Origin of the sequence: Methanofollis aquaemaris (genome assembly GCF_017357525.1) — an archaeon.
Lineage (GTDB): Archaea > Halobacteriota > Methanomicrobia > Methanomicrobiales > Methanofollaceae > Methanofollis > Methanofollis aquaemaris.
Map to the genome: position 1 here is coordinate 1,704,660 of NZ_CP036172.1, position 55,098 is coordinate 1,759,757.

Annotated in this window: 59 protein-coding genes and 2 tRNA genes (2 of these 61 running past the window's edge); 35 read left to right on the plus strand and 26 right to left on the minus strand. The window is 61.3% G+C overall.

The genetic code is table 11. The features are described from left to right. On the plus strand, positions 1–410 hold the end of the coding sequence (purL, locus tag RJ40_RS08200) for a phosphoribosylformylglycinamidine synthase subunit PurL (RefSeq protein ID WP_265580370.1). Its footprint begins 1,663 nt before the window's first position; only the last 410 of its 2,073 coding nucleotides appear in the window; its start codon lies beyond the left edge, outside the window; its stop codon occupies positions 408–410. Here the strand turns inward: purL and RJ40_RS08205 are convergent. Together RJ40_RS08205 and ilvC are read right to left on the minus strand one after the other, a co-directional pair. Continuing rightward, positions 388–858 carry a flavodoxin family protein gene (locus RJ40_RS08205; RefSeq protein ID WP_265580371.1) on the minus strand — a complete coding sequence of 157 codons (471 nt, stop codon included), beginning with the start codon at positions 856–858 and terminating at the stop codon, positions 388–390. The two genes, purL and RJ40_RS08205, sit on opposite strands and share 23 nt — an antisense overlap. Positions 859–943: 85 nt before the next feature. Next, complete coding sequence (ilvC, locus tag RJ40_RS08210; protein ID WP_265580372.1) at positions 944–1,936, minus strand: ketol-acid reductoisomerase; 993 nt, start codon at positions 1,934–1,936, stop codon at positions 944–946. Between the two features lie 141 nt (positions 1,937–2,077). On the opposite strand from ilvC, the gene mptA reads away from it, so the two are divergent. Further along, positions 2,078–3,013 (plus strand): GTP cyclohydrolase MptA, encoded by a 936-nt coding sequence (gene mptA / locus RJ40_RS08215; RefSeq protein WP_265580373.1) that lies wholly within the window; start codon positions 2,078–2,080, stop codon positions 3,011–3,013. On the opposite strand, the gene RJ40_RS08220 is transcribed toward mptA, so the two are convergent. Beyond that, positions 3,010–5,886 (minus strand): PAS domain S-box protein, encoded by a 2,877-nt coding sequence (locus RJ40_RS08220; RefSeq protein ID WP_265580374.1) that lies wholly within the window; start codon positions 5,884–5,886, stop codon positions 3,010–3,012. The two genes, mptA and RJ40_RS08220, sit on opposite strands and share 4 nt — an antisense overlap. 465 nt (positions 5,887–6,351) lie before the next feature. Between RJ40_RS08220 and frhA the strand changes: the two genes are divergently transcribed. From frhA to RJ40_RS08245, 5 genes are all read left to right on the plus strand, one after another. After that, positions 6,352–7,719: a coenzyme F420 hydrogenase subunit alpha gene (gene frhA, locus RJ40_RS08225; RefSeq protein ID WP_265580376.1), complete on the plus strand. Its 1,368-nt coding sequence runs from the start codon at positions 6,352–6,354 to the stop codon at positions 7,717–7,719. An 8-nt stretch (positions 7,720–7,727) separates the two neighbouring features. Next, positions 7,728–8,273: a coenzyme F420-reducing hydrogenase, FrhD protein gene (gene frhD / locus RJ40_RS08230; RefSeq protein ID WP_265580378.1), complete on the plus strand. Its 546-nt coding sequence runs from the start codon at positions 7,728–7,730 to the stop codon at positions 8,271–8,273. Positions 8,274–8,532: 259 nt separating this feature from the next. Then, positions 8,533–9,294 carry a coenzyme F420 hydrogenase subunit gamma gene (frhG, locus tag RJ40_RS08235; protein ID WP_265580380.1) on the plus strand — a complete coding sequence of 254 codons (762 nt, stop codon included), beginning with the start codon at positions 8,533–8,535 and terminating at the stop codon, positions 9,292–9,294. A 10-nt stretch (positions 9,295–9,304) separates the two neighbouring features. Next, a complete protein-coding gene (gene frhB, locus RJ40_RS08240; protein WP_265580381.1) occupies positions 9,305–10,168 on the plus strand; it encodes a coenzyme F420 hydrogenase subunit beta in 864 nt (287 codons plus the stop codon). A gap of 182 nt (positions 10,169–10,350) precedes the next feature. Next, positions 10,351–10,512: a hypothetical protein gene (locus RJ40_RS08245; protein WP_265580382.1), complete on the plus strand. Its 162-nt coding sequence runs from the start codon at positions 10,351–10,353 to the stop codon at positions 10,510–10,512. Here the strand turns inward: RJ40_RS08245 and RJ40_RS08250 are convergent, their stop codons facing one another. Beyond that, on the minus strand, positions 10,513–10,998 hold the full coding sequence (locus RJ40_RS08250) for a DUF2124 domain-containing protein (protein ID WP_265580383.1): 486 nt from the start codon (positions 10,996–10,998) through the stop codon (positions 10,513–10,515). It abuts the gene before it with no gap. A 258-nt stretch (positions 10,999–11,256) separates the two neighbouring features. Between RJ40_RS08250 and RJ40_RS08255 the strand changes: the two genes are divergently transcribed. Then, positions 11,257–11,499: a PspC domain-containing protein gene (locus tag RJ40_RS08255; protein WP_265580384.1), complete on the plus strand. Its 243-nt coding sequence runs from the start codon at positions 11,257–11,259 to the stop codon at positions 11,497–11,499. 44 nt (positions 11,500–11,543) lie between these two features. Beyond that, positions 11,544–11,795, plus strand: coding sequence for a hypothetical protein (locus RJ40_RS08260; RefSeq protein WP_322743870.1), 252 nt, complete (start codon positions 11,544–11,546; stop codon positions 11,793–11,795). 377 nt (positions 11,796–12,172) lie between these two features. Here RJ40_RS08260 and RJ40_RS08265 read toward each other — a convergent pair whose 3' ends face one another. The 3 genes from RJ40_RS08265 to RJ40_RS08275 form a co-directional block, all read right to left on the minus strand. Next, a complete protein-coding gene (locus RJ40_RS08265; protein WP_265580385.1) occupies positions 12,173–12,334 on the minus strand; it encodes a hypothetical protein in 162 nt (53 codons plus the stop codon). 28 nt (positions 12,335–12,362) lie between these two features. Next, positions 12,363–13,547, minus strand: a complete 1,185-nt coding sequence (locus tag RJ40_RS08270; protein WP_265580386.1) for a cation:proton antiporter — start codon at positions 13,545–13,547, stop codon at positions 12,363–12,365. An 80-nt stretch (positions 13,548–13,627) separates the two neighbouring features. Further along, positions 13,628–14,284, minus strand: a complete 657-nt coding sequence (locus RJ40_RS08275) for a 2'-5' RNA ligase family protein (RefSeq protein ID WP_265580387.1) — start codon at positions 14,282–14,284, stop codon at positions 13,628–13,630. Positions 14,285–14,372: 88 nt separating this feature from the next. On the opposite strand from RJ40_RS08275, the gene RJ40_RS08280 reads away from it, so the two are divergent. Then, on the plus strand, positions 14,373–14,804 hold the full coding sequence (locus tag RJ40_RS08280; RefSeq protein WP_265580388.1) for an FKBP-type peptidyl-prolyl cis-trans isomerase: 432 nt from the start codon (positions 14,373–14,375) through the stop codon (positions 14,802–14,804). Positions 14,805–14,809: 5 nt separating this feature from the next. Here RJ40_RS08280 and RJ40_RS08285 read toward each other — a convergent pair whose 3' ends face one another. Continuing rightward, positions 14,810–17,485: a cation-translocating P-type ATPase gene (locus tag RJ40_RS08285; RefSeq protein WP_265580389.1), complete on the minus strand. Its 2,676-nt coding sequence runs from the start codon at positions 17,483–17,485 to the stop codon at positions 14,810–14,812. Positions 17,486–17,573: 88 nt separating this feature from the next. On the opposite strand from RJ40_RS08285, the gene RJ40_RS08290 reads away from it, so the two are divergent. The 5 genes from RJ40_RS08290 (at position 17,574) to RJ40_RS08310 (ending at position 25,862) form a co-directional block, all read left to right on the plus strand. Then, positions 17,574–18,281 (plus strand): DUF432 domain-containing protein, encoded by a 708-nt coding sequence (locus RJ40_RS08290; protein WP_265580390.1) that lies wholly within the window; start codon positions 17,574–17,576, stop codon positions 18,279–18,281. Continuing rightward, positions 18,281–19,210: a mechanosensitive ion channel family protein gene (locus RJ40_RS08295; RefSeq protein WP_265580391.1), complete on the plus strand. Its 930-nt coding sequence runs from the start codon at positions 18,281–18,283 to the stop codon at positions 19,208–19,210. Before RJ40_RS08290 ends, RJ40_RS08295 begins: the two co-directional genes overlap by 1 nt. Positions 19,211–19,215: 5 nt before the next feature. Continuing rightward, entirely contained in the window at positions 19,216–19,725 is a 510-nt protein-coding gene (locus RJ40_RS08300) for a HEAT repeat domain-containing protein (RefSeq protein ID WP_265580392.1), read from the plus strand. A gap of 1,090 nt (positions 19,726–20,815) precedes the next feature. Further along, the gene (locus RJ40_RS08305) at positions 20,816–21,913 is read left to right on the plus strand and encodes a HEAT repeat domain-containing protein (RefSeq protein WP_265580393.1); all 1,098 of its coding nucleotides are present in this window, start codon (positions 20,816–20,818) and stop codon (positions 21,911–21,913) included. A 43-nt stretch (positions 21,914–21,956) separates the two neighbouring features. Beyond that, positions 21,957–25,862 (plus strand): DNA-directed DNA polymerase II large subunit, encoded by a 3,906-nt coding sequence (locus RJ40_RS08310; RefSeq protein WP_265582552.1) that lies wholly within the window; start codon positions 21,957–21,959, stop codon positions 25,860–25,862. 134 nt (positions 25,863–25,996) lie between these two features. Here RJ40_RS08310 and RJ40_RS08315 read toward each other — a convergent pair whose 3' ends face one another. Further along, positions 25,997–26,527 carry an NYN domain-containing protein gene (locus RJ40_RS08315; RefSeq protein ID WP_265580394.1) on the minus strand — a complete coding sequence of 177 codons (531 nt, stop codon included), beginning with the start codon at positions 26,525–26,527 and terminating at the stop codon, positions 25,997–25,999. Positions 26,528–26,909: 382 nt separating this feature from the next. Here RJ40_RS08315 and RJ40_RS08320 point away from each other — a divergent pair. Together RJ40_RS08320 and RJ40_RS08325 are read left to right on the plus strand one after the other, a co-directional pair. Then, a tRNA-Pro gene (locus RJ40_RS08320) sits at positions 26,910–26,984 on the plus strand. 157 nt (positions 26,985–27,141) lie between these two features. Continuing rightward, positions 27,142–27,810 carry a nitrite/sulfite reductase domain-containing protein gene (locus tag RJ40_RS08325; RefSeq protein ID WP_394357374.1) on the plus strand — a complete coding sequence of 223 codons (669 nt, stop codon included), beginning with the start codon at positions 27,142–27,144 and terminating at the stop codon, positions 27,808–27,810. On the opposite strand, the gene RJ40_RS08330 is transcribed toward RJ40_RS08325, so the two are convergent. Together RJ40_RS08330 and RJ40_RS08335 are read right to left on the minus strand one after the other, a co-directional pair. Beyond that, positions 27,807–28,334, minus strand: coding sequence for a hypothetical protein (locus RJ40_RS08330; RefSeq protein WP_265580395.1), 528 nt, complete (start codon positions 28,332–28,334; stop codon positions 27,807–27,809). The two genes, RJ40_RS08325 and RJ40_RS08330, sit on opposite strands and share 4 nt — an antisense overlap. Beyond that, complete coding sequence (locus tag RJ40_RS08335) at positions 28,331–28,759, minus strand: hypothetical protein (RefSeq protein ID WP_265580396.1); 429 nt, start codon at positions 28,757–28,759, stop codon at positions 28,331–28,333. Before RJ40_RS08335 ends, RJ40_RS08330 begins: the two co-directional genes overlap by 4 nt. Positions 28,760–28,894: 135 nt before the next feature. Here RJ40_RS08335 and RJ40_RS08340 point away from each other — a divergent pair, with 135 nt between their 5' ends. The 10 genes from RJ40_RS08340 to RJ40_RS08385 all read left to right on the plus strand — a co-directional run bounded on the left by RJ40_RS08340 (position 28,895) and on the right by RJ40_RS08385 (position 34,234). Continuing rightward, complete coding sequence (locus RJ40_RS08340; protein ID WP_265580397.1) at positions 28,895–29,719, plus strand: MerR family transcriptional regulator; 825 nt, start codon at positions 28,895–28,897, stop codon at positions 29,717–29,719. A 46-nt stretch (positions 29,720–29,765) separates the two neighbouring features. Continuing rightward, positions 29,766–29,987, plus strand: coding sequence for a hypothetical protein (locus tag RJ40_RS08345; protein WP_220680772.1), 222 nt, complete (start codon positions 29,766–29,768; stop codon positions 29,985–29,987). 38 nt (positions 29,988–30,025) lie between these two features. Then, positions 30,026–30,493, plus strand: coding sequence for a GNAT family N-acetyltransferase (locus tag RJ40_RS08350; RefSeq protein ID WP_265580398.1), 468 nt, complete (start codon positions 30,026–30,028; stop codon positions 30,491–30,493). A 76-nt stretch (positions 30,494–30,569) separates the two neighbouring features. After that, complete coding sequence (locus RJ40_RS08355) at positions 30,570–30,905, plus strand: cupin domain-containing protein (RefSeq protein ID WP_265580399.1); 336 nt, start codon at positions 30,570–30,572, stop codon at positions 30,903–30,905. Between the two features lie 5 nt (positions 30,906–30,910). After that, positions 30,911–31,189 carry an NAC family transcription factor gene (locus RJ40_RS08360; RefSeq protein WP_265580400.1) on the plus strand — a complete coding sequence of 93 codons (279 nt, stop codon included), beginning with the start codon at positions 30,911–30,913 and terminating at the stop codon, positions 31,187–31,189. A gap of 6 nt (positions 31,190–31,195) precedes the next feature. Beyond that, complete coding sequence (locus RJ40_RS08365; RefSeq protein WP_265580401.1) at positions 31,196–31,642, plus strand: C-GCAxxG-C-C family protein; 447 nt, start codon at positions 31,196–31,198, stop codon at positions 31,640–31,642. Continuing rightward, a complete protein-coding gene (locus tag RJ40_RS08370) occupies positions 31,639–31,914 on the plus strand; it encodes an acylphosphatase (RefSeq protein WP_265580402.1) in 276 nt (91 codons plus the stop codon). The genes RJ40_RS08365 and RJ40_RS08370 overlap by 4 nt, the downstream gene beginning before the upstream one ends. Positions 31,915–32,152: 238 nt before the next feature. Beyond that, positions 32,153–32,668, plus strand: a complete 516-nt coding sequence (locus RJ40_RS08375; protein ID WP_265580403.1) for a GNAT family N-acetyltransferase — start codon at positions 32,153–32,155, stop codon at positions 32,666–32,668. 163 nt (positions 32,669–32,831) lie between these two features. Beyond that, positions 32,832–33,992, plus strand: coding sequence for an FmdE family protein (locus RJ40_RS08380; RefSeq protein ID WP_265580405.1), 1,161 nt, complete (start codon positions 32,832–32,834; stop codon positions 33,990–33,992). A 159-nt stretch (positions 33,993–34,151) separates the two neighbouring features. Continuing rightward, positions 34,152–34,234: transfer RNA gene (locus RJ40_RS08385), tRNA-Leu, on the plus strand. Between the two features lie 68 nt (positions 34,235–34,302). Here the strand turns inward: RJ40_RS08385 and RJ40_RS08390 are convergent. The 4 genes from RJ40_RS08390 to RJ40_RS08405 all read right to left on the minus strand — a co-directional run bounded on the left by RJ40_RS08390 (position 34,303) and on the right by RJ40_RS08405 (position 39,348). After that, positions 34,303–35,181 carry a restriction endonuclease gene (locus RJ40_RS08390; RefSeq protein WP_265580406.1) on the minus strand — a complete coding sequence of 293 codons (879 nt, stop codon included), beginning with the start codon at positions 35,179–35,181 and terminating at the stop codon, positions 34,303–34,305. 346 nt (positions 35,182–35,527) lie between these two features. Next, positions 35,528–36,166 (minus strand): hypothetical protein, encoded by a 639-nt coding sequence (locus RJ40_RS08395; protein WP_265580407.1) that lies wholly within the window; start codon positions 36,164–36,166, stop codon positions 35,528–35,530. Between the two features lie 573 nt (positions 36,167–36,739). Beyond that, the gene (locus tag RJ40_RS08400) at positions 36,740–37,045 is read right to left on the minus strand and encodes a nucleotidyltransferase family protein (protein ID WP_394357375.1); all 306 of its coding nucleotides are present in this window, start codon (positions 37,043–37,045) and stop codon (positions 36,740–36,742) included. Positions 37,046–38,118: 1,073 nt separating this feature from the next. Next, positions 38,119–39,348, minus strand: a complete 1,230-nt coding sequence (locus RJ40_RS08405) for a PEGA domain-containing protein (RefSeq protein WP_265580408.1) — start codon at positions 39,346–39,348, stop codon at positions 38,119–38,121. A gap of 102 nt (positions 39,349–39,450) precedes the next feature. Between RJ40_RS08405 and acs the strand changes: the two genes are divergently transcribed. Beyond that, positions 39,451–41,343 (plus strand): acetate--CoA ligase, encoded by a 1,893-nt coding sequence (gene acs, locus RJ40_RS08410; protein ID WP_265580409.1) that lies wholly within the window; start codon positions 39,451–39,453, stop codon positions 41,341–41,343. A 79-nt stretch (positions 41,344–41,422) separates the two neighbouring features. Continuing rightward, positions 41,423–41,938 (plus strand): hypothetical protein, encoded by a 516-nt coding sequence (locus RJ40_RS08415; protein WP_265580410.1) that lies wholly within the window; start codon positions 41,423–41,425, stop codon positions 41,936–41,938. Position 41,939: 1 nt separating this feature from the next. On the opposite strand, the gene RJ40_RS08420 is transcribed toward RJ40_RS08415, so the two are convergent. Then, a complete protein-coding gene (locus RJ40_RS08420) occupies positions 41,940–42,116 on the minus strand; it encodes a GNAT family N-acetyltransferase (RefSeq protein ID WP_265580411.1) in 177 nt (58 codons plus the stop codon). 95 nt (positions 42,117–42,211) lie between these two features. On the opposite strand from RJ40_RS08420, the gene RJ40_RS08425 reads away from it, so the two are divergent. Both RJ40_RS08425 and thyX read left to right on the plus strand, forming a co-directional pair. Next, entirely contained in the window at positions 42,212–42,556 is a 345-nt protein-coding gene (locus RJ40_RS08425; protein ID WP_265580412.1) for a type II toxin-antitoxin system PemK/MazF family toxin, read from the plus strand. Between the two features lie 39 nt (positions 42,557–42,595). Further along, positions 42,596–43,225, plus strand: coding sequence for an FAD-dependent thymidylate synthase (gene thyX, locus RJ40_RS08430; protein WP_265580413.1), 630 nt, complete (start codon positions 42,596–42,598; stop codon positions 43,223–43,225). Between the two features lie 35 nt (positions 43,226–43,260). Here thyX and RJ40_RS08435 read toward each other — a convergent pair whose 3' ends face one another. Both RJ40_RS08435 and RJ40_RS08440 read right to left on the minus strand, forming a co-directional pair. After that, positions 43,261–43,980, minus strand: a complete 720-nt coding sequence (locus RJ40_RS08435) for a head GIN domain-containing protein (protein ID WP_265580414.1) — start codon at positions 43,978–43,980, stop codon at positions 43,261–43,263. A gap of 50 nt (positions 43,981–44,030) precedes the next feature. Further along, complete coding sequence (locus tag RJ40_RS08440) at positions 44,031–45,809, minus strand: cache domain-containing protein (RefSeq protein WP_265580415.1); 1,779 nt, start codon at positions 45,807–45,809, stop codon at positions 44,031–44,033. A gap of 151 nt (positions 45,810–45,960) precedes the next feature. On the opposite strand from RJ40_RS08440, the gene RJ40_RS08445 reads away from it, so the two are divergent. Then, the gene (locus RJ40_RS08445; RefSeq protein WP_265580416.1) at positions 45,961–47,046 is read left to right on the plus strand and encodes a DMT family transporter; all 1,086 of its coding nucleotides are present in this window, start codon (positions 45,961–45,963) and stop codon (positions 47,044–47,046) included. Between the two features lie 211 nt (positions 47,047–47,257). Then, entirely contained in the window at positions 47,258–47,542 is a 285-nt protein-coding gene (gene eif1A / locus RJ40_RS08450; protein WP_322743871.1) for a translation initiation factor eIF-1A, read from the plus strand. 24 nt (positions 47,543–47,566) lie between these two features. Here eif1A and RJ40_RS08455 read toward each other — a convergent pair whose 3' ends face one another. From RJ40_RS08455 to RJ40_RS08480, 6 genes are read right to left on the minus strand one after another with little or no spacing between them, the layout of a single operon-like run. Then, positions 47,567–48,310: a DUF7289 family protein gene (locus RJ40_RS08455; protein WP_265580418.1), complete on the minus strand. Its 744-nt coding sequence runs from the start codon at positions 48,308–48,310 to the stop codon at positions 47,567–47,569. Between the two features lie 3 nt (positions 48,311–48,313). Continuing rightward, positions 48,314–48,760 carry a hypothetical protein gene (locus RJ40_RS08460; protein WP_265580419.1) on the minus strand — a complete coding sequence of 149 codons (447 nt, stop codon included), beginning with the start codon at positions 48,758–48,760 and terminating at the stop codon, positions 48,314–48,316. Continuing rightward, positions 48,738–49,124 (minus strand): hypothetical protein, encoded by a 387-nt coding sequence (locus tag RJ40_RS08465; RefSeq protein WP_265580420.1) that lies wholly within the window; start codon positions 49,122–49,124, stop codon positions 48,738–48,740. Before RJ40_RS08465 ends, RJ40_RS08460 begins: the two co-directional genes overlap by 23 nt. Next, a complete protein-coding gene (locus tag RJ40_RS08470; RefSeq protein ID WP_265580421.1) occupies positions 49,112–49,621 on the minus strand; it encodes a DUF7288 family protein in 510 nt (169 codons plus the stop codon). Before RJ40_RS08470 ends, RJ40_RS08465 begins: the two co-directional genes overlap by 13 nt. After that, entirely contained in the window at positions 49,615–50,628 is a 1,014-nt protein-coding gene (locus tag RJ40_RS08475; protein WP_265580422.1) for a hypothetical protein, read from the minus strand. The genes RJ40_RS08470 and RJ40_RS08475 overlap by 7 nt, the downstream gene beginning before the upstream one ends. After that, positions 50,625–51,164, minus strand: coding sequence for a hypothetical protein (locus RJ40_RS08480; RefSeq protein WP_265580423.1), 540 nt, complete (start codon positions 51,162–51,164; stop codon positions 50,625–50,627). The genes RJ40_RS08475 and RJ40_RS08480 overlap by 4 nt, the downstream gene beginning before the upstream one ends. A 310-nt stretch (positions 51,165–51,474) precedes the next feature. On the opposite strand from RJ40_RS08480, the gene RJ40_RS08485 reads away from it, so the two are divergent. Then, positions 51,475–52,089 (plus strand): FmdE family protein, encoded by a 615-nt coding sequence (locus RJ40_RS08485; protein ID WP_265580424.1) that lies wholly within the window; start codon positions 51,475–51,477, stop codon positions 52,087–52,089. A gap of 13 nt (positions 52,090–52,102) precedes the next feature. Here the strand turns inward: RJ40_RS08485 and RJ40_RS08490 are convergent, their stop codons facing one another. After that, positions 52,103–53,374 carry a DUF1015 domain-containing protein gene (locus tag RJ40_RS08490; protein ID WP_265580425.1) on the minus strand — a complete coding sequence of 424 codons (1,272 nt, stop codon included), beginning with the start codon at positions 53,372–53,374 and terminating at the stop codon, positions 52,103–52,105. A 78-nt stretch (positions 53,375–53,452) separates the two neighbouring features. Between RJ40_RS08490 and rimI the strand changes: the two genes are divergently transcribed. Then, positions 53,453–53,914: a ribosomal protein S18-alanine N-acetyltransferase gene (rimI, locus tag RJ40_RS08495; RefSeq protein ID WP_265580426.1), complete on the plus strand. Its 462-nt coding sequence runs from the start codon at positions 53,453–53,455 to the stop codon at positions 53,912–53,914. 62 nt (positions 53,915–53,976) lie between these two features. On the opposite strand, the gene hmgA is transcribed toward rimI, so the two are convergent. Further along, positions 53,977–55,098 carry the 3' portion of a hydroxymethylglutaryl-CoA reductase (NADPH) gene (gene hmgA, locus RJ40_RS08500; RefSeq protein WP_265580427.1) on the minus strand. 90 nt of this gene lie beyond the right edge of the window, so only the last 1,122 of its 1,212 coding nucleotides appear in the window; the start codon falls outside the window, past its right edge; it ends in the stop codon at positions 53,977–53,979.

Consider the following 55,098-nt stretch of genomic DNA (forward strand, 5'->3'; position numbering starts at 1 on the left):
AGCATCTCGGCGGCTCGGTCCTGGACGCCGTGACCGGGTGCGGCGGTGCGGCTCCCTCGAAGGCCGACCCGGCGGTTCTGGAGAAGGTGAGAGATCTGGTGGCGGCCGACGCCCTCACCGGGGCGACCGACCTCTCGAAGGGCGGGCTGATCGCCGCCCTGGCAAAACTCGCCCCCAACGCCGGGGTTACGCTCACGGGCGATCCCCTTGTCGCCCTCTTCTCCGAGACCTACGGCCGGTTCCTCGTCGCGTTCAAGGACGAATCAGTCCTCGAAGGTCTGGAGTATCAGGTCATCGGCACCGTCGGCGGCGAAGGACTGCGCGTGGCGGTCGGGGACGAGACGTTTGTCCTCTCTCCCGATGAGATCGAGGACGCCCGCACCTCGATCACGCGCTTGATGCGCTTCTGATCACCTCGGCCAGTCCTTCCGGCCCCTCCCCTTTTTTCAGGTCTTTGTCTGAGACATGGAAAGTGCCGGCGACGATCATCCCGCGTCCTTCGAGTTTTGCCGAGAGTTTTTCGAGGGTACTGCCCGGCATGCCGCCGCTCGTCGCAAAGGCCACCGCCCGTTTTCCTTCGCAGTTTCTCAGGGCGGCAACGATCGCGTTCGCGGCGGGCGTCGGACTCCAGGCCCAGACCGGCGTCCCGACGACGACGAGATCATACGCGCCGACATCGATCTCGGCAGGCTCGATCTCGGCCTCCTCCCCGCGGCGCGCCTTCGGCGCCCCTTTGAGATACATCATCGACTTCGAGTAACCGGCGAGGTCTCGCACCTCCACCAGATCGGCCCCGACGATCCCGGCCGCGGCGGTGGCCAGGGTCCGCGTCTGTCCGGTGCCCGAGTAAAAGATCATACAGGTCTTCATGGAGAAGTGCTCAACCGGTGCGGGTATGAGCGTTGCGGCACGGCACGCTCGCACAAAAAAAGGGGACGGTGTCTTATGACTTTTTGAACTGGGGCATCAACGCCCTGATCTCCGCCCCGACCACTTCGAGGTCGTGCTCCTCGTCGGCGCGGGTCAGGGCCGAGAAGACCGGACGGTTCACCTGGTTCTCCAGGATCCACTCCTTTGCGAACCGGCCGTCCTGGATCTCTTCGAGCACCTCCTGCATCGCCACATAGACCTCGGGCCCGATGACGCGCGGCCCGCGCGTCAGGTCACCGTACCGTGCGGTGTTCGAGACGACCTCGCGCATCTTCGAGAGACCTCCCTCGTAGATGAGGTCGACGATGAGTTTCAACTCGTGGCAGACCTCCAGATAGGCCATCTCCGGCGCATACCCGTTGGCGACCAGGGTCTCGAACCCGGCCTTGATCAGGGCCGAACACCCGCCGCAGAGCACCGCCTGCTCCCCGAAGAGATCGGTCTCGGTCTCCTCCCTGAAGGAAGTCTCGAAGACCGCCGCCCGCGTCGCCCCGATACCTTTTGCATAGGCGAGGGCGATGGCCCTTGCGTTCCCGGCAGCGTCCTGTTCGATGGCGATGAGTGCCGGAACACCCGCGCCTTCCTCATACAGCCGCCTGACCAGATGACCGGGACCTTTCGGCGCGACCATCGCGACATTCACGTCGGGTGGGGGTGTGATCTGCCCGTAATGGATGTTGAACCCATGGGAGAACATCAGGGTCTTGCCGGCGGAGAGCCCCGGCCTGATGGATTCCTGATATGTCCGCGCCTGGTCCTCGTCAGGGAGGAGAACCTGGATGACGTCGGCCTGCTGCACGGCGTCAGAGACCTGGAAAACCTCGAGCCCGTCTTTGATCGCACTCTCCCAGCTCTTTCCCGGCCGCACCCCGATGATCACATCGAGTCCCGAGTCCCTGAGGTTCAGTGCCTGCCCGCGCCCCTGGGAACCGTAGCCGATGACCGCGATTCGTTTTCCGGCCAGCACGCCCAGGTCGGCGTCTGCGTCATAGTACTTCTCAACCATCTGCACCACGCGCTTAGTGCTATCGAAGTCCATAAATAACTATAGCGGGTACCTAAAACTACTACAGATTGGCGCTTTTGGATTTTCTGGACTGCGTCAAATCGTAAATGAACTTACATTCCAGCGACGAGGGTAATGAGAATGGATCTGCCTGATGTACAGTCGACGTGTCCGGATGTCAGAATCAACCTGACGCGTGTCGGCGTAAAAAATGTGAAGAAGCTCGTTGAAGTCTCCCGCCCCGATAAGCGTCCTGTCGTTTTTATCTCTAATTTTGACGTTTATGTCGACCTCCCCGGAAGCCTGAAGGGTGCGAATCTCTCTCGCAACTTCGAGGTGATCGACGAGGTACTCCAGGAGGCCATCGACGGAAAGGTTAGCGAGATCGAGGAACTCTGCAGCGTTGTCGCCCGGAAACTCCTTGACCATCACGAGTATGCAGAAAGGACCGAGATCCAGATGCGCAGCGAGTTTATGGTTCGCCGCGAGACCCCGGTCTCCAAGACCTGGTGTCATGAAGTGGTGAAGGTCTATGCTCGCGCTGTTGCGAAGAGGAACGGGGAACACCCGATCATCAGAAAGAGCATCGGTGCCGAAGTAACCGGCATGACGGCCTGTCCGTGCGCTCAGGACATCATGAAGGACCATGCCATCCATGTGATGCAGGATCTCAAGGTCGAACCCGAGAAGATCGACGCCTTCTTCGAGCAGGTGCCGATGGCCACCCACAACCAGCGCGGTCGGGGCTTCCTCTGCATCGAGACCGACGACGACTCCCACGTCTCCCTTGAGGCGATCATCAACGTGCTCAAGGCCTCGATGAGCGCCTCGATCTTTGAACTTCTCAAGCGCGGCGACGAGAACTATGTCGTGATGCAGGCACACTCCAACGCGCGCTTTGTCGAAGACTGTGTCCGCGAGATGGCCAGAAGGGTGGTCCAGGAGTTCGGCGACCTGCCGGGCGACTCGGCGCTTCTCCTCAGACAGACGAACGAGGAGAGCATTCACCAGCACGATGCCTACGCTGAGCGGAAGGCGACACTCGCCGAACTCATCTGCGAGTTGAACGCCGATTAAGAAATTTCTTCTTTTTTCTGCGGCCCATACGTACCCCGCCGACTTTCTGGCCGCGCCAGAGCCACTCCGAGGACCGCCGGGCCCTTGCCTTTCCAGTCCCGAAGCGGGATAAGCCATCTCTCCTCCCCGTCCGCGATCTCCTCTCTGGTCGGACGTCCGCTCTCCAGGGCTTCTCTGATCGTTTCGGCGTTCTGAGTTGCCGGGCATATCTCTTCGGGTCTGACCACGAAGGTACGGGAGGCGCTCAACTCCAGCACCTGTGCAATGCTCTCCATGTCGAGGTGTGCCGTCTCCAGCGCCTTTTCCAGATCTTTTCTCCCGGTGATCTCGTTGCCGATGCAGGTCACCCCTTTGAGCGTGCCATCTGGAGCGTACACCGCCCGGTTGGTCCAGGAGAACCAGAGACGCCTCCCGTCCCGGGTGATGTTCTCGTACTCGCAGGTCTGGAACTGGTCCGGGGCGGTGCAGATCGCCCGCACAAGTGCCCGCAGGTCGCGGCCTGAGGACTCGGTCTCAGGGATGATCAATCCGAGCACACTTCTACCGATCGCATCCTCTCCGGTGTAGCCGAAGCACTCCTCGGCAACGGTGTTGAGGGACGTGACCCGGCCCCCAAGGTCGAGGGAGAGGATGACCGAAGTGGTATGCTCGACCAGTGTCCGATACTGCTCTTCGCTCCTGCGAAGAGCCAGATCTGTCTCGACGATCGGGGTGACGTCTCTGACCACTTCGATCGCACCGATCAGATCGCCGGTATCGTCGAAGAGTGCCGAGGCCTTCCCCCATACGTACGCTCCGTCCCCCGCCTTTGCCGCCGGACAGTGAGCCCTCCCGACGACGACATCTTCCAGACGCTCGAAGTGGAGATAACCGGGTGGAGGATCGACGTCGGTCCCGACCAGATCGAGGAGGACCGGGCGGCGTTCGCCATAGAAGGGGATAGCGTACGCGTGGTCCCCCTCTCCGATCATCTCTTCTTTCCTGACCCCGGAGATCTCCTCCATCGCCCGGTTCCAGGCGATGACCTGCCCGCCGGTATCGACGATGACGGCGGCATCCGGGAGAAATTCGATGATGTCCGCGAGTTGTCGGTTCGTCCGCCTGCTCTCTTTCTGTGCCTCCCGTTCGGTGGTGACGTCTCTGAAGAACGTGGCGATCTCATATACAATTTCGTCCACGACCCTGACCGGGGTCATGGAGACCTCGAAGGTCTTCCCGCAGGCCCGCACCTCGCCTCTGGCAGGACGTCCCTCTCTCAGGACGCCCTCCCGCAACCCGTCAAGGACGATGTGCAGGGCTTCGACACGCTCTTTTCCAGTCCGACTGAAGAACCGGTCTGCCCGTTCGTTGACGGCGAGCACCTCTCCTTCAGCATTGGTGAGGACCACCAGGTCGAAGGAAGCGTCAAGGAGGGTACGTGCCCGTTCCCGACTCCGTTTCAGGGCCAGGCGGGCGTGCCGCCGGTGGAGAGCGACAGCCGATTGACGTATGAACGCCTCGATCAGTTCTCTGTTCTCTTTCACCTGCCCGTTCCCCGGCAGGACGACCACGTCCCCGAAACATGTCTCATGAGAGATGAGTGGAGCGTAGATGCATCTCTCCCCTGCCCCCACGAATGCTGCGGCGGGATGGCCGACGAGGTTTACCTCATCGTACAGGCAGGTCTGTGCATATTCTCTGAGTCGCGGGGCCATCGGAACACGCGTTCCTGCACGTTCGCCTTCCAGCCTCTTCTCCTCTTCTCCGGCCACAACCGCCTTGATGCAGAGTTCATCCTGTTTGTGGTCATAGGAAGAGACGACGACGGTTGAACCCGGGAGAAGTGTCCTGACCTGCCTGCCAATATATCCGAAGATCTCCTCGTCGTCTTCCATCTCCACAAAGGCCATCGCCGTCTTTGAGAGGAACACTGTCTCCTCGGCGTGACGACGCTGCTCCTCTTCGGCATGCTTCTGGGCGGTGATGTTTCTGGCGATGGTGGAGGCCCCGACCACCCGTCCCTGTTCGTCTCTCACCGGCGAGACTGAGATGGCGACGTCGACCATGGATCCGTCCTTTCTGAACCTGATCGTCTCAAGTCGGTCTATCCCCCTTCCCGCTTCGATCTCCCCCTGAATCCTGGCGATTTCGACTGCCTTCTCCGGCGGGACAAGCGGGTCGAGGGTCTGCCCGATCATCTCTTCTCGCGTGTAGCCGTACAGCCGTTCGGCGCCCCGGTTCCATGACACCACTCTCCCGTCAAGGTCTTTGCCGATGACGGCATCTTCGGTGGACTCGACGATGTTGGCCAGAAAAGTCCGCATCCGCCAGGCCTTCTTTATCTCGGTGAGATCTTCCAGGATGATCGTCGTCCCCCTCCCCCCCTCCTCGAAGGTGGTCGGGAGGATCTTGGCCCTGAAGATATTCTCGTCTCCCCAGGCCACCTCGGGGACCACCACCTCGCCTGCCGGTTGATCGTCCAGGACCGAGAGCACCGCCGGTGAGGTGACGACCGGGAGACCTGACGCAGAGATCTCCAGTCCCAGGAATTCTTCTTTGTTCTGTCCGGAGAATGAGATGAACGGGGCGTTGATCTGGAGGACTCGACCTTCGCCGTCGAGAACCACGATCAGATCGCTGGAATATTCGAGGAGTGCCGAGATGGGGAGGCGCTGAGAGGCGGTGTAGACCTTGGCGGCCCCGTAAGTCCGCATCTCCGCCTGGCCTGAGATGAGCAGCATCTCAAGGTACTTTGCGACCGAGTTGCGGTTCAACCCCACTTTTCGTGAGATGTCGGATATGCTCAGGCCCTTTGGATTCCGGCGCAATATTCGCCTGATCTCCCTGAGTTTTTCAGGTCCTTCCCCCATATGTGCCGGGACATAGAACGCCACTCTTCATTTAAATTCTTTTTTTGATGTTCCGGTTTTTTGCCCTGCGCGTTTTCTGCAATACTCCCAATTTTTCTGCTTTTATTTGAACGCTTCCCCGAATCTTTCGGTGGCTATGGGGGTTCAAAAACGGTTTGCCCGGGTATTCCGGTTAAAAGGATCTGTTTCAAAAAAGGCCCGGGTAAAAGTATAAATTTAATTATCGTGCTGCTTTGAAGCGTGGGGGTGTGCATGTCGGGATAAAATATTTTTCAGTTCTCATGCCCCTGGTGCGCGAGATTGTTCAGATGAAGTCCACTTGTTTTGCGCGGTGATTTGTGGTAATCGGGTGTTAAATCGAAAGGTATAATTAAACCTGGGGGATAAGTGCTTCTAACGTACTTCTGTGGTACGTGTCACACCTATTGCACAGGTTCGAAATCATAGTATCGCTGTTTGAACAGTTCGAATCGAAATGAGGCGATATATTTGTCGAAAGTTGTAGAGATTTCCCCAACCACGAGGCACGAGGGACACTCCAAGCTTGTCCTGAAGGTAAATGACGAGGGCATCGTCGAGCGTGGTGACTGGCTTTCCATCACTCCGGTGAGGGGTGTTGAGAAGTTGGCCGTCGGCAAGTCGATGCACCAGGTGCCCAAGATTGCCTCCCGCGTGTGCGGTATCTGTCCGATTGCCCACACGCTCGCAGCAACAGAGGCCATGGAAGCGTCGGTCGGCTGTTACGTTCCTGAAGATGCAATGCTCCTGCGTTACATCCTCCAGTGTGCGAACAGGCTGCACAGCCACGCCCTGCACAACATCCTCTCCCTGCCTGATATGTACCTGCCGGGTACCGACACCAAGATCAACCCGTTCACTCCCGAAGAGCCGGTCCGTTCGGTTGCCCTGCGGATCCAGCGGCTCCGTGAGATCGCTCAGACCGTCGGTGAGATCGTTGGTGGCGAGGCCATCCACCCGTCCAACCCCCGTGTCGGCGGTATGTACAAGAACATCACCCCGCGGGCCCAGCAGAAGATCTATGACCTCGCAAAAGAGGGCAGGATCCTTGCTCACGAACAGTCCGAGTTCATGATCGCGGTCTTCAAGAATTTCCAGAACCGCGACTGGGCAGAAGTGGCCGGCCGCCAGGTCCCGATCCCCGACGACCTCGGCTACCACAACCAGGGTTACATGGCCGCGGCTCCGATCTACGGCAGCAGCAGCCTTGACGACAACCCCACCTGGTTCCCCGAGCGCTGGACCGAGGTCCGCCCCTGGGACTGGTACATGGGTGAGGAAGAGATCACCCTCGAAGACAAGGACTATCCCGTAGGCGGCACCACCCCGGCAGGCGAGAAGGCCTGGCCGCAGATGCAGGCCTGCACCGGCGTGCCCCTGTACGACGGTCAGCCGGTCGAAGTCGGTCCGCGTGCCCGTATGGTCCAGTTCAAGAACTACGACCTGAAGGGTGCCATGGGTCTCCAGATCGCCCGGCAGATGGAGTACGAGGCATGTGCCTACGGCATGATCGAGGCCGTCGACGCCCTCAACACCTCCGGCAAGGTCGTTGCCGACGAGATCCCGCAGGGCGACGGCACCCTCGGCTGGGCCGCCAACGAGGCCCCGCGTGGCTGTGACGTCCACCTGGCAAAGGTCAAGGACGGCAAGGTCGGCTGGTTCTCGATGCTTGTCCCGACCACCTGGAACTTCCCGACCTGCAGCCGCGCCCTCACCGGCGCCCCGTGGGAACTTGCAGAGGTCATCGTCCGGGCCTATGACCCGTGCGTCTCCTGCGCCACCCACATGCTGGTCGTCGACGAGAACAAGAAGATAGTGGCCCAGAAACTCCTCGAGTGAGAGTGTTCATGTTATACCCGGAAATCGTGATTGTAGGATGCGGAAACCCCCTCTTCGCCGACGACGGCCTCGGCCCCGCGGTGATCGAGGAACTGGACCGCCTGCAGCTTCCCGACAACGTCAAAGTCATAGACGGAGGGCTTGGAGCCCCGCACTTTATTTTTACGCTGATCGATCCGGCGGTCACCAAAAAGATCGTCGTCATCGATATCGCGGAATTTGGTGCGGAACCCGGCTCGCTTGCAAAGTTCTCGGTCGAAGACCTGCCGCCGGGAAGTTACCGCGACGCGCATTCCTGGGATCTCACCGAGCCGCTCGGCCGGCTGAAGGACCAGGTCGAGATCACGATCTTCGGCGTCCAGCCGAAGCGGGTATCGTCGCCCGATATGGAAATCGGGCTCTCTGAAGAGGTTCAGAAGGCCATACCCAAGGTAGTACGGTACGTACTGGCTGAAATTGGGGTGGATTATGGGGCTACTATCAAAGCTGAAAGGGATCATCTTTGGAAGGAAGGAGCCGCCCAGGTCCGAGGAGACCCTGAGGGCAGCACCTGAGCCGGTAACGGCGAAGGTTCGGCCTGAGGGTGCGCCGTCCGAGGACAAGGGGGCAGTAAAGTGGGTGAAAAAACCTGCGCCAGCTCCGGCAATGAGGCCTGCACCCGTGAAAGAGGCCCGGCAGACATCTGCTGCCGGAGAGCCCGCCAAAGCGGTTGAAGTCACACGAGAGGCTGAACAACCGACACCCAGACCTGTAGCGAAACCTTCTGAGATAGAAGTGGAAAAACCGTCTGAGAAAGTTAAGGAGGAAAAGCCTGTGGTAGAGAAGATTACCGTTGGGCATGTGCACATGAGCGGCTGTACCGGATGCCTTGTGTCCTTTGCAGATAACTACGAAGGACTCTTCAAGATTCTGGACAACTACGCCGACCTCGTCTATGCACTGACCCTTGTTGATGTCAGGCATATCCCTGAGATGGACGTCGCCCTTGTCGAGGGTTCCGTCTGTCTCCAGGACAAGTGCTCAGTTGAAGAGATCAAAGAAGCCAGGGAGAAGGCGAAGATCGTCGTCGCCCTCGGTGGCTGTGCGGCATACGGGAACATTACCCGGTTCTGCCGCGGTGGCCAGTGGAACCAGCCGCAGATGGAGTCGTACGTCCCGATCGCCGATCTGATCGACGTCGACCTCTACATCCCCGGCTGTGCGCCGACCCCGCAGCAGATCAGGAACGTCTGTATCATGGCCTACCTGCTCCTGAAGGGAACCGACGAGCAGAAGGAACTCGCGGGTGCCTACCTCAAGCCGCTCATGGACCTTGCCCAGCGCGGCGACGAGGCCTGTGGCTGCGACCTGATGTACGACGTGATCAACCAGGGTCTGTGCATGGGCTGTGGTTCCTGTGCAGCGGCCTGCCCGGTCCGTGCGGTCACCATTGAATATGGCAAACCGAATATCGACCGTGACATGTGCATCAAGTGCGGCGCCTGCTATGCCCAGTGCCCGAGGAGCTTCTTCAACTTTGATGTGATGAATGAGTTCGAAGGGATTTCCGAACTCATCAAAGGAGTCATGGAGTGAGGTGAGAAACATGGTACTCGGTAATTACAAGTCTGTTGTTGCAGCACGCAGCGCTGACAATGAGATCCTGAAAGGTGCCCAGGACGGCGGCATCGTCACCCAGCTCTTCGCGTACGCACTCGAAGAGGGGATTATCGACGGCGCCATCGTAGCAGGGCCTTCCGAAGAACCGTGGAAGCCTGAGCCGGTCATTGCGACCACCAAGGCAGAGCTTCTCGCGGCCCGCGGAACCAAATACACCCTCTCCCCGAACATCTCCCTCCTCAAGGAGGCGACCCGCAGCTACGGTCTTGACAAGATCGGCATCGTCGGCACCCCGTGCCAGATGCAGGCGGTCCGCAAGGCCCAGCTCTACCCGGTCGGGATGCGGGACGTCCCTGACAAGATCGCCCTCGCGGTCGGGATCTTCTGCATGGAGAACTTCCCGTACCAGAGCCTTGAGGCGATCGTCGAGGACCACTGCAACGTGAAACTCGAGTCGGTCAAGAAGCTCGACATCGGGAAGGGCAAGTTCTGGGCCTACACCGAGCGCGGTGCGGTCACCCAGATCCCGCTCAAGGTCACGCACAAGTACGAGCAGCCCGGCTGCCACGTCTGTCTGGACTATGTCTCCAACCTCGCCGACATCTCGACCGGATCGGTCGGTGCCCCTGATGGCTGGAGCACGGTCTTTGTCAGGACAAAGAACGGTGAGGACACCTGGGGCAAGGCCATCGCCGCCGGGTGCTTCGAGACCAAGCCGATTGAGGAGGTTAAGCCAGGTCTCGACCTTGTCAAGAAGCTTGCGACCGACAAGATCACCAAGAACCAGAAGACACTTGAGGCACGTGCCACCTTCGGGGTGGGTAAGGGTCTGCGTAACCCCTACATCTAATCTCATTTTTTGCACGTTCTTCAATGGTCCGGAAGGGTGCGGGTCTGCTGCAGTCTTCCGTCTTCTTTTTATTTGACTGATTTTATCAGTGCGAAACGATTATATGTGATCCCCCGAGTATGTCTCCAGTGGGGGGGACGGTTCTGTATAAAAAACAGATATCTTTTGAGGATCTCGTAGACATGCCTTTTTTCGAGGGGCTTGCGGCGCTCGCCCTGGCACGAAGGGGCGACCTCACGGTCATGATCTGGGGGAGACCTGCAGGGGCGGATCAGGTCGAAAAAATGGTGGATGAGATCGTCAGGACACTGAAGCCGGAGGAGACGGTCCAGGTTCCTGCCTGATCAGGCCCGGTAGATGGTCACCGGGTCGAGGGTTGCATCGATAAGGAGGTCGAAGGCGATCCTCCCGGTCCATCCGGCCTTCTCGAACATGCTCATGAAACAGACCCCGGCCGGTCTGGCTTCAGGGTACTTCGCGACGAGGGCGGCGGCCTCTTCTGCGGTCACCTCGACATTCGGCATCGCAAGCCCGCCCATGATCACGACCACCTTCGGATCGATCGTTTCGGGCCGATCACCGATCTGCATCCCGATCCCTGGTGCGGGGGAGATCACCCTCGCCTTCTCTTCGTTCAGGTACGGGACAAAGACCTGTTCGAGAGGGAGGTCTCTGGTGGCGAAGGCCAGGAGTTCGATGAAGGGGGTGCAGGTGCCCGGACAGCCATAGTAGATCACCTGAGCGCCTTCAGGGAGTCCTGACCTGACAAGGTACTCTTTGAACGGCCTGAGCATTCCAGGCACTCCTGTGAGTTTTTCTTTCGCTTCCATATACTGAGATCCGTCAGGAGGTATATATACCGTGGCGCTTCTCTTATGCGGTTATCATCTGGCCCAGAAAGATGACCATGATGATGATCATGGCAATAAAGATCGTGCCACCGACAAGAAGGAGTGCACGGTCGAATTTCCCCTTTTCGGATCTCTTTTCATCCATTGGTCCATCATTTGGTCGGAGGGATAATGAAGGTGTTGGGTTGTTCCTGTCTTCCAAAAGGGCTAATTGTGGAAGAGATCAATAATCGAAAGATGGCAGAAAAAAAACTTTTCCGTCCGAAGGAGGGGCGGATGATTGCGGGGGTGTGTGCAGGTATCGGGAAGTACTTCAATGTCGACCCGACGTGGGTCAGGATCGTCTGGGCGATCGTGAGTCTCCTTGGCTATATCATCCCGGGAGTGCTCATCTATATCATCGCCGCGATCATCATCCCTGAAGAGGAGGAAGGTGTCCTCGATGCAGAATATGTGGTGAGGGAGGAGCGGGAGGCCTGATCCATCCCAAAAATTATTTCTGAGACGAACCGTATGGTTCCGTGATGACATACCGGTACGCCGCCAGAATGGGGAAGACGCCCCGGTCCTTTATCCGGGAGATCCTGAGGGTCACTGAAAGCCCCGAGATCATCTCTTTTGCCGGAGGCCTCCCGAACCCGGCGCTTATCCGGGTTGAGGAGATTGCAATGGCGGCTCGATCGGTCTTCGAATCCGGGGGTGCCGCTGCCCTCCAGTACGCCACCACCGGGGGCTATCTCCCTCTCAGGGAGTTCATCGCCGACCGGTACCAGTAGTTCACGAAAATTATGATCTGACCCAGATCCAATGGAACCCCTCATATGAGGAAAGGGTTATGTTGGGCTCTGTAAAATTCCTCTTCTGGAATGAACATCGGGGGCTGACCACACCCTTGCCCCTCCGTGATGGACCGGCAGAGGAAGGGAACACCCTCAGAACGCTCACCACCAGCCTTCCCGTCCCTATCGCAATCCCGGGGGTCCGGGGGCAGCGCCCCCGATGAGAGCATGGAGGAAGGCGGGCGATCGATCAGACGTGCCGCCCCCCCAGAAGGACGGGAAATTCTCATCTGCTCTCGCACGCCGGGGGGAGACCCCCCGGACTCCCCCACGGCGAAGATAGTCAGGGGGCGGCGAAGTGCGCTCGGTTCCCGTCACCCTCCCGGTCTCTCCTCGACGACCCTCTTCGAGCGTGCCCTTGTCGAGCAGGTCGCCGTCTCCCCGGCCTCCCCTTTTATGTGGGCGGCGGCGGGGAGACCACGGTCCGCCTGAACTTCTCGAACGCCGATGAGGGGAGGATCACCGATGGGATGCACCGCCTCGCGCGGGATCTCGACGTTTAGATCAGGCCGCGTCGGCTGTCTTCCTGTACAGCCAGTTCCGGTAGACGATGGGCGTGATCACCGTCGTCAGCAGACTCATCAGCACGATGGCCACATAGACGCCCTGGTCGATGAGTCCCTGGTTGAGACCGATGAGGGCGACGATCATCGCCACCTCGCCTCGCGGCACCATCCCAAAGCCGATGATCAGCGAGTTCCTGGTGTTCACGCCCTGGAGACGCGCCGGGATCCCGCAGCCGATCAGTTTGGTGACGACGGCCATGACGGTCAGGGCGAGGAGGAAGAGCATGATATCGGGGGTGAGGGCGTTGATGTCGACGAGGATCCCGAGCGAGACAAAGAAGATCGAGGCGAAGATGATATGCAGGTACTCGGCCCCCTCCTTGAGGTCGCGGGAGTGGACGAGGTCGACGCCCTTGAACGAGATCCCGGCGATGAAGGCCCCGATGATCGCCGAGATCCCGATGAACTCGGCTCCCATCGCGAAGAAGAAGGCGGCGGCCATCGCGGTGATGAAGACGAACTCGGGGTAGTGTTGTGCAAACGGCGTCCTGTCAATCCGTTCAAGGAGAGGGGCGACCAGTTTGATCCCGACCGCTCCAGCGACGACGATGAAGGCGAGGTCTTTGAAGACCGTCGTCGCGACTCCAAGGGGGGTGAAGGTGCCTGAGACCACATCGACAGAGACCGAGAGGGCGATGAGGGAGAGGACGTCGTCGATGACCGCGGTCCCGATCACTGCTCTGGCTGCGGCGCTGCTCAACTGCCCCATCTCCTTGAGGACATTGGCGGTGATCGCGATGCTCGTGGCGGTCATCGCCGTCCCGACAAAGACGGCGCTCCCGAAGGGGTACCCCATCGCCTCTGCAAGCCAGAACCCGCCGAGCCAGGGTACGGCCACGCCGAAGAGGCCGATGATCACGTACCGCCGGTCCAGGAGGTCTTTGAGGTCGAACTCCAGACCGATGACAAAGAGGAGGATCACGGCCCCGAGGGCGGCGAGGCTCCTGACAAAATCGGTATAGGTGATAAGGGCGAGAAAACTCGGTCCCACGACGAGGCCGACCAGGATCTCGCCGACGACGGCGGACTGGTTGATCCTGGATGCCACCAGGTATCCGGTGAGCGCCACAAAGAGGAGCAGGCTCATCTGAAACTCGATGGTCGTCTCGATCCCGGTGCTCATGTTCAGGGGTGTGTCTCGTGGATATTAAAGGAGTATGGCCTGAGAGAGGATGTTCTCCTCCTCTCAGGTTTTCGGTTGGGTCAGGGGAGGGGGGCCAGGGCCTGCCGTCCTCCGAACTCCCTGAGCACCGCCCGGCAGGTTCCGCCGTTGCCCAGGTGGCAGACCGCGACGGTCTCCGCGGTGAAACGGTAGGGGAGCAGGAGTCTGGTGTCCGGGTCGGTCGCCTCACCGACTCCGAGGGTGATGTGGGGCGAGTAGCGGTCGCCGGCATGGGCGGCCCCGAACTCCCTGACATACTTGAGGATCGCGGGGTCGTCCCCCTCGCCCTTTCGAACCGCGAGCATCGAGGGTGCGGTCTCGGTAAGGGCGAACGGTGCGAGGCCGCGGACGACCTCGTCGTGGAGTGCCCGCAGCGCGGGTTCCGGAGCGATGTCGAAGCCGGAGACCGGGTGGCCCGGAGCGGTCATGACGCTGGAGACCCCGGTGAGGGTGAGGTCGAGGGGCCGGTGCCGCTCCCAGACCCCGGTGAGAAGTTCGCAGACGGCGGAGAGATCGGAAGCCCGGATCGGGGCCATGGCAAGGGTGATATGGGCGATCCCTCCGCCCGGGCCGAGGAGAACCCCGCGGTCCTTGCTGCGTCTGATCAATGTCCGGTTGATCCGGCCGACCTCGCTACGGACTTCGGCCGGTGGAATGAGGGCAATATCGACGGCGATTGCCTCTTCCTCCTGATGCATGGATGTAGAGATATCCTCTGAGATGATATGCTTTTCCTGCCCGACCCCCGCCCACAAACTACTTCACCTCCTGCTCCGCAGGTGGGGTATGTCCGATCAGGCAGCACACGGAAGCACCGTCACACTCTACTACACCGGCACATTGGAGGATGGCCGCGTCTTCGGGACCACCGCCGAGAGTGACCCGCTGGTCCTGACCATTGGAGGGGGCGAGTACCTCAGGGCCTTCGAGGAGGCGCTTGTCGGGATGGTCGCCGGCGAGAAAAAGTCGTTCACGATCGATCCCGAGGAGGCCTACGGCGAGTGGCGGGAAGGGCTCGTGGCCGAGGTGCCCCGCTCGGTCTTCGGGGAGGGCCCGGCGCCCGAACCGGGGACCAGTTTCCTGGCCGAACTTACCGAGGGACAGACGGTGCCGGTGAGGGTGGCGGCGGTCACCGAGGAGACGGTTGTCATCGATGCCAACCACCCGCTTGCAGGGGAGATCCTCTGTTTCGAGGTTGAGATCGTCTCGATATCCTGAGGGTCTCATCTCCGTTCTTTCTTTTTTTCTCCGTGTCCGACCGCCCGTTTGTAACTCTCGCCTGCAAGGAGGAGGGGGAGGCCGACGAGCAGGAGGAGGAGCCAGTCGGCCCCTCCGAGCGGGACGGTTCTGAAGGCCGCCTGGAGGGGTGGGGCATAGACCGCGGCCACCTGGAGGAGGAGACTGATCGCGGCCGCAGCGATGAGGAAGGGGTTTGAGAAGACTCCGGTCTCCAGGATGCCGGCGTGCAGAGATCGGAAATTGAAGAGGTTGACCAGTTCGAAGACGACGAGCCCGGTGAAGGCGAGGGTCCGTGCCCGTTCTTCGCCGGCGCCGAGAGCGAGGGCGAAGACCATGAGGACCAGCGCCCCGATCGCCGCCCCGATGAGCACGACCCCGGCCGCCGCTCTGCGGGGAAGCACCCCTGCCGCCGGACTGGCCGGGCGGCGATGCATCACTCCTTTCTCCGCGGGTTCGACCCCGAGGGCCAGGGCGGTCACCCCGTCGGTCACCAGGTTCACCCAGAGCACCTGGGCCGGGAGGAGGACGAGGGGAAGACCGGCGAGGAGTCCGCCGGTGATGGCCACCACCTCGCCGATGTTGGAGGAGAGAAGATATCTGGTGAACTTTGCGATGTTGTCGGTCTCCCGCCGCCCCTCGGCGACCCCGGCGACGATGCTCGCGAAGTTGTCGTCGACCAGGACGATGTCGCTCGCCTCTTTTGCGGCGTCGGTCCCCTTCACGCCCATCGCGATCCCGACATGCGCCTTCTTCAGGGCCGGGGCGTCGTTCACCCCGTCGCCGGTCATCGCCACCACCGCCCCCTCCCGTGTGAAGAGATCGATCACCCGGAGTTTGTGCTCGGCCGAGACCCTGGCCAGGATCTTTGTCTCCCGCAGTTTTTCGAGGAGGGCGCCATCGTCCATGGCATCCATCTCGGCGCCCCGCAACACCCCGGTGCTCGAAAGCCCCACCGATCGGGCGACCGCCTCCGCCGTCGCCGGGGCGTCGCCGGTGATCACCACCACGTCGATCCCGGCCCGCCGGCAGAGGGCGAGGGCGTCTCTCGCCTCCTCGCGGGGCGGGTCGAGGATCCCGGCATAGCCCAGGAAGATGAAGTCAGGTTCTTCCAGGTCGTCACCCGCCTTCATGCTCCGGCGGGCGGTTGCGATCAATCGCAGCCCACCTCCTGCCGCCTCATCGAGGTCTCCCTGCAGCATCCTCCTCCATCTCTCGTCCAGGGGCAGCACCCGCCCGCCGGCGAGCACCAGGGTGCAGTGCCCGAGCACCACCTCGGGCGCCCCTTTCATGTAGGCGACCTGCCCTCCCCCCTCGGTGACTGCGACGGTCATTCGCTTTCTCGCCGAGGAGAAGGAGACCTCCTCCTCGATCGCCGGGAGTTCTTCCCGCCTGATCCCGGCCCTGGCCGCGGCCACGACCAGCGCCCCCTCGGTCGGGCTCCCGAGGATCCCCGGCTTCCCGTCCTCGTCGACCGAGAGCGAGGCATGGTTGCAGGCGGCGCCGGCCCGCAGGAAGGCCGGCAGTCCCGGTACCGCATCCGGACCGACGACCTCCCCGTCGACGAGGAAGGTGGCCGTCGGATCGTAGCCTCTTCCTTCCATCTCCACGCGCTCCCCGCCGGGGAGGGCGATCATGCTCACCGCCATCTCGTTTCTGGTGAGGGTGCCGGTCTTGTCGGTGCAGATCACCGTGACCGAGCCCAGGGTCTCGGAGGCGGCGAGGTGGCGGACCAGACAGTGCCGACGCATCAGCGCCTTCACCCCGACAGCCAGGCTGAGGGTCACCACCGCAGGCAGGCCCTCCGGGATCACCGCAACGGCCAGGGAGACTCCGGTGAGAAAGAGCTCGTAGACTTCCCGGCCCTGCAGGAGACCGATGAGCACTACCAGGACGGCGACGGCGAGGGTCATCTCCCCGATCCGCCGTGAAAGGAGATCGAGCCGCCTGGTGAGCGGGGTCTTCACCTCCTCGACCCGCCTGGAGAGTCCGGCGATCCGTCCGAACTCGGTCTCCATCCCGGTGGCCACGACCGCCCCGGTCCCCCGGCCGTTCACGACGGTCGTGCCCATAAAGACGATGTTCTCCCGTTCGGCCAGCGGGGTCTCCTCGGGAAGCGCCCCTTCGACCTTCGTGACCGGTTCTGACTCGCCGGTGAGCGGGGCCTCGTCGACCTGGAGGGTGGTCGAGGAGAGGAGGGCGAGGTCGGCCGGGACTTTGCGCCCGCTCTCCAGGAGCACGATATCGCCGGGGACCAGCACGCCGGCGTCGACCTCGCTCTCTCTCCCGTCCCGCACCACGACGGCCCGCAGCCCGAGCATCCGCCTGAGGGCCTCCATCCCCTGCTCGGCCTGCCACTCCTGGGCCGTACCCAGGATCGCGTTGAGGGCGACGATGAGCAGGATGGCAAGGGCGTCGACGCGCTCGCCGACCGCCAGGGAGATGGCCGCGGCGACGAGGAGGACGAGGACCAGAGAACTCCGGAACTGCCGCAGCATGATCGTCGGGACCGACGGCTTTTCTCCGTCCGAGAGTCGGTTCTCGCCATATCGCTCCAGGCGTGCCGCGGCCTCGGTCCCGGACAGCCCGCTCTCCCGCGTGGAGAGTGCATCCGGCACCTCGACCGGTGCGAGGGTGTGCCAGCGAGGGTCCGGGGCCGCCATCAGACCGGGATGGGTGCCCCGCTATAAAGAGCGTTCGGCCCCTGCCGCCTGAGATACCTTAAAGAACCCGCCCTTTGAAACTCAATGCGTGTACGGCACCCACGACCTCCCCTTCCACTATGAAACAGAGGATTTCTCTCTCAGTTTCGAGCATGAGGAGGGAAGATATCTCTACCACCGGGAATTATGCGGTGAGAAAAAAGAGCATATCCTCCTCTCTTCAGGTGGCCGGGTGATCATTAATCCTGTAGAACCGCTCAACCTCCCCAAGAGCATCTGCCATGCCCTCCTCGTCGAGTTCGACCCCCTCTCCATCGAACCGGGTGCCAGGGCGACGGTCTACCTCACCTTCCCCATCGAGATCGGGGTCTTTGTCGCAGGTCGCGGGAACCTCGAAGTCCTTGATATCTTCTCATGGAACGCGCCGAAGTACACCCTCTACGGCTCGTCGGACGCGGGAACGATCGCGAGGTACTGGAAGAGTGCGACCTGTGCCGCACCCCCCGACCTCGACCCCTTCAGGGAGGGGCTGCTCTCCCTGACCATCAGCAACACCACCCGTGACTGGATCGAACTCTCCAGGACGGTCCTCGAGAGCACGGGCATGAAGATCTACTACGACGATACGCAGGTCTCGATGCAGGCCAGGATGCGGCTGGTCAGTACGATGGTGGCCGAGACCTCGTTTCGCGACCGTCCGTTTGCCGAAGGACAGAAGAAGGCGCTTGAACTCTGCCAGGGACGGGCGATCCCCGGTGTGGAACGCTTGCGGTTCCTGATGGACCAGGGGTTATAATGGCGGAATCCAATCTTGACCTCTCGTTTCTGGGGGACTTCGACTGGTGGCATCTTGCCACCATCCTCATCCTGATCGTCGGGGCGGCCTTCGTCGCCAAACTCCTGACCATCTACCTCAAGAAATCTCTCACCGACAAGATCAAACGCAGCCAGCTCGACCTCCTCCTCAAGGTCGTCAACTACTCGGTCCTGGTCCTGGCCGCTCTCATGCTCCTCCCGGTCTTCGAGGTCGAACTGGGCGGCCTGCTGGTGGCCGGCGGGTTCCTCTCGATCGTCATCGGTATCGCCAGCCAGAGCGTGCTCGGCAACCTGATCTCAGGGGTCTTCCTCATCGTCGAGCGACCGATCACCATCGGGGACAACATCAATATCGGGGATGTGGCCGGCGATGTCGCCGACCTCAACATCTTCTCGACGATCGTCAAGACCTACGACGGGGTCTATGTGCGGATCCCGAATGAAACGGTTTTCACATCTGCGATCACAAACTATGTCGCCCACGTGGCGAGGCGGTTCAGTTATGTCGTCGGCATCCCGTACGACGCCGATGCCGGGCGTGCGATCGAGATCATCAGAGGGGTAATCCTGGAGCACCCCTTCGCTCTCAAGAATCCGGAACCGACGATCTATGTCGACGAACTCGCCGACAATTCGGTGAATATCAAGGTGATGATCTGGGCGCCCGCGAGCGAGTGGTGGGGAGTGTACACCGATCTCCTCTGGAAGATCAAGGCCGAACTCGAACAGAACGGGATCGAGATACCCTTCCCGCAGCGGGTGGTCTGGTTCCAGAACGAACTCGCTCTCGGGAGGGGGGTGCGGAGTGGAGAAATGTCCGATTCCCACCCTGATTACTCGTTCCCCCGGACCGGTGCCGACAATGCGGCGCCTCCGGGCCCTGACGTCGACGACGATGAAGGAAGGTAGATATCATGGATGCAGAGATCACCAGTCAGATAAAGGCACTTTCAAGCCAGAATATCGACGAACGCCATGCGGCGGAGGAGCGGCTGACGGCGATGGGGGAGGCGGCGATCCTCCCGCTCATCGAGGTGCTGACCGAGGCCGAGGAGAGCACCTGCTGGTACATTGCCAGGGTTCTTGCCAGGATCGGGGAACCGGCGATCAAGCCGCTGCTGATCACGATGATCGTCGAGGAAAATCCACAGTTCAGGCGGTACGCGGCTGCGGCCCTGGGTTCGATGGGGGAGGTGGCGATCGAGCCCCTCATCGAGGCGTTCTCGACCGAGGACAAAGCACTCCGCGGGTTTGTTTCCCTGGCCCTCTGCCAGATCGGCACCCCGGCCCTCGCCCCGCTCAAGAAACTTCTCAAAGAGGGTGACGAGGTGCAGCGGATGTGCGCCTCCCTCACCCTCTGGAAGATGGGCGAGGAGGGGATCGGCGACCTGGTCGAAGGTCTGAGCGACGAGAAGTCGTCCTGAAGAAATTCTTTTTTTCGGTTGTGGAGAACTCTCACTTTTTTGTCGATAGCATCCGAGATCTTGACTGCTTCTCAAGACAACCAATCCATCGATCGCTCTCCTCAGAAAAATTCAGCAGACATGAAACTCCGGCCCTTGCCCCCCGGCGCGAGACGGCGGTGAAAATCCTCCAGGTGGTTATCTCTGCGGGGGGCTAGCCGCCCCCCGGCCCCCCGCGTCAAGATAGAACGGGGGACGGGAACTCCCTCTTCATGTTCGCTGATTTTGCCTTCCCAGCCCTATCTTCATCCCGGGGGTCCGGGGGCAGCGCCCCCGGTGAGAGCGTAGGGGGAAGGCACGTCGATCAGGCGTGCCGCCCCGACCCCAGAATCTTCATCGCCGTCTCGCACCGGGGGAGACCCCCGGACCCCCCACGGATGAAGATAGCCGAGGGGCGGCAATTGAACAATATCTTTCAGGTGCCCTGTTGCGAGGAGAGGAATCAAGTATCCCTCCGCACTCAGGAGAACTGCGACGAGAAATTTTCATCCCGTATGCTTGAGGCGTGATCCCGCCTCACGCCGAATTCTACAGAGCCGAAAATATGCCCCCCATCACCCCCCGATGGAAAAACTTCTCCACAGCTATTTTTCCAAACATTCTTCGGGAAGGGTACATCAGCCCCGAATCTCTGACTATAGATACAGAGGCTTATGAATGCCGCAGAGATCAGATCCGGACGGGCCGTGGTGGTTACGGCACCGATGGAGTCTTTCTCTCTCCGGAGGGGGTGAGGGTCTGTGACCGCCACCGTCGGGCAGGCGTAATCTTTCTGTCCCGACCACACGGGTTTCCTGTGCACTCCAGGGAAAGACCTCTACCATATTGAATCCGAACTTCATCGAGGGAGGATGGTGTTCGGACTTCAACTCCAGAATCGCCAGATTCCGTAACCCTCCATTGGTTTCACGCACCAATCTCGGCGAGAGAGAAGGGAGGATCCATTTTTCCACGACCGGCCCTGCCGGTCGGACACACCTTTTGTCTCTGTGCGGACAGAATCGAGTGACGAGCAGATCATTTTTTACCCCGCGGCCCGCATCCTCTCCTGATGGCGGACGTGCTCAGGACGATCGTTGCCGCGGCGATTCTCATCGAGGTCGCACTGATTCTTCTGGTCCTGACCGGAGGTGCGCTTTCTCTTCCTCTTCTTTTCATCGCTGCGCTCGCCGGGGCCGCGCTCATGGTCGCCGCCTTCCTCCTCTTCCGGGGGCGACCGGGAGAAGATCCGCTCCGCGACCTCCGGAGCCGCGATCCCCGGGCGCGGTACCTGGCGGCGGTGGCCCTTGGTGAATCCGGCGACCCGTCGGCTGTCGGACCCCTGGAGGTGGCCCTCGCCGACGGAGACGAGGGCGTCAGGTGGGCGGCGCTGGAGGCCCTCGGGAAGATCGGCGTCCCTGCCCTCCCGGTGCTGACCGGCCTGCTCACCGACGAGGACGTCGACCTCAGGTGGGGGGCGGCGGTGGCCCTCGGCGAGGTCGCCGACCCGTCGGCCATCGAACCCCTCGGTGCGGCTCTCGCCGATCCCGACCGGTACGTGCGGACGCGGGCGGCCCTTGCCCTTGCCGAGATCGGGGCGCCGTCCTGCGAAGTCCTCGCCGGTGCAGCCGGGTCGGCCGAACCAGGCACCAGGTGGGCCGCCGCGCTCGCCCTCGGCAGGATCCCCGCGCCCGAGTGCGTCCCTGCTCTCTCCTCCCTCCTCGCCGACCCCGACCCCCGGGTGCGGTGGAAGGCGGCCGAGGCCCTCGGGGCGATCGGGAGCGAGGACGCGGTCGCCGCCCTGGTCGCCCTCCTCGCCGATCCGGACCAGGACGTGAAGGCCGGTGCCGTCGCCGCCCTTGCCGGCGTCGGTGCCGGTGCGGCGTCGGCGGTGGTCGAGGGGCTGAAGGTCCGGGACCGGTGGTTCGGTGCGGTGGACGCTCTCAGGGAGATGGGGAAGGCCGTCGCCGGTCCGGCGCTCCGTGCGGCCCTCGGCCGGAAGAACCCCTGGGTGCGTGTCGGTGCGGCGCTGGTCCTCGCCGAAGAGGGCGAGAAGGCCGGGGTCGACACCCTCTTCGACGCCCTCGACGACCCCGACCCGGACGTCCGCGACGCCGCCAGACAGACCCTCTCGGCCGGACTCAGGCGGGAGGATGCCGGGGAGGAGTGACCGGGCACCAACCATTATTGGGGCAGGCGACGACCTGATCCCCATGGTAGCGGTCTCGCCGTCGATGGCCGGGTACTTCAAACGGCTTGAGGAAAACCTCAACGCTGTCCTGAAAGTAGCGGAAGCGGCGCGGGCCAGGGGCTACGACCCGCGCACAAAAGTCGAGATCCCGCTGGCCAACGACCTCGGCGACCGGGTCGAGGCCCTCCTCGGGATCGAGGGGGTGGCCGCGCGGATCCGGGAACTCGAGAAACAGATGTCCCGCGAAGAGGTCTCTCTCAAGATCGGCGACGACTTCGTGGCAAAGATGTTCGGCGAGGAGACGCGGGAGGAGGTCGTCGACCACGCGATCAGAACCTCGATGGGTCTCCTCACCGAAGGTGTGGTGGCGGCGCCGACCGAGGGGATCGCCAAGGTCGGGTTTGGCAAGAACGACGACGGCACCGAATATCTCAAGGTCTATTATGCCGGCCCGATCCGGTCGGCCGGCGGGACGGCCCAGGCCCTCTCGGTTCTTGTCGGCGATTATGTCCGGCAGAGTCTCGGGATCGACCGATACAAACCCAGGACCGATGAGGTGGAACGATACGTCGAGGAACTCAAGCAGTACAACAACATCCAGTCGATGCAGTACATGCCCAGCGACGACGAGATCCGCCTCATCATCAAGAACTGCCCGGTATGTATCGACGGCGAACCGACCGAGCGCGAGGAGGTCTCCGGGTACCGCAACCTGGAGCGGGTGGAGACGAACACGGTGCGGGGCGGGATGTGCCTGGTCGTCGCCGAGGGGCTGGCCCTCAAGGCCCCCAAGGTGATGAAGAATGTCAGAAAGATGAAGATGGAAGGCTGGGACTGGCTCCAGCAGATCATCGACGGGGCATCGAATTCTGACGACGAGGAAGAGGAAGAGCCCGGCGTCCACCCGAAGGACAAATACATCCGCGACCTCATCGGCGGCCGCCCGGTCTTCTCGTACCCGATGCGCACCGGAGGGTTTCGGCTGCGGTACGGCCGGTCCCGGAACACCGGGTTTGCTGCGGCAGGGTTCAACCCGGCCACCCTCCACATCCTCGGCGACTATCTCGCGGTCGGGACGCAGATGAAGACCGAACGCCCCGGCAAGGCGGCCGGGGTGGTGCCGGTCGACAGCATCGAAGGACCGACGGTCAGGTTGAAGTCGGGGGAGGTGCGGCGGGTCGACGACACCGAGGAGGCGAAACGGATCGTCCCGCAGCTCGATAAGATCCTCGACATCGGCGAGATCCTCATCAGTTACGGCGAGTTCCTGGAGAACAACCACCCCCTGATCCCGCCGACCTATTGCGAGGAGTGGTGGCTCCTGGAGGGCGGCCCCCGCCACCCGGAGAACGAGATCGAGGCGATCGAGTTCGCCCTCGAGGGCGCACCCCTCCATCCGGCCTACACCTGGTTCTGGGACGACCTTGACCCTGCGCAGGTGCGATGGCTTGCCGATTATGTCTCGGCCCGCGGTCGGGTCGAGGATGGGGCGCTCAGGATCGAGGACAGCCCCGAACTGAGAGATGTCCTGGACGTGCTCCTCATCCCCCGCACCGTCGAGGGGGACGAGGTGGTGCTCAAGACTTTCCTGGCCTTCCTCGCCTGCCTGGGACTCACCCTCACCCTCGAAAAGCGGCCGGTCTGGGAGAACGCGCCCGATGCACCCGAAGGCAACGGAAACGGCCAGATCCACGGCAACACCCACACCCTCGACCTCGTCTCCCACCTATCCGGCTTCACCGTCAGGTCGCGGGGCGGGACCAGGATCGGAGGGAGGATGGGTCGGCCCGGCAAGTCCAAGCCCCGTGAGATGAAGCCCGCACCCCACGTCCTCTTCCCGGTCGGCGAGGCCGGCGGGGCCAGGCGGTCGGTGCAGACCGCCGGTTCGTACAAGGTGCGGAGCAACCGGGACGGCGGCACGATCAACGCGGAGGTCGGCGAGCGTCGGTGTGCCGCCTGCGGGCAGGTCACCTTCAAGAACCAGTGCCCCTCCTGCGGCGGTCACACCGAACCGGTCTGGCGGTGCCCGAAATGCAACATCGAGACCGGCGGCAGGATCTGCCCGGCCTGCGAGGGGAAGGCGGTCTGCCTCCAGAAGATAGACCTGGCGATCAAGGATGAGTACGGTGAGGGCCTCAAGCGTCTTCGGATGAACCATAACGCCGTGCAACTTGTCAAGGGGGTCAAGGGCATGATCTCGGCCGAACGGACGGTGGAACCGATCGAGAAGGGGATCCTCCGGGCATGCCATGGGCTGTACGTCTTCAAGGACGGGACGGTCCGTTACGACATGATCGATCTCCCGGTCACGCACTTCAGGCCGCAGGAGGTGGGGGCGAGCGTCGAGCAGATCAGGGCGATCGGGTACACCCACGACTACAATGGGGTGGAACTGACCAGGCCCGACCAGGTGCTCGAACTCCACTGCCAGGATATCATGGTCTCCGAGCTCTGCGGCGAGTGGCTGCTTCGGGTCTCCCGGTTCGTCGACGATCTCCTGGAGCGGTTCTACGGTCTCCCGCGCTTTTACAATGCCGAAAAGCCCGCGGACCTCATCGGGCAGATGCTCATCGGCCTCGCGCCGCACACGAGCGCCGGGGTGCTCTGCCGGCTCATCGGGTTCACGAAGGCGCAGGTAGGGTATGCCCACCCCTTCTTCCATGCGGCCAAACGGCGCAACTGCTTCCAGGGCGACACCCTCATCCGGGTGATGGAGGACGGGCGCTGGCGCGAGGTGCCGGTCAGTCAGTTCGTCCTGGAAAACTTCGACCTCGCCCGCCCCGGCCTGGACGAGGCCGGGACTCACTGGTCCGAACCGAGACGGCAGGCCACGGTGCTCGCCGTCGACTCGCAGGGCAATGTCCGTCCCCGCCGGGTGACGGCGGTCTCGGTCCACCGCGCCCCCGACCATCTCATCAGGTTCGAGACGGCGCGGGGCCGGAGCCTGGAGGTGACGCCCGACCATACGATGCTGGTCTGGGATCTCTGTTATCTCAGGAAGATCATGGCGATGGAGGTGAAGGTCGGCGACCGCGTCCCGGTGATGGAAGGCGGGGGCGTGGTCTCCGACACCGTGACCGGGGTGGACTATCTCAGGTGCCCTGACGAGGCGGTCTACTGCCTGACGGTCGCCGAGGACCACACTCTCGCGGCGAACGGGATCTTCTGCGGGCAGTGCGATGGCGACGAGGACTGCGTGATGCTCCTCCTCGACGGGCTGATCAACTTTTCCCGATCGTTCCTGCCCGAGACGCGGGGCGGGTCGATGGACGCCCCGCTCGTGCTCACCTCCCGCCTCGATCCCAAAGAGGTGGACAAGGAGAGTCTCAACGTCGATGTCGTCGACCACTACCCGCTCGCGCTCTACGAGGCGGCGCTCAACTATGCCCCGCCCAAAGATCTGGAGAAGGTGATCGATCATGTCGACCTCCGCGTCGGCACGCCCGCACAGTACGAGGGCTTCCGTTTCACCCACGACACCGCCGACATCTCGGCCGGCCCCCTGGAGTCCACCTACACCCTGCTCGGCTCGATGCTCGATAAGATGCAGGCCGAACTCGAACTCGCCGAGATGATCCGGGCGGTGGACGCGGACGACGTGGCCGAGCGGGTGCTGAACACCCACTTCATCCGCGACCTGATGGGCAATCTCCGCGCCTTTGCCTCACAGTCGGTGCGCTGCACGAAGTGCGGCCAGAAGTACCGCCGCATGCCTCTCTCAGGCAAGTGCACGAAGTGCGGCGGCAAGATCCTCCAGACGGTCCACGAGGCCTCGGTGAAGAAGTATCTCACGATGAGTCGGAATCTCTCCAAGAATTATGATATCTCGCAGTACACCAAGCAGCGGATCGAGGTGCTGGACATGGCGATCTTCTCGACGTTCGGGGAAGAGAAGGAGAAGCAGCTGGGCCTCGCGGACTTTATGTGAGCAGGCAGGGGAGGCGGGGCGGCGCCCCTGTTCATGGCCCGGCGATAGGGCGGTGGGGGGTACGATAGAGTGAGAGGTCTGGTCAGCACCGGATTCACACTTCAGAAGAGGTTTTCAACAGATCCAGAAAATCTCTAATCCCTCTGAATCCGCTCGAAAAATTCCTCGTCCATCTCGCGCCGCTCGTCGACGGCCGAGAGGAGTTCGTTGTGCGCCGCCTTTTTTGAGTAGTACAGGGTGACGATCACCCCGGCGTCCTTCGCCGCGTCGACGGCCGGGACAAAATCGCTGTCTCCGGTGACGACGGTCGCATACCTGATCTGCCCGGTCCAGCTGAGTTTCACCAGGTCGACGGCAAGGAGGATGTCCACCCGCTTCTGCTCGAAGGTCTCGCCGATCCCTTTCTGCAACCGTCCGAACCGCATCTGGAACCTGGGCAGGCCTTCCATGATGTCCCTGAACTTGCAGTACTGGGCGTAGCGCCGCCTCTCCTCCTCGGTGGGCGGGTCGCTCTGGTAGGGCATGCAGTCGTAGAAATAGGTGCGCAGCCGCTCTCTCCCTTCGCAGGCCTCGTCGGAGAACTTTTCAAAGTCGATCTTGGTGCCTTCCGGCGAGACCTTGGAGAGGTATCCGTTGTCGATGAATACGGCCGCCCTCCCGGTCATGGAGGATGAAAAGGATCAATACAAGAAGAAACTATCGTCCCGGGGGGAACGATAGCGGGTATGATAGTATAATTGTCTCCTCGCGTGGATATAAATTTTCTGAACCTCATGATGAATGAGGTCGATTATGGGTTTGAATCTTGAAAAGTCTCGTATTTTGTGCGTATTGTAATTTGCAGAATTGCTCATGGAACGGAGCGGCCGGGGGTACGATCGCTCCTGATACCAGGGTTCCTGCTATCGGTATCGATCAATCTGTCACCCATTGATGGATCATGATGCCTGCCGCGTGGCCCCCCGTTCTCCCCCTCGCCCCACCCCCCGCCGGGCCGTACTTTAGAAGCCCTCAAATACCCTGACCACCCAACTTATAATGCACTCTGGGGTCGTGGGGTAGCCTGGTCCATCCTATGGCGTTCGGGACGCTGTAACCTGAGTTCGAATCTCAGCGACCCCATTTCACTTATTCTTCTGATTTCCTTCATCAAGAGCCGCAGGTTTCGGCACCGTCCAATCCATGCGGAGATCCTTTTGCACGGCCGCTCCGTCTTCCCCCTCTCCGAAAGGTATATCTCTCCACCTCCCTCTATCCGTCCAGAAAGGGGGGAAACGTGATGATGCCAATAGAAGAAGAAGGACCGAGGGGGGCGATCCTCCAGCGGGATCTGGAGACCTATGCGATCGTGCCGCGCACACCTGCGGGCCTGATCTCTCCTGAAGATCTGGAGAACATCGTGAAAGTGGCGCGCCGGTACAGGGTGCCGGTTCTCAAGATCACCTCAGGCCAGCGGATGGCCCTGGTCGGGATCAAGAAGGAAGAGGTCGAGAAGATCTGGGAAGAACTCGGGATGACCGTCGGCGAGGCGACGGCGCCCTGCCTCCACTATGTCCAGGCCTGTCCCGGCACCGCCGTCTGCAAGTACGGGGTCCAGGACTCCCTGGGCCTGGGCACCGAGGTGGAGGAGGTCTACCGCGACCTCAACCTCCCGGCCAAACTGAAGGCCGGGGTCTCGGGGTGCCCGCGCTGCTGCGGCGAGAGTTATGTGCGGGACGTCGGGATCCTCGGGACGACGAAGGGGTGGACCGTGATCTTTGGCGGGAACTCGGGGGGGCGGCCGCGGATCGGCGACGTCATCGCGAAAGACCTCAACCACGACGAGGCCCTCGACCTGGTGCGGCGGCTGCTCGAATATTATCAGGTCCACGGCAAACCCGGCGAACGCTCGCACCGGATGGTGGAGCGGGTCGGGATCGAGGCGGTGAAGGACGCCGTCCTCGGTTAATCCTCTTTTTTTCCGCCCCACTCCTCGACCTGCTCGGTGGCAAGCCCGACGACGACCGAGAACCCGAGCATGAAGACGGTCAGGACGGCGGTGTAGAGCCAGCCGAAATAATAGACCATCAGCGGGACGAGGGGCAGTTTCACCGACCGGCAGTATAGAAACGCGGCGGCCAGGGCCGGGCGCATCCCGTGCTCCCGCAGATCGGCGAGGAGCGGGAACCAGAGATAGACCGGGCCGGTCGAGACGACGCCGGCGGCGGTGGCGATCAGCCAGCCCCGTGCGCCCGCCTCCATGCCCAGCGCCCCGGCCACCCGTTTGGGCGTGAGAAAAAGGTCGACGGTGAAGAGGAGGAGGAAGACCAGGCCAAGCGCCGGGATGACCTGGCGGACGAGGGCGGCGAACCGCGCACACGAACGGACGGCGAGGTCGGGGTCGAGGACGAAGACGAGGGCGTACACCAGGAGCACGACGCCGAGGAAGAGGAAGGGGTACGGCGAGAACTCTCCTTTCTTCTCCGGCTTCATGGGGTTCCTCCCGGCACCGCGAGGACCAGGACGACGAGCGCGGCCATCAGCACGGCGCAGAGAAAACTGATCCCGTTGCGGGCCAGGGCGAAGCGCCGGCCCATCACCTCCATCTCGGCCGGGAGACTGACCAGCCCGACGCTCACCCAGGCGATGATGAAGGCCGTCACCGCCGTCAGACTCACCCCCACCCTGAGGAGTTCGCCGCCGATCACGTAACTGGTGACCGGGTTGCCCGCGGCCACGCTCCCCGCCGCCGCCCCGACGAGGGGGTCGAGGACCGGGTGGCCGGTGAAGAGGGCGGCGTAGGCCTCCTGGGGAACGGCGGTGGTGATGAGGCTGACCAGGAGGAGCACCCCGGCGATCATCGGGATGATCTGGAGGAAGGCCTTCGCCGTCTTCGTCGCACTTCTCCGGATCTCCATGGCTCGATCTGGGGGCGTGGAGGACTTGAGGTGTTCGGTTGGCAAAAAGTTCATGCACGGGCATGCCCCCACCTTTCCCCGGGGCAGACTACGGCATATGATGACCGGCGCCCGCCCACATCTCAGGTGAACACCATGACCGTCGACCAGATTCCCATCGGGAGATTTTCCAGGATCGTGCACCTCACCCAGAAGGCCCTCCGTCTCTATGACCGCAAGGGCCTGCTGGTGCCCGAGGCGAAGGATCCGATCACCGGCTACCGCAACTACACCCTCGGCCAACTCGAGGCGGCGGTGCGGGTCAGAACCCTGGCGAACCTCGGCTTCTCGCTCGAAGAGATGAAGGTCGTCCTGGATGGGGAGGCCGACGACGGGATGGTGGAGAGGCGCCTGGCCGCAGTGCGGCAGGAGATGGCGCATCTCAAAACGATTGAAGGAGTCCTCTGTGCCAGGTCATCTTTCGAGGAGTTGTTTGCTATGTCGCTGTCAGAACCAGTTGTCAAGGAGATCCCCGAGATCCGGGTGATCAGCATGAGAGAGAAAGGAACCTACGAGGACGTCTGCCACCGGCTCATCGAAGGCCTCATGGCCGCGGTGTACAGTCCGGAAAACCAGCGCAACGGCGTGCGGATCGTCGGGCCGGTGATGATGCTCTGCTATGACGAGGAGTACCGGGAGACCGACGCCGACGTCGAACTCGCGGTCCCGGTCGCCGGGCGGGTGAGCGTCGGCGAAGGGATGGAGGTGAAGGTTCTCCCGGCAGTCGAGGTCGTCTCGGTCCTCTACACCGGGCCGTATTACCACCTCACCTCTGCCTACGGGAAGATCCAGGAATACGCCGCAGCGCACGACCTCGCCCTCCGGGGACCGGACCGGGAGATCTATTACAACAGTCCGCACGAGGTCTCGCCCGATGAACTGAGGACCGAAGTGCAGTATCCTGTCGTGCGGACCGCATGACCGTCCCGCCGAAGAGTTCATATGCCGGGGCGGTGTCTGGGGGAGCATGGAGGAGATCACCGGGGTAAAGAAACTGGCCAACGGAGTATTGGTCGAGTACCGCCAGAAGGGGGGGCGGAGGACTGCCGGATTCACCTACCAGGAACTCATCGACATGCGGGTCAACGCCTTCGACCTTGTCGAGAACCCGGACGACTACCTCATCGAACCTATGAGCCGGCAGATCGAGGCGAGGCCGGACAAGTGCGAGCGTCATATTGTCAGGTAGGGGAAAACGTCTTCCCTTCTTTTTTCCAGGATCTACGAATGCACGACGAACAGGTGAGCCTTCGCCGGGGGACCGCGGCCGACGCCCCGGTGATCGCGGACTATAATATCGCCATGGCGCTGGAGACCGAGGGGAAAGTTCTCGACCCGGAGACCGTCCGAAAAGGTGTCGAGGCGGTGCTCGCCGACCCGGCGAAGGGGTTCTATCTCATCGCCGAGTCGGACGGGCGCGTCGTCGGGCAGGGGATGGTCACCTTCGAGTGGAGCGACTGGCGGGACGGGGTCTTCTGGTGGCTCCAGAGTGTCTATGTCCACCCGGACGCCCGGCGGCAGGGGGTCTTCGCCCGCCTCTTCCGCGCCCTCGAGGCCGAGGCCAGGCGCCGGCCGGAGGTGGCGGGACTGCGGCTGTACGTCGACCAGGAGAACCTGACCGCCCAGGAGACCTACCGCCGGTTGGGGATGGCCGCATCGAACTACGCCCTCTTTGAACTGGAGTTCGAGGACTGATCCTCCTGTTCTGGTGCACTGAACGCCATTCTTTTATCCGGTGCCGGCGATGCTCTCCTGAACGAGGAACGAGATCATGAGCGACGAGGTACGTGCTGAACTGAAGGGGACGGTGCTCCGCCTGAAAGATCTGGTCGAGTATCAGGAGGGGACGGTGGCGAGCAGGACGATCGTCAACCGGCCGGCGGGGACGATCACCCTCTTCTCCTTCGACGAGGACGAGGGGCTTTCCGAGCACACGGCGCCGTACGACGCGGTGGTGACGATTCTCGACGGGGAGTGCGAGGTCTGGCTCGCGGGCGAGACGCATCAGATGAAGGAGGGCGAGACGATCATCTTCCCGGCAAACGCCCCGCACGCTCTCTCGGCGGTGACGCGCTTTAAGATGATGCTGACGATGATCCGGGAGTGAGCGAGGTGACCGACGAAGGAAAATACTGCACCATCTGCGGCGGCGCCGTGCCGGCGGGCCCGGAGATCAGGAAGGTGCTGGTCGACGGGAAGGCGACGGGGATCGATCGTCTCGATCGGATCATCGAGGACGTGATCGCCCTGGACCTTGAGCGCGAGGACGAGATCAGGGCGGCGCTCCTGGAGCGGGTGAAGGCCTTCAACTATGTTCCCACGAAGAAGACCGACGCCTACGCGGAGGCGCTGATGGCCGAGTACCGCACCGCGTCGGGCGGCCGGAGGTGATCGTCGATGTCGAAGCGATCCGAACGGGCCGCGGCGTCGTTCACCGGCGGGGTGAACTGTGCCCAGGCGGTCGCGGGGGCGTTTGCCGACGAGTGCGGTCTTGACGAGGCAACGCTTCGAAAGATGGCGTGCGGGTTTGGCGGCGGGCTCGCCCACACGGGCCGGACCTGCGGGGCGGTGAGCGGCGCCGTCCTGGTCCTGGGCCTGACCCGCGGCACCGCCATCCCCGGCGATGCGGAGGGGAAGGAGGCATGTTACGTGCTGGTGCGGGAGTTCCTCCGCCGGTTCGCCGACTGCCATGGTTCGACGGAGTGCACCGCCCTCGTCGGCTACGATCTCTCTGACCCGCAGGCCCTCGCGGCGGCGAAGGCGGCCGGGGCGTTTGCGGCGCGGTGCACCGGGTATGTGCGGGACGCGGTGGAGATCGTCGAAGAGGTGCTGCGGGAGCCATGAAGGCGCGGGTGCATGTCTTCGTCAGCGGTCGGGTGCAGGGGGTCTTTTTCCGGGACGCGACGAGCGAGGAAGCGGCGCGGCACGGGGTGACCGGATGGGTGCGAAACCTCGCCGACGGCAGGGTGGAGGCGGTCTTCGAGGGCGAGGCGGAGGGTGTCGAGGCGGTGCTCGGCTTCTGCCGCCGCGGTCCTCCGGCGGCGCGGGTGACCGGGGTCGAAGCAGTGGGAGAAGAGTATACCGGAGCGTTCGCGGGGTTCGCGGTGCGGCGCTGAGCGGCCCGTCTGATCGGCGTGCCTTCCCCCATGCTCGTGCCGGGGGCGCTGCCCCCGGACCCCCGGAATTGCGATAGGGCGGGAAGGCAGAAGGGAGGTCGTGAAGAGGATGGTGGCGTGCCGGATGCGGTCCGGTGCGTGGAGGCCTCCGCCCCCCGACGCTCTCCGATTTTTTTCTTAAGATTTTTCATAATACAGACCCAAATAAAGAGGTAACTACGATAGAGGTCTGATCTGATTGATTCGTCGCTCGAAACTCGAAGATGCCGATGCCATCTATGGATTATATGTTGAGACCGCCGCCGTGCCGGGCGGGCTTGCCCGCTGCAGGGACGAGATCACCCCCACCTATATCCATACGTTTCTGAGAAGATGCATCGGCGATGGCCTCTCCCTCGTCGCCGTGGACGACGGGGGCCGGGTTGTCGGGGAGGTGCACGCCTCCCGCTGCGGGTTGAAGGTCTTTGGGCATGTGCTCACCGACCTCACCATCTCGGTGCATCCGGCGTGCCAGTCGCACGGGTGGGGGCGGCAACTCTTCGAGCGGTTCATCGAGGTGGTGACCGAGGAGATGCCCGAGATCCGTCGGATCGAACTGAGCGCGAGGGAGAGCAACACGCGGGCGATCCGGTTCTACGAGTCGCTCGGGTTCGTCGCCGAGGGGCGGCTCCGGGGCCGCGTCTATGGTGTGGGCGGACGCTACGAGGACGACATCCAGATGGGGTGGCTCCGCTCTCCTGCCTCCGAGTCGTGAGCGGTTCGGGGCGATCTTTTCTTTTTCCCGTGATGGTTCCGGGCAAATTTGACGATCTATCCTGCATCACGCTTTGAATGTCTGTTTTTCATCTGAATATTGGTAATATCCAAAGCTATATCATAACTATTTGATAATACGAAAATTACACCTTGTGTGAATTTTGCCGCGTCCGCTCGGTCTTTTCAGCGGCCGGAACGGTGCGGAGCAGGTGATTGTTGTGACGAAGATGCGATATGGTATGGTTATACTCCTCCTTCTGCTGGCGGTGCCGGGGATCGTCCTTGCCGACGATGCGACGATGGAGGCGATCGGTGCGAAGGCGGCGACGGTGGCGATGGATCAACTCGGATCGGCGGAGGGCGATGTCAATCTGCTGGCGATGACCGATGCGGGTTGTGCGATGATCGGGAAAGAAACAACTGAGAAGTGTCTGAACGGGGTGACCGATGTGAGCGGGTGCACCATCGGCGATGCGAATCTCCTCATCCCCCAGAGGAGCAAGTTTTCGCCGCTGTGGTTCTTCTTCTACAAGAAAGACTCCGGTGAGGCGGTCTTCCTCCAGGTGAACGGCACGGCGACGGCACGTTCGGCCGCAGAGATCACGAAGATGCCGGCCGATGAGGTTTTTGCCGTCATGGCAAAGAAGCAGATCGATGCGGCGTACATCCTGAAGAACCAGAGTGTGTGGACCGAATATCTTGAGAAGAAGGTCTTTGCCGGGAACGAGTTCAGTCTCATCACGATCGCCAATGTGTGGGCTGATCCGGCGACGACATACGATTTCCTCAGGGCCTCCGCCTTCCACAACCACCTCTGTCCGGGTGTGACGAGCGGGTACCTCATCTCTCACTACGTGGAGGAGAACCTCCCCATCGAGAGCCCCACCCAGAGTTACAAGGTCATCGCCTGCCCGGTCTGGTGCAAGGACGATCTCTTCCCGATCGTGTGGGACGCGACGCCGGGGAAGCGGGGTCTTTTCGTGAAGGATCTCAGCGCGGTCGAGAAGGCGGCGCTGAAGGAGAGTCTCGGGACCGATGTCGCGGGGATCTATGTGAGGTGGGACGCAGCCACGAAGAGCGGCGACGGACTGGTCGTGGGATACAACTGGACGCGGAGCAATGAGGTGACCGGCACCGCCGACTGGAAAGGAAACCCGTCGCTCGCAAAACTGGTGATGGACCTCGAACTGATCGATTACACCGACCGGCCGGAGGAAGTGGTCTCGACGGTCAAGGTGTTCAGGTGCGAGAGCCCGGAGGAGTTTTCCATGCTCACCTATGCCGGGGTCAACCCGCTGAAGGTGCTGGGCGTGGAGGCGTGAAGATCCTTTGAGCGAGGCGTGGGATCACTCTCCTCTTTCTTTTCAACATTTTTTTTCTTTTTCTCCTCTGATCATCGGGGGCAGTCTTCTCTTCTCTCGTTGTGCCGGCGGTGGGCGATAGATATTAGAGGAAGGGTGGCGAAAACCATAGGTGCAGGCGCGAGAGTAGTGAAGCGGCCAAACACGGGGGACTCAAGATCCTCTCCTGTAGGGGTTCGTCGGTTCGAATCCGGCCTCTCGCATTTCTTTTTGGGGTTCGTTGAATTTCTTGTTGACAGGATAGAATTCTTCAAAAAAAGAATGGATCGATTCAATCCTCTGAAAAGTAGTCGTGATCAATTTTTTTGATCGTATATTTTTCGTACGTGCTCACTCCCAGATCGTATTCAATCATCAGGTCGACAAGTTTCGCGCCGTCGATGAGAGCGACTTTGAAATTTGGTTTTTGAGCTACGGATTTTGCCGTGTCGGTGAACTTTGACGTGGTAATGAACACGCCTTTCCTGGCCCCTTTTACCGTTAATGATCCGATAAAGTTGCGGATTTCTCTGCTGTCTACGGAATGTGCCCGGTCCCATCGTTTCGCCTGGATATAGATCTCATCGATGCCAAGTTTGTCCATCTTAATTATTCCGTCGATACCTCCGTCGCCACTCTGCCCGACGACTTTCCCGGCATCTGATCGCGACCCGCCATATCCCATTGCCACGAGAAGGTCGACAACCAATTTCTCGAAAAAGTCCGGACTCATCGAAAGTATTTGATCGAGCAGATCGGAAGCCAATGAATTTTTGATCTCCTGATAACTTTGTTCGAGCATTTCTTCAGGAGATATTAATTTTGGATCGACATTCTCCGGTGTTTCTGTTTTCGTTCCATTCACAAAAGTCTGGAATTCATCGAACTGCAACAGGAATTCCGAATCCATTTTTTCCGGAGTACCCTGTAAAACCTGAACTCCTCGTTCTGTGATCTTGACCATGCCGCGTTTTGAATTGTCTACCAGTCCGGCCTTCTTCAAATATGTCTTGGCCCATCCGACCCTCGACCGGAAAACCGTCATTTTTCCACTTGGCAATAATTCTATTTTATCATCGTCTGTCAGATGGAGAATGTCTGCAAGTTCTGTTCTCACCTCCTTAATCTGGCGAATCTCTCCGTCTTCGAGGACGTGGAGCATCGGGAGCATGAACTCTTCATATGATGGAACCGGCATAAAACGAATTTTGTTTTTGTCTTAAAATGTTCATCGATTTTATAAGGCCATTAGAAGGAGATTTCAATTAATTTGGCTGTGTAGAAACCATCCGGGCGGCTATCTTTGTGGGGGGTTGGCCACCCTCCCGTCCCCCCGCGTCAGGATAGGGACGGCAACGGCAACTCCTTCTTCATGTTCATCGATTTTGCCTCCCTGGTCCAATCTTCATCCTCGGGGTGGGGTGTGACGGAGCCCCGGCGCGAGAATGAGGGAAGGCGATGGATTCAGTTCGCATGGGGAATTAATTGATGAAAATAGAATGCTTTCTACGCGGCTATTACAATAAATAGTACGTAATCGCAGCGCAAAGCAAACCAACAGACAGTGTAATAATAATCTGCCCTATGTGATTGTTGCGTTTTTCTATGTTCTGTTTTTGTTCATATTCTATCATGCTGGGAATTTTTGAATCTATTACTGATATGTAGTCTTTTATTTCAGATATAAGATTAATGTAAGCATCTATTGCTTGAATGTCCGGGGATCCAATGTCTTTTGAAGCCTTGTATAATGGGATATTATTCAGGCTCTTCTCAATCTCAGGTTTTATTTGTTGGTAATATTCTGGAAAAACATCATGTATTGTAGTTATGGAAAAATCAGATAATTTATTTGAAATAATATCTTTTTGATAGATTCTGATATAATCGAGTAAATCATAAACTGCGCGATAAATATGCCTAAAAGTAGCATCTAGATTTGAATCGATATATTCGCTGTTTTCATGCTTCAGACCACATTTCACAGCGAAAATTCTCATGAAATGATCATATGCATCTTTGATCTCATTTATAGGGGGAATAAAAGACTCTGATCGTAATTCTTCTGCATATAGTGCTAGATATTTGTATTTTTGATAAAGAACTGTTATTTCATAGAGCCGACTACTCTCGACATCGTTGAATTCTAGATCCATAAATGCTCGGATTAAGGTAGAGGTTTACTTAATATCTCTTTTTTTTCGCTCAAGAATTCCTCAGAAGTCTTAACTCTCCCCAACGCTAGCCTCACACTGCCCATCCGATACCTTTTTGCTTCATTAGTCAGTAATTCCCTGTTAATTACCATAGGACGTAAGTTGCGTTCCCAGACATCATCATGAATCACTTCACTCACCTCTCAATCTCCCAGAATTACATGTACTAATATTATAACATGATGGATTTGCTACTTAATGTCTGTAAGTATGTAAATGCGGTATATATTCTTTTTGAAATTAAAATGGTGTGAGATTTATCTTCTCTGGCCCATCTTTCCAGGAATATCTACTGGGCGACCTCCAGGGAGGTCTATGACACGGGGGAGAGGGGTCGTCCCGATCCTATTTGCATCGTGCATGGAATTGCACCGGCCTGCAATCCTACGTTGTCGGTGAACGTGTAGATTTTTGAATCGAAATCGATAATCACGATCAGATCGTCTGGTCTTTCTCTGTGAGTACACCCTGACGACGGCATCCCTGATATCCTCCAGGTAGAGCAACAGGTTCCTAGGCATAAACGACCTCGCTGAGAACAGCGTCCTGGATCGCGGGCTTTAACGTATCGGCAATGACAAGGTCCCCCCTCCGCCCCAGAAGATCTTCGAGGTAGAAGGTGAGGTCCATGAAGTGGTCGAAGGTCTCCTCCCCCTCCCTGAACTCCACCAGAACATCGATGTCGCTCGCCGGGGTGGCCTCTCCCCGCACGGCGGACCCGAAGATCCCGATACGTGCCACGCCGTAACGTTCCCGAATGGTGCCGAGGTTCCGCTGGATCCGGTTGAGGGGTTCCATCTCTCTTCTGGGATAGTGCATACTCCCTCTTATAGCGTGCGGATCCGCTCCGTCCGTCCCACCCCCCGGCGGTCAAACACACCGATGAGCGAGATCATCCCCCCCCACGTTCACGTTTACCCTGGTTTTCACCGACATACACTAAGAAAGTGTCACCCGACGGACGATCATTCGGGATGCGTTCGCCGATCCCCCCCATTTCTCCCCATCTACTCCGTCATGATCACTCAAACGCCGATCGCGCACACGGCCCCCCCGAACCCCTAAAAGATCGGATGCGCCCCGTGCCCCCCCGTTTTAGTGTAACATAGTACTCTGAGAGAGAGAGATCTCTCTTCTCTCTATAGAATACGTATTCAAAGCCCGCTCCTCCGTCCCCTTTGTGTTCACTTTTCAGTGTAAATCCGGTGAAAACAGGGTGAAAAGATGTCACCGTCGGCCGCGGTGTGAGCGGCACCGTCCCGGACCATGCTTTCAGCAGACCCCCCTGTTTTTCAGCGATCTTCAGCAGGTTTCGGCAGGTGCTGTCATCCAACGGACGACGAAGGATGGTTTGATCTCGATGATCTCCATCACACGGTGATATCACCGGATCGATTTCAGCATTCCGGGGTTCGCGCACACACACCCGGACAGCGGAGAACCGGTGGCGCCGTGTGGGGGTGGATTCTGCTGTACTTTACTATGGAGAGAGAGATCTATCTCTCTCTCTGTATTAGTACCGTGAAATCCGACGCCTTTCCCGGCTCTTTGATCATGACAGCACCTGCTGAAAATCTGCTGAAAACCTGCTGAAATGCTGAACTCGTCGTCGCCGCCCGGACCCGGATCACCGCACCGCATCTATGAGAGGATGACCCTCCGGGGATATAACATCGAGTGACGCGGGGTGAATGTGAGGCCGTGCTCCAGATCTCTCGTCATGACCGGGCGGGTGACGAGAACAGAGTACACCCCCATATCTTCGCCGCGGGGCGGCATCACGTGCGTCAAGATTTTCTTCCGGCGATCATTATGACCGTGCACCCCTGCGAGAGAACAGGAGATGAAGCGGAACCAAAAAGGTACGAAAAAAGTATCAGACATTCGGGTGATCACCGGCCGATCCGCTCGGCCAGACGCCGCATCTGCCGCTCCAGCGCCTCCATGTCCTGCTCGACCCCTTCGAGTTCTCTGGAGAGTTGCCCGAGTTCGCCGTTCAACTCTGCGACATCGATCTTCATCTCGTCGATGCTCTTCTTCATATCCTGTGCAGTCCGGTACTCGACCGAGGTCAGCGACCGCCCCACATATCGGTCGTTGTACGAGTCGACGAGGTATTCGAGATACTCCGCTTCGTTATTATATTCCTCGACCTTGCGGTTGTACCGCCTCTCGGTATCCTTATAATTCTCCGTCGCCGCGTTGTACCGGTTCGAGAGATCGATATACTCCTTGAACGCCCGCGGCGTATCGAAGGACCACCCCTCCAGGTATTGCTCGTCGTCGACGACGACAAACCCGCCGGTCGTCTCCAGTGCCGTCCAGACACCTGGCGACGTCTCGGCCAGCACCCAGGCATGGTCGGCCTCAGGAAGTTCCTCGCCGGTCCGCTCCACGTCGCCGATGGCGATCTTCGCGCCGATCCCTCTCGTCTCGATCATGTTCCAGACGTCCAGCGCCATGTCGGCGCAGACAAAGAAGTCGGCGTCGCTGTAGGTATGCGTCTCCCGGTACGTCTCGACGATCTCGCGCACGACGGCGACGTTCGCCTCCCCTTCGGTGAGCACGGTGACGGTCAGGTTCTCCGTCTCGCCGGTGCCCAGTCTGGCGGAGAGACGGTACCGCCCGCCAGGCATCGAATCGGTCGGGAGACGATACTCGAAGTTATACTCGTCGTCCACCTCGACCTGATACGACCGGGGGGCGAAAGACCCGTCCCCGTCGATCGCTTCGACCGAGAGGTTGACCTGCTTCCAGGGGGTGACGGCGTGGCCTGTGACAACGATCTCTTCACCCCTGAGATGGTCGCCCGACCCCTCGCACGCGAGGGCGACCTCGGGGACCAGGTTCTCGGCGAGGTCGGCGATGACCCCGGCCTCCTCGCCCAACTTCATCTCCACCTCGGTCTGCCAGGCAGGGTAGCGCTCGTGGCGGAGTTCGAGCATGTGGCTCCCGGCATCGAGGTCGCGCACCGTGCAGGGGGTGTTCCCGCGGTACTCGCCGTCGAGGTAGACGGCCGCGTCCGGCGGGTCGGAGTCGACCTCCAGCGTCCCTGAAAGGGCGCTGCACCCGGCGGTCAGGATGAGTCCGATGGTCAGGAGAAGGAGGGGGAGGGGTTTCATGATTTTAGATCTATAGGACGATTGATATGTATCTTCGCCCGGTCCCCGGCATAGGTTTATCTCCCCCACCCCCGAGGGAGGAGACGAAAAGAGGGACACGAAATGTCAGCAGAGTTTGAGGTGAGCCTGGAGAGCAGGGCCGTCCGGCCCGACCCCGCATACCTGGAGACCTCGGCCCTGGGGCCGTGGAAACAGGCCTACCGCCGGTACCTCGACGACCCCGACGGGTTCTGGGCGCAGTATGCCGGCGAACTCGAATGGATCGAACCTTGGGACCGGGTGAAGGAGTGGGAGTATCCCTATGCCCGCTGGTTCGTCAACGGAAAACTGAACATCACCACCAACTGCCTGGACCGCCACGCCGCGGGCGAACGCCGGAACAAGGTGGCGCTCATCTGGCGGGGCGAGGAGGAAGGCGTCGAGCGGGTGCTCACCTACCGGCAACTCCATCGGCAGGTGATGCGCTTTGCCGGCGCCCTGAAAAACCTCGGCGTCGGGCGCGGGGACGTCGTCTGCATCTACATGCCCCTCGTCCCCGAACAGATCGTCGCCATCCTCGCCTGCGCCAGGATCGGCGCCGTCCACTCGGTGGTGTACGGCGGATTCGGCGCCGGCGCCCTCAACGCCAGAATCCGCGACGCCGGGGCAAAGATCGTCGTCACCGCCGACGTGGGGTATCGACGGGGCACGCGGGTGCCGCTCAAGACCATCGTCGGCGAAGCGGTGAGAAACGCCCCGAGCATCGAGAAAGTGATCGTGCTCAGGCGCACCGTCCCGCACGTCGCCCTCCACCCCGAGATGGAGATCGACTTCCAGGAGTGCATGGCCGCCGCCCCTTCGCACGTCGACCCCGAGGTGATGGACGCCGAAGACCCGCTCTTCATTCTCTACACGAGCGGCACCACCGGCCCGCCGAAGGGCATCGTCCACACCTGCGGCGGCTACATGGTCGGCACCTACTACACGGCGAAGTACATCTTCGACCTCAAGGAGAACGACGTCTACTGGTGCACCGCCGACCCCGGCTGGATCACCGGCCACTCGTACATCATCTACGGCCCGCTCGCCGCCGGGGCCACGGTGCTCATCACCGAGACCGTCCCCGACTACCCCGACCCCGGCATCTGGTGGCGGGTCATCGAGGACTTCGGGGTGACGGTCTTCTACACCGCACCGACGGCGGTGAGGATGTTCATGAAGTACGGCGACGAGTGGCCTGCCCGCTCCGTCCTCGACTCGCTCCGGGTCATCGGGTCGGTCGGCGAACCCCTCAACCCTGAGGCCTTCGAGTGGTATCATCAGGTCATCGGCCAGTCCCGCTGTCCGGTGCTCGACACCTGGTGGCAGACCGAGACCGGCATGCATATGCTCGCCACACTCGTCGGCGAACCGATGAAGCCGGGGTTCGTGGGCCGCCCCATCCCCGGCGTCTCGGCCGAGGTGGTGGACCGCGAGGGCAACCCCGTGCCCCCCGGCACCGGCGGCCTCCTCGTCCTCACCGAACCCTGGCCGGCGATGATGCGCACGGTCTACAAAAACGACGAGCGCTACCGGAAGTACTGGCACACCATCGACGGCGTCTACCTGGCAGGCGATCTCGCGGTGAAAGACGAAGACGGCTACATCATGGTCCTCGGACGGGCCGACGACATCATCATCGTCGCCGGGCACAACCTGGGCACCGCGGAGGTGGAGTCGGCCCTCGTCGCCCACGAGGCGGTGGCCGAGGCGGCGGTGATCGGGATCCCCGACCCGGTGAAGGGCCAGGCGGTGAAGGCCTTCGTCATCCTCAAGGTCGGGTACGCCCCGAGTGAGAAACTGAAGACCGACCTCATCTACCATGTGCGGATGAGCATCGGCCCCATCGCCATGCCTTCCGAGGTGGCGTTCGTCCCCTCGCTCCCAAAGACCAGGAGCGGCAAGATCATGCGCCGCGTCCTGAAGGCGCAGGAGATGGGCGTCGACCCCGGCGACATCTCGACCCTGGAGGATTAGGGGACGATGGAAGCGCCCGGATAATTCCGGCACCTTCAAGGGGGCCGCTCCCCACCCTTCGGTCATGGTCATATTTTCAGTGCTCTTCATCTATTTCCCGGTCTATTTTCTCTGCGGCGTCTGCGCCGCGGTCTATACCGTGCTCCTCGAAAAAATTCCGTCCAGGCGCCTCGCCGCCGCCGTCCCGGTCGCGGTCGTCGCACTCTGGGTGGTCTGGGCTGCGGCCGTCGCCGCGGACCACGCCCTCCTCCTCGCCGTCAACCTCAGCGCCTTCTTCGTCTTCGACCCGATGATCGTCGTCGCTCTCCTCCCCCTTGTCAGGCGCTACGCCCACCCGCACCGTGCCTGGGCCTGGGCAGGCGGCGTCGCGGCGGTGGTGCTCATCGTTGAACTGATCCAGGGAGCGCTCATGCCGTCGATGCCCGCGGTCCCCCCGCCGGTCCCGGGGTCTGAGGAGTTCCTGGACGAACTCACGAAGGGGTGCGTGGCCGCCCTCAAGACGGCCGGGTACGCCCTGGTCGGGTATGCGGCCCTTGCGGTTCTCGTGTACTGCCACCGGGAGGGCAAAGCGGTTGAGGAGGCGGGAGAGGAGTAACTCAGACCCGCCCCATATCCTTGAACCGCTCCGCGAGCGTCGCAAGCCTCCTTTCGGGGAGATCTTCGCGCAGCAGCCCGAAGAACAACCACGCGCAGACGCGCTCCTTTGCAAGCATCGCGGCGACCGCCGGGAGGTCGTCTCTCGTAAGATAGGTGAAGGTGAGTCGGGACGTCATCTGATCACGACAGTCTCGCTCGCAGGAAAGATGGGCTATCTCCTCCTGCGCCGACCCGTGCGCTTATGCCCCCTGAGATCAGACCTCTTCGGGTTATGGCTCAGTACTCACCCGGCGACGTGGTGCTGGCCCCGGTCAGGTTCGGGAGCGGCGAAGGACCGAAGGTGCGGCCCGCGGTCGTCGTCGGCGAAGAGGCCGGCGGATTCATCGAAGTCTGCCCGGTCTCAAGCACCCCGCCCACCGACGCCCCCTTCGTCCCCATCGACCTCGAAGACTTTGCGCACGGCGGCCTCGACCTCTTCGATGAGAGTTATGTCCTCACTGCCCACCTCTCCACCCTCAGAGGCCGCGAGGTCTGCGGGAAGAAAGGACGACTGGACGCCGGGACCGTCGATATGATCGTCGGGGCGATCCCCGGCCGCCGGCGTGCGCGGCGGTAGCACAATACTATATTGATCCTGGCCCCATACCCGATCAGTGTGTCGATAAAGGTAGAACTGCTTGCCATCACCCCTGACGCCGAACGGCTGATCGAGAGCGCCGGAAGGACCGCCTACCGCTCCTTCGACCGCCAGGCTCCGGGCAGTGAGAAGAAATTTATCAGGATGATCGTGAAAAACGGGCACGAGTCCGTGCTCGAGCACGCCTACGCCACGTTCAGGATATCGGGGATCTCCCGCGCCTGCTCCCACCAACTTGTCCGCCACCGCCTCTGCGCCATCACCCAGCAGTCGCAACGCTACGTCTCCGAAGACGACTTCCCGGCCGTCGAACCCGCGTCCGTCGCCGGGAACGAGGAGGCGCACGCCCTCTATGCCGAATATCTTGAGCGGACGCGCGAGACCTATAAAGCGCTCGCCGACCTCGGCGTAAGGCGGGAAGACGCCCGGTTCGTCCTCCCCAACGCCACCGAGACCGAGATGGTCGTCAGCGCCAACATGCGCGAGTGGCGGCATATCGTCGGCCTGCGGGGGAGCCGCGGGGCGCAGTGGGAGATCAGGGCGCTCGCCATCGCACTCCTCCGCATCTTCCGGGACCACGTTCCGACGGTCTTCTGCGACTTCGAGGTGGACGAAGAGCAGCAGGTGATCAGGCGGGTCGAGGTCTGAACCCCGGCCCCTGGATCTTTTTTGTGCGAGGCCCGTCACCCCGCCCTGACCAGGCTTCCCGAGCCTGAGATCTCCTGAGTCACGACGGGATCGCCGCGGTAGATGGCCGCCCCGCTGCCCGCAATCTGCACGTCGAGCGCCCCGGTCGCCAGCACTTCGGCCGCGCCCGATCCGCTGATCACAAGGTTTGTCCGTTCGGTCGTCAGGTCGAAGCCCTTGAGTGCTCCCGACCCGCTGATCCCGGCATTGTGTTCGGCCGCCGTCCCGGAGAGTCGCGCCTCCCCCGATCCCGAGATGGTGGTCTCCAGGGTGGTCACGTTCATGCCGAGGTCGAGGTTACCGGACCCGCTGATCGCCGTCTCCAGACGCCCGGCGACGATCTCGTTCTCGCCCTGCACCGTGCCCGACCCGCTCACCGAGAGACGTTGCACCTCCTCCATCGTCACCCTGACGATGACCGGCCTGGTGTTCCGGACGCATGCGGCGTCGAGGTCGACGACCAGCACCCCGTCGGAGACGCGGGTCTGCACCAGGGGTACGATGTTGTCCTCGGCTTCGATCACGAGCGGCCCGGATGCGCCCTGCGTCACCATCACCGTCGCGAAGGTGTTGAGTTCCACGCTCTGAAACGCCCCGACATCCCGTGTCTCCGATACCACGTTCCCCGACCCGACCGTGCAGGGGGGCTGGACACACCCTGCCGTCAGCACGAGGACGAGCAGCACCGCCGCCGCCGCGAAAAGATATCGTATCATCGTCATCACCCGCTGTCCCTCATGACGGGGGGCGATAAAAAAAGATAGGTCTATAGACTCTCGTCCACGACCGTCGAGACCGGCACCCCGGCCCCGATCCACCACTCGCCGTCCACCGGGAGGATGTAGTCGAGACGTTGCCCGGAGCCTTCGGGGGTTGAGATGAGATACCCGCCGCCGTTCTCCGCGACCGCCGCGCCCTCGACGACATAATGGACGCCGTACTCCCCGACGGCGCCCGAGCAATCGGTACCTTCGGCATCGGGCCGGGCGGGATCGGCGAGGAGCACGCCGTCGCGGCTGAAGGCATAGACCGGGTGGCCGCCGACGGCGAACTCCCCGGCGGGGTCGCGGAACGCGTCGAGCGCCGCGTCCTTCCCCTCGCACAGCGCGTACTCCCTCGCCTCCTCGACCGCACCGGTCAGGTTGGCGAGGACGGAGAGGGGTTTGCCGCTCTCAGGGTCCGCGAGGTCGGCGAGGTAGACTCCCGACCCGATCCACCAGTCGTCTCCCGCCTTCTTCACGTACCCGAGTTTCGGGGTGAGCGTGAAGTTGTCGGCCGGGTCCTGGTACATGAACATGAAGTAGCCCTCGCCGATCGCCGCCGTCTCGCAGAGCCCCTTCACCAGGAGAAGACCGTGGGGATCGGTGGCGTTCATCCTGGACACCCCGACCTTCTGCGGGTGGACCGGGTGGGCAAGGGTCGTGCCGTTGAAGTCCTCGACGTACAGGTAGAGGTTCCCGTCCACGAACTCGCCGTCGCGCTTCCCGAAGTCACTGAGCGCCTGTTCCTTCCCGACCGCGTCCGCATGCTCACAGGCCTCTCTGACAAAGGTGACCACGTCGCCGAGCGTCCGCCCGTCGCACGAGGGTGCGGCCCTCTCATCGCCGGCGATGTCGCTGAGGTACAGCCCCGACCCGACCCACCATCTGTCGTCCACCGGGAGGACATAGCCGAGTTTCAGTTCGGGCGCTCCGCCTTTTGCCGGGTTCTCCCAGCCGAAGACGACGAACCCGCCGCCGTTCCTCGCGGTCTCCGCACAGACTTCGATGACCTTGACCCCGTACGGCCCCACGTACCCGGAGAGGTCGGTGCCGATCATGCCGGGGGCGAGGTACGGGTGGGCGACGAGGGTGCCGTCGTAGTCGTAGGCGTAGAGGTAGAGGTTGCCATCCGTGAACCGGCCGTCCTGTTTGTCGATCTCTGCCAGGGCGGCGGCGGTGCCGTTCTCATGGGCGTACGCGACCGCAGAGCGGGTGAGGGCGGTCATGGTGGTGACCTCCGAGGGCAGTTCCCCGGTCGACTCGTCGACATAGTCGGAGAGGTAGACCCCCGACCCGATCCACCAGGTGTCGTCCACCTTCTCGACATATCCCAGTTTGACCTCGTAGAGGTTCTGCATCTCCTCGTCGATCTCCCGCTCTTCGCCGGGCGGGGGATACATGTAGACGACGTACCCGCTCCCGCCCCTGGCGACATCGCTTGCCGCCTGGACGAAACGGAGCCCATTTGCGGTGGTCCAGTTCGTCCGGTCGGTCCCGACCTTCTCCGGTTGGTACGGATGGGCAAGGAGCGTGTTGTTGAAGTCGTAGGCGTAGAGGTAGAGATTTCCTCTGACAAAGGTTCCGTTTTTATCGGAGAATGCTGCGAGAGCCTCGTCTTTGTCGACGCTCCGGGCGTAGGCGGCGGCGTCATGGACATATGCTTCCAGATCGTCCCCGGTGGTCCCGGTGCTCTGGTCTGTCTCTCCGGTCATACACCCGGCACAACAGAGCGCCAGGAGGAGTACGGCCGTGATGCCGATGAAGACAGCGGCGGACCTGTTCATGGGGTTTCATTGACTCCATCGTTTTTGACTCTTTTGAAATCATGCTCGATTTTTATCTCTTTACCCGTATGGAACACAGATCCGTCTTCTCCTGCCGGCCGGCCCGCCATGTATATCGGCAGCGTGGACCCATAGATAGGATACTTACGCCATGGTCGACACCCGCCGTCTCTCCTACCTCTACGCCCTCGTCGCCGCCTTCCTCTTCGGGAGCGGAGCGCCTGTGGCAAAACTCTTCCTCGGCGATGTCCCGCCGGTCACCCTCGCCGCCCTCTTCTACCTGGGCAGCGGCCTTGCCCTCGCCGTCTTCCTCGCGGTCTGCCGTTTGTGCGGCCGCGACCGGCACGGTGCCGAGGCCCCGCTCGGCCGCGCCGATCTCCCCTGGCTTGCTGGCGTCGTCCTCTTCGGGGGGTTCCTCGCCCCGGTCACCCTCATGTGCTCCCTTGCCTCCACCCCGGCGGCCACCGCCGCCCTCCTCCTCAACTTCGAGGCCGTGGCCACCGCCGCCATCGCTGCGTTTCTCTTCGCCGAGGCGGTCGGGAAGCGGACTTGGGCGGCGCTCGGACTGATCACCGCATCGTGTGCGATCCTCTCCTGGGAAGGCAACGGCGCCGCCGGGTTTTCCGTGGCAGCCGTCGGCGTCCTCCTCGCCGCCACCTTCTGGGGGATGGACAACAACCTCGCCCGCAACCTCTCGGCCAGAGATCCGCTTGCCATCGTGACCGTCAAGGGCCTTTGCGCCGGGACGCTCTCCCTCCTCGTCGCCACCCTCATCGCCGAACCCCTGCCCCCCCCGACGACCTGCCTTGCGGCGATGGCGGTCGGCTGCATCAGTTACGGCGGCCTGACCAGCATCCTCTTCATCCTCTCGCTGCGGGCCGTCGGAACGGCGAGGACCGGATCGATCGTGGCCATCGCCCCTTTCTTCGGCGTCGCGGCTTCCTTCCTCCTGTACGCCGCCCCGATCGATCCCGCCTTCTATCTCGCCCTCCCGGTGATGGCCCTCGGCGCCTGGTTCCTGGTCACCGAACGGCACGCCCACCTCCACCGCCATCCTGCCGGCGTCCACGAGCACCGGCACCGGCACGACGATCTCCACCACGACGGCCACCCCCACCCGCCCGGCACCCCGCCGCTCGACGCCGGGGGCTGCCACTCCCACCCGCATGCCCACCAGGAGATCGTCCACGACCATCCCCATCTCCCCGACATTCACCATCGCCACCGGCACCCGTGAACGGGTCTGTGGGAGAATGAAAGGGTGGCTATGTACCTTTTTTCGTCAACTTTCCGGGTTTTTTCCATGTTCTGGTCGGTTCCGTGCAGAAAATGGTCGGATCACCCGGTGAAGAAGATACCCTTATATTCTTTCAGCAGAAATGGGTGCAGGAATAGATCTGATTCGTGGAGTTGATTCCCTGAGTAATTTCAGAAACAAAAAAAAGAACGTGAGTGAGGGAGAGGTCGTACGGGTTCGCCTGCCGAACAAAAAGAACAAGGAGATGTTTGCGAGCGCAGACCTGATGCTCGGAGCGAACCACATCCGTGTCCGTTGCTTTGACGGCACCACCCGTGTCGGCAGGATCAAAGGGAAGATCAAGAAGCGCGTCTGGATCCGTGAAGGCGATACTCTGATCGTCGTGCCATGGGACTTCCAGGCTGAAAAGTGCGATATCATCTACCGATATACCCGTCCCCAGGTGGACTGGCTCCGCGGCCACGGATATCTTTGAAAAAAAGATTTTTTTGTCGGGTGCTCAGATACCGAGCACCTCGACCTCATATTTTTTGATGATCAGTTTGTCGACACCGTCGAGGGTGTAGGTGTTCCCGCTCTTTGTCATCTTCAGGGTGCCGTTGAGATAGTTCTCCCAGGCCTTCGAGAACTCTCCGGTGTAGGTGGCCTGCACGTTTCCGTCAGATGGGGTCAGGGACGAAACATTGGAACTACTCAGTTTCATCCGCACCGTTCCCATCCCGTTCCTGAACATCTCGGTGCTCGCGTTCAGGGCGACGAGGTTGATGACAAAGGTCTTCTTGCCGTTGTTATTATCGACATACCACCGCGGCTCGGCGATCATCGAAGATCCCCCGGTCTGCGCCCGGATAACCGCCCCATTCTCCAGGGCGATGGTGGCATCCTGGGAGTCTGCGGTGTAGATCAGCATCCCTGTGGGGAAGGACATTGTATTCCCACTTGCTGTGATGTTCAGCCACGATCCTGTCTTGGTGACATTCTCCACAGCGAGCACCCCGCCGGCCACCTGGAGGGCGGTCTCTTTGTAGGGGACGTTCTTGTAGCAGAGGCTCTTGATGTCGTTCTGGAGCACCACCATCGTCTGTTCCATGTTGCGCACGTCGGCGTTGCTCTGCTGTTGCAGGAGCATCGGATAGCCGTACAGGGTGATCAGGGCGATCCCGGTCATCACCAGTCCGAAGATGATGATGAACCCGATCGCCTCCGAGACGCCCTCCTCATTCTTGATGTGAAATGCTTTCATCCGTTAAAACCCCGCGGAGTTGTAGGAGATCTTGTTGATCCCGGTGCCGGTGGTGTTTCCTGCAACGCCCATCGTCGCCCCGATCCCGGCGATGGAGATCCTGCTCATGACGTCGCCCCGCGAGACCACCACCTGCTGGTTGGAATCGAGTCGGCCGACGTCGAGACTGACCTGGTATCCCTGTCCGGCGACATCGTCGGGGATGTCGAAGGCGGTGGCGATCGATCCGTTGTCGGGGGCGAGCACATAGACGTCGACGATCCGCGTCGAGATCCCGTTGCCGATGTCGACGAAGGAGTGGTAGGCGAGGCGGTCCGAAGGGCCTTCCATGAAGATCGCGTTCACCGCGAAGGTCATGAGGATGAGGAGGACCACCAGTACGCCGGAGATGGTCATGTACTCCACCATGTTGGAGACGCCGTCTTCGTCAGTAATATGCGGTCTCATCATACTCGGTCACCCCGTTGTTGAAGTGGAACACGGTTTTGTTGTACGTTTCCCCGGACAATTCTGTCTTTTCGACTGAGTAATCCACGATGGCGTTATTTCGGGCCTCTTCAAGTGCGATGATGTCGTTTCGAATGTTTTCATTCACCGTACCGTCAGCATTATACACATCACCTGAATCGATGAGGGTGGAGACCTCGCTGGTGAAGTCCCGGATCTCCTCTTTCGGGAACTCGAGCACGCCCTCGGCGGTGGTCTGTCCGACCAGCGTGGACTGGTTGATGACGAGGGCCAGGAAGAAGAAGGCCACCGCCACCATGAAGCCCATCAGCACGATCCACTGCGCTTCGTTGTCTAACTTCTCCATAGCAGCACCTCCAGGAGCACGACCTGTTTATGGTCTTCGAGTGGACACCCATCTGGTCTGGAACTATCTTCTGGCACTGTCACCAGCCGCGTCACTCGCACCGCCTGTTCGTAACCGGTCGGCTGTTGTGAGAAGGTGAAATTTGTGTTCTGCACGGTATTGGCGGCGGCATTACGATACGAGATTGAAGCCTCGTACTCGAGCATGTCTGTCCCTGATGCCCGGTTGTTCAGAAGGTTCCAGAAACTGGCGTTAAAACCGGCTCTGTTCCAATTCTGGACATATCCAACAAGTTCGCTATCGGCCCCCTGTGTTGTCGGCGTGTCCATCACCGCCAGGACGTCGCTGCCGATCTGTTCGAGTTGCATGTCGGTGATATGCGAGTCGCCGGGGGTGTAGATGCTCGTTGTCCCGCCGACGAGGTAGGCCGTCGCCAGGATGATGAACGCGGCGGCAAATCCTTCGATGGTGTAGAGCTGCGCCGAGTCGTCTACCATACGGCCACCTCCAGCACGGCGCGGGTGAGGGGGGAGGGTGTGGAACTATAATCATAGATGTCGTTGAGATACTGCCATGATTCGGTTGTTGTTTTGTTAAATGTGAACTTTATATCCACAGTTTCGCCTGGTTTAACGATGTCATAGGTGAAGAATCCGGGCTCAAGGGTGAGGGTGATATTATTCTCGACATCGATTGTTGACGGTGGGGGGCTTTGAGACACGCCGTCGACCATCAGACTTGAGTATCGTGTGTCCTGGAAACGGTTGCGAATCTCGCTTGTCCCGTGGAAAAGTCCAAGACTCTCAAATTTTGCTTTAGGTGATGTAGAGTTGAGGTTTATGATTTTCACCTCGATCCTGTCCTCATAGGGGTCGACCTGATAGGCCTGGGGTTTATTCAGGATCTCTGAGAAGTCCAGTCTGACCGCGAAGGTTTTGGGCCCGATACTATTAGAGGAATTCAGATCTGACGAGTCCAGTTCCACTGGCCCAACGTCCTTCACCATCACCACCCGCCGGATCGACCCGTAGTCGGTTGTATCCTTCGGGACCGGCGCCCCGATGATGCGGGCATTGCTCTCGTCGACTTTCTTCAATGAGATGTTGAAGGCGTACGGATAGTCTGAGAAGAAGATTTTATCTCTATAATCGCCGGGGTTGGCCTCGTACGCGGTCTGGTTGAAGAACCTGTCCACCTTCGCCATCGAGAGGACGCCCGGTGTGTCCTTCGAGACTGCAAGCCCTATCCTCCGTATTGCCTCGTCTTGCTCGCCTTGCCAGTGGGAACCAGTCCTCCCCCCGGTATCCTCGAACCACCCCGGATCCTCGACCAGGATCACGCCGGTCCGGTAGGCGACGGCGTCGTAGTCGACAGTCGAACTCTGGAGCGAGGCGAGCATCCCGGGAACCATCGAGGCCGCGATGATGAAGGCGAGGAGGAAGACGGTGAACCCCGCGAGAAAATCGATGGAGAGGAGGGCCGAGTCGTCGTTTCGCAGACTCATGGAAGCGCCTCCCCGGTATGTGCATCAAAGGAGAGGGACTCGGTCTGCTTCTCCTCCGACCTGACCGTGTAGGTTCCGTCGATGAGGACGAGTTCGGTCACCTCGCCGAGCGATCCGATCTCGGCGGCATGTCCCGGGTAGAGATCAACGGGCATGACAACAGCGTCCAGGTCCACCGGATTTTCAGGGAGCGGGCCGTGCCAGACATAGCGCGACCACCCTCCCTGAGAGTGGACCATGAGGGAGGTGTTCCCGGCCTGCCGCACCCCGAGCGTCCAGGTGGTTGCGTTCCCGGTGCTGTCCACACCCGAACCGCTCACGGTGACGATCTCCATCCCGGTCAGATCCTCCAGGCCCTCGCCGTCGAGAACTTCGAGTTCCCTGAGTGCCTCTTCGAGCCCGATCCGCATCTCTGCGGGCTCGGTGGTAATGTCCTGGATCCCGCCCCCGCCGGCTGGCGCCGAGGTGCAACCGCAGGTCCAGGAAAGGACGAGGATGCAGAGACCCAGGAGGGGGGCGAGGTGCGCGAGTTTCATATTAGAGATCCATTTTGGGGAGATTGGTATATATGTTATTCGAATTTTAATTGCTTCACATTGGGGCTTAAATCGTTGTTTTCAGGATTATAGTGCTGGATCTCGCCTGGGCCATGATCCGCGGCATCGGGGCGTGCGGCCTGCAGTGCGGGAGAGTGACCAGTCGGGTGCTCTCTCTCTGTCGGGGCCGGGGATGGCGATGACGGAAGCTGATGCCATATTTTATTTTGGAGAATATTGTTCTGATCAAATCCGACGCGGCGTGATCTCTATCGCAAAGCGTATCTCCGATCAGGCAGCACCCATGACCATGGATTGTTCATGCCCCGACTTTGACGACGTCGTCCGCTTCCACGGCCACCTCTGCCCCGGCGTCACCTTCGGGTACCGGGCCGCCCTCATCGGAATGGAGCGGACCGGTGCGACCCGTGCGCCTGACGAGGAGTTTGTCGCCATCGTGGAGAACGATGCCTGCGGCGTCGACGCCGTCCAGGTGATGACCGGATGCACCGTGGGAAAAGGCAACCTCATTCTCAGGGACGTCGGCAAGAATGCCTGGACCTTCATCAACAGGACGAACGGGAAGGCCGTGCGGGTGGCAAGCAGAGCGGACGTCACGATGGACACCCTCGACCCCGAGTTCCACCCGCTCAGGGCGAAGGTCTGGTCGGGCGAGGCGACGCAGGAGGAGCGGGAGGCATATGCCCGCCACCTCCACGCCGTCTGTGAGACGATCAAGACGCGGCCCGCAGAAGAGATCTTCCTGATCCGGGACGTCGCACCCGACGTGCCGGAGCGGGCCAGGATCTTTCGGTCCTATACCTGTGCGAAGTGCGGCGAGCTGGTCTCCGAGGCGAGGGCGCGGCTCGTCGACGGTGAGGTGCTCTGTATGCCGTGTGCCGGTGAGTACACCCGCGGCTGGTAAAAAAATTTAATTTTTAGTTTTTCTTCCCCTCGCCCATGGTGTGGATCACAAGGCCGGAGAGGAGTTTTGGCTCGAACCAGGTCGACTTCGGGGGCATGACCATCCCGGCGTCGGCGATGTTCATCACCGTCTCCACATCGACCGGCTGCATCGAGAAGGCAAGGGCGAACTCGCCGGAGTCGACCTTTGCTTCGAGGTCGGCCAGCGGCCTGGCCCCGCCGAGGTACTGGAGCCTGGGGTCGCCGCGGGGGTCGGTGATCCCGAGCATCCCTTCGAGCACCTGCTTCTGGAGCGCCGAGACATCGAGGGAACCGGTCAGGTCGTCGGGGTTCTCGACCGGTGCCGAGAGTTCGTACCACTGCCCGCCGAGGTACATGTGGACAACGTGCGTCCCGTCGACCTTGCGGAGAGGTGCGATCTTGAAGACCGTGTCGTCGATCTCGCCGTACGGCCGCACCTCGAACTGCTCTTTGAGCGCGTCGAGGAAGGACTCGGGAGTGTACTTGCCGAGGTCCGCGACCAGTCTGGAGTACCCGTGGATCTTCACCCTTTTGTGCGCGAAGAGGATGGCCATGAACCGCCCGTCCTCGGGCTCGTAGGTTCCGTTCTTCCTCCGCTCCTCGGCAACCGTCACCGCGGACCGCGCCCGGTGGTGACCGTCGGCGATGTAGGTGGCCGGCACCCTGGAGAAGGCGTCTTCGAGGTAACTGAGACTGACCGGATCGCTGATCTTGAAGAGTTCGTGGACCACGCCGTTCTCGGTCTTGACCACCGCGTCGGGTTCGCCCTGCGGGAGGATCGACTCGGTGTACCCGAAGATCTCGCCCTCGTCCGGGTACAGGATGACGATCAGACCGGTGTTGGCGTTCGTCGCCTCGATGTGCCGCGTGCGGTCGCGCTCCTTGTCGTAGCGCGTGTGTTCGTGCTTCTTGATGGCGTCGCTGAGGTAGTCGTCGACGTCCACGCAGGCGACAAGCCCGAGGTAGAGGTTGCCGCCCTGTTTCACGCGGTACAGGTACATCGAGGGCTCTTCGTCGCGGCGGAGGATCCCCTGGTCTTCCATCTCCTGGAGGTTCTCGCGGGCGGTCTCATAGATCTTCTCGTCGTCGGCCGGGATGTCCCTGAGCAGGGCGTCGGTCCTGACGACCCGCAGGAATGAACTCGGATTTTTCTTGAGGATCTCTTCGGCCTCATCTGTCGTCACGACATCGTACGGCACCGAGGCGATCGCTGCGGCCTGTGCGCGGTCCGGCCGCAGTCCGGAGAAACGGTATATTTTCACCATGGGGATCACAGTCTCCTGAAAGCTGGTAGTACTTTCACCTGCGTCAATATATTAGCTCGTGGGGTGTACTCTCATGTAATGTCTGAGACCAGGGTATTCCTGCGGCGAGCAGTGGTCGCTGACCTCCCCGCCATCGCCGCCATCGAACGGGAGTCCTTTGTCGACCCGTGGAACGAGGAGACCTTCCTCCAGGCGCTGGAGGTCTGGGCCGACATGTTTTTTGTGGCCCAGGTGGGCGGCGAAGTCGCAGGGTTCATTGTCGGTGGCCTGGAGGATACCGGCGAGGCGGTCTACGGCCACATCTGCAACTTTGCCGTGGCGATGAGATATCAGGGGCAAGGGATCGGCCGTACCCTCCTTCGCCGGGCCGAGCAGCAATTCGCCATCCGTCTGGCCGAAGGAGTCCAGCTTGAGGTGCGGGTTTCGAACACCCATGCACAGTCGTTCTATCGGAAAAATGGTTATCAGCCGGTGTTTGTGGTCGCAGGTTATTATGCCAACGGCGAGGACGCCATCCTGATGATGAAGTGGTTTTTTTAGAGGGGTTTGTGGGGGAGCGATCCGGCCCTGACCCCCCTCCCCCGGAGCAGAACCCCCCGCTCTTATCCGCGCCCGAGTTCCTTATGCGCCCGCGCAAGATGATGAGCGGCCAGGGCTCCGAGGAGTGAGAGTTCTCCGGCAAGCACGCCGACGCCCACCAGTTCGGCGAAGGCCTTTGCGTTCGCTCCTTCAGGCTCGCCGCCGCCCGCCACCCCGAGGAGACGGAGGCACGCCGCCTGGGTATCGATCCCGGTCCCGCCGCCGACCGTCCCCACCTGGACGGCGGGGAGGGTGACCGAGACGTAAACGCCGCCGTCTTCGGTTGCCTCGACGGTGGTGATCGCACTGCTCCCCTCGACGACATGTGCCGGGTCCTGCCCGCAGGCGAGATACATGGCGGCGACGAGGTTGGCGGCGTGGGCGTTGAAGCCCAGCGCCCCGGCGCGGGCGGAGCCGATGAGGTTCTTGCGGTAGTTGACCTCGACCATGGTCGCCGCGTCGGTCTTGAAGACCGTGCGGATCAGGTCGTCGGAGAGACGGACCCCTGCGACGACGGTCTTGCCCCGTCCCTCGATGAGGTTGATCGCCGCCGGTTTCTTGTCCGTGCACATGTTGCCCGAGAGGGCGATGAGCCGCGCCCCGGTCTCGGCCTCGACGAGGTCGGCGATCTCGGCGGTGGCGATGGTCGCCATGTTCATCCCCATCGCGTCCTTGGTGTCGTAGGCGCAACGGAGGAAGACGCTGGTCCCGGTGACGTAGGGAGTGACCGAGAGGAGTTTGCCCCGTGAGGTGGTCTTCTCCGCAGCCGCGGTGAGGTCGGCAAAGTGTGCAGTCGCCCAGTCGGCGACTTCTTTTGCGTGCACGATGTCGCGGGCCGCAAAGACCGGCGCTCTGGTCATCCCGTCCCTGACCACCCTGACGTCGGCCCCGCCGGCCTTCGTGATCGCCGAGGTTCCTCGGTTGGCCGAGGCGACGAGCGCCCCCTCGGTGGTGGCGAGCGGGAGGTAATACTCACCTGCGGCGTACTCGCCGTTCACCCGGACCGGCCCGGCCACCCCGACCGGGATCTGGACCGCCCCGATCATGTTCTCGATGTTTCGCCTGACCACCCGGTCGATGCCGATGGAGAAGGAACCGAGGGCCGCCAGGTCGGCCCCGCTCTCTCCCTCGACAAAGTTCCGCCG

Excerpts from the sequence above, each read along its gene's own strand:
- RJ40_RS08205 (WP_265580371.1), bottom strand. The coding sequence starts at position 858 with ATGATCTTTTACTCGGGCACCGGACAGACGCGGACCCTGGCCACCGCC.
- ilvC (WP_265580372.1), bottom strand. The coding sequence starts at position 1,936 with ATGGTTGAGAAGTACTATGACGCAGACGCCGACCTGGGCGTGCTGGCC.
- mptA (WP_265580373.1), top strand. The coding sequence starts at position 2,078 with ATGGATCTGCCTGATGTACAGTCGACGTGTCCGGATGTCAGAATCAAC.
- frhD (WP_265580378.1), top strand. The coding sequence starts at position 7,728 with ATGTTATACCCGGAAATCGTGATTGTAGGATGCGGAAACCCCCTCTTC.
- frhB (WP_265580381.1), top strand. The coding sequence starts at position 9,305 with ATGGTACTCGGTAATTACAAGTCTGTTGTTGCAGCACGCAGCGCTGAC.
- RJ40_RS08245 (WP_265580382.1), top strand. The coding sequence starts at position 10,351 with ATGCCTTTTTTCGAGGGGCTTGCGGCGCTCGCCCTGGCACGAAGGGGC.
- RJ40_RS08250 (WP_265580383.1), bottom strand. The coding sequence starts at position 10,998 with ATGGAAGCGAAAGAAAAACTCACAGGAGTGCCTGGAATGCTCAGGCCG.
- RJ40_RS08255 (WP_265580384.1), top strand. The coding sequence starts at position 11,257 with ATGGCAGAAAAAAAACTTTTCCGTCCGAAGGAGGGGCGGATGATTGCG.
- RJ40_RS08260 (WP_322743870.1), top strand. The coding sequence starts at position 11,544 with ATGACATACCGGTACGCCGCCAGAATGGGGAAGACGCCCCGGTCCTTT.
- RJ40_RS08270 (WP_265580386.1), bottom strand. The coding sequence starts at position 13,547 with ATGAGCACCGGGATCGAGACGACCATCGAGTTTCAGATGAGCCTGCTC.
- RJ40_RS08275 (WP_265580387.1), bottom strand. The coding sequence starts at position 14,284 with ATGCATCAGGAGGAAGAGGCAATCGCCGTCGATATTGCCCTCATTCCA.
- RJ40_RS08280 (WP_265580388.1), top strand. The coding sequence starts at position 14,373 with ATGTCCGATCAGGCAGCACACGGAAGCACCGTCACACTCTACTACACC.
- RJ40_RS08285 (WP_265580389.1), bottom strand. The coding sequence starts at position 17,485 with ATGGCGGCCCCGGACCCTCGCTGGCACACCCTCGCACCGGTCGAGGTG.
- RJ40_RS08295 (WP_265580391.1), top strand. The coding sequence starts at position 18,281 with ATGGCGGAATCCAATCTTGACCTCTCGTTTCTGGGGGACTTCGACTGG.
- RJ40_RS08300 (WP_265580392.1), top strand. The coding sequence starts at position 19,216 with ATGGATGCAGAGATCACCAGTCAGATAAAGGCACTTTCAAGCCAGAAT.
- RJ40_RS08305 (WP_265580393.1), top strand. The coding sequence starts at position 20,816 with ATGGCGGACGTGCTCAGGACGATCGTTGCCGCGGCGATTCTCATCGAG.
- RJ40_RS08310 (WP_265582552.1), top strand. The coding sequence starts at position 21,957 with ATGGTAGCGGTCTCGCCGTCGATGGCCGGGTACTTCAAACGGCTTGAG.
- RJ40_RS08315 (WP_265580394.1), bottom strand. The coding sequence starts at position 26,527 with ATGACCGGGAGGGCGGCCGTATTCATCGACAACGGATACCTCTCCAAG.
- RJ40_RS08325 (WP_394357374.1), top strand. The coding sequence starts at position 27,142 with ATGATGCCAATAGAAGAAGAAGGACCGAGGGGGGCGATCCTCCAGCGG.
- RJ40_RS08330 (WP_265580395.1), bottom strand. The coding sequence starts at position 28,334 with ATGAAGCCGGAGAAGAAAGGAGAGTTCTCGCCGTACCCCTTCCTCTTC.
- RJ40_RS08335 (WP_265580396.1), bottom strand. The coding sequence starts at position 28,759 with ATGGAGATCCGGAGAAGTGCGACGAAGACGGCGAAGGCCTTCCTCCAG.
- RJ40_RS08340 (WP_265580397.1), top strand. The coding sequence starts at position 28,895 with ATGACCGTCGACCAGATTCCCATCGGGAGATTTTCCAGGATCGTGCAC.
- RJ40_RS08345 (WP_220680772.1), top strand. The coding sequence starts at position 29,766 with ATGGAGGAGATCACCGGGGTAAAGAAACTGGCCAACGGAGTATTGGTC.
- RJ40_RS08350 (WP_265580398.1), top strand. The coding sequence starts at position 30,026 with ATGCACGACGAACAGGTGAGCCTTCGCCGGGGGACCGCGGCCGACGCC.
- RJ40_RS08355 (WP_265580399.1), top strand. The coding sequence starts at position 30,570 with ATGAGCGACGAGGTACGTGCTGAACTGAAGGGGACGGTGCTCCGCCTG.
- RJ40_RS08365 (WP_265580401.1), top strand. The coding sequence starts at position 31,196 with ATGTCGAAGCGATCCGAACGGGCCGCGGCGTCGTTCACCGGCGGGGTG.
- RJ40_RS08370 (WP_265580402.1), top strand. The coding sequence starts at position 31,639 with ATGAAGGCGCGGGTGCATGTCTTCGTCAGCGGTCGGGTGCAGGGGGTC.
- RJ40_RS08390 (WP_265580406.1), bottom strand. The coding sequence starts at position 35,181 with ATGCTCCCGATGCTCCACGTCCTCGAAGACGGAGAGATTCGCCAGATT.
- RJ40_RS08395 (WP_265580407.1), bottom strand. The coding sequence starts at position 36,166 with ATGGATCTAGAATTCAACGATGTCGAGAGTAGTCGGCTCTATGAAATA.
- RJ40_RS08400 (WP_394357375.1), bottom strand. The coding sequence starts at position 37,045 with ATGCACTATCCCAGAAGAGAGATGGAACCCCTCAACCGGATCCAGCGG.
- RJ40_RS08405 (WP_265580408.1), bottom strand. The coding sequence starts at position 39,348 with ATGAAACCCCTCCCCCTCCTTCTCCTGACCATCGGACTCATCCTGACC.
- acs (WP_265580409.1), top strand. The coding sequence starts at position 39,451 with ATGTCAGCAGAGTTTGAGGTGAGCCTGGAGAGCAGGGCCGTCCGGCCC.
- RJ40_RS08420 (WP_265580411.1), bottom strand. The coding sequence starts at position 42,116 with ATGACGTCCCGACTCACCTTCACCTATCTTACGAGAGACGACCTCCCG.
- RJ40_RS08425 (WP_265580412.1), top strand. The coding sequence starts at position 42,212 with ATGGCTCAGTACTCACCCGGCGACGTGGTGCTGGCCCCGGTCAGGTTC.
- RJ40_RS08435 (WP_265580414.1), bottom strand. The coding sequence starts at position 43,980 with ATGATACGATATCTTTTCGCGGCGGCGGCGGTGCTGCTCGTCCTCGTG.
- RJ40_RS08440 (WP_265580415.1), bottom strand. The coding sequence starts at position 45,809 with ATGAACAGGTCCGCCGCTGTCTTCATCGGCATCACGGCCGTACTCCTC.
- RJ40_RS08445 (WP_265580416.1), top strand. The coding sequence starts at position 45,961 with ATGGTCGACACCCGCCGTCTCTCCTACCTCTACGCCCTCGTCGCCGCC.
- RJ40_RS08455 (WP_265580418.1), bottom strand. The coding sequence starts at position 48,310 with ATGAAAGCATTTCACATCAAGAATGAGGAGGGCGTCTCGGAGGCGATC.
- RJ40_RS08460 (WP_265580419.1), bottom strand. The coding sequence starts at position 48,760 with ATGATGAGACCGCATATTACTGACGAAGACGGCGTCTCCAACATGGTG.
- RJ40_RS08465 (WP_265580420.1), bottom strand. The coding sequence starts at position 49,124 with ATGGAGAAGTTAGACAACGAAGCGCAGTGGATCGTGCTGATGGGCTTC.
- RJ40_RS08470 (WP_265580421.1), bottom strand. The coding sequence starts at position 49,621 with ATGGTAGACGACTCGGCGCAGCTCTACACCATCGAAGGATTTGCCGCC.
- RJ40_RS08475 (WP_265580422.1), bottom strand. The coding sequence starts at position 50,628 with ATGAGTCTGCGAAACGACGACTCGGCCCTCCTCTCCATCGATTTTCTC.
- RJ40_RS08480 (WP_265580423.1), bottom strand. The coding sequence starts at position 51,164 with ATGAAACTCGCGCACCTCGCCCCCCTCCTGGGTCTCTGCATCCTCGTC.
- RJ40_RS08485 (WP_265580424.1), top strand. The coding sequence starts at position 51,475 with ATGGATTGTTCATGCCCCGACTTTGACGACGTCGTCCGCTTCCACGGC.
- RJ40_RS08490 (WP_265580425.1), bottom strand. The coding sequence starts at position 53,374 with ATGGTGAAAATATACCGTTTCTCCGGACTGCGGCCGGACCGCGCACAG.
- rimI (WP_265580426.1), top strand. The coding sequence starts at position 53,453 with ATGTCTGAGACCAGGGTATTCCTGCGGCGAGCAGTGGTCGCTGACCTC.